Annotated in this window: 53 protein-coding genes (2 of these 53 only partly in view); 29 read left to right on the top strand and 24 right to left on the bottom strand. The window is 58.8% G+C overall.

The genetic code is table 11. The features are described from left to right. Window positions 1-377, top strand: partial view of an aspartate ammonia-lyase gene (locus DA373_RS00505; RefSeq protein ID WP_107850406.1) — the final stretch only. The gene continues 1,021 nt to the left of window position 1, outside the view; only the last 377 of its 1,398 coding nucleotides appear in the window; the start codon falls outside the window, past its left edge; it ends in the stop codon at window positions 375-377. Between the two features lie 27 nt (window positions 378-404). Here DA373_RS00505 and cuyB read toward each other — a convergent pair whose 3' ends face one another. Then, the gene (cuyB, locus tag DA373_RS00500) at window positions 405-1,115 is read right to left on the bottom strand and encodes a cysteate racemase (RefSeq protein WP_107850405.1); all 711 of its coding nucleotides are present in this window, start codon (window positions 1,113-1,115) and stop codon (window positions 405-407) included. 270 nt (window positions 1,116-1,385) lie between these two features. On the opposite strand from cuyB, the gene DA373_RS00495 reads away from it, so the two are divergent. The 6 genes from DA373_RS00495 (at window position 1,386) to DA373_RS00470 (ending at window position 9,283) form a co-directional block, all read left to right on the top strand. Next, a complete protein-coding gene (locus DA373_RS00495; protein ID WP_107850404.1) occupies window positions 1,386-2,303 on the top strand; it encodes a LysR substrate-binding domain-containing protein in 918 nt (305 codons plus the stop codon). Next, window positions 2,300-3,976 carry a transporter substrate-binding domain-containing protein gene (locus tag DA373_RS00490; RefSeq protein WP_232821154.1) on the top strand — a complete coding sequence of 559 codons (1,677 nt, stop codon included), beginning with the start codon at window positions 2,300-2,302 and terminating at the stop codon, window positions 3,974-3,976. The genes DA373_RS00495 and DA373_RS00490 overlap by 4 nt, the downstream gene beginning before the upstream one ends. Then, a complete protein-coding gene (locus DA373_RS00485; protein WP_198650189.1) occupies window positions 3,973-5,394 on the top strand; it encodes a sigma-54-dependent transcriptional regulator in 1,422 nt (473 codons plus the stop codon). Before DA373_RS00490 ends, DA373_RS00485 begins: the two co-directional genes overlap by 4 nt. Window positions 5,395-5,707: 313 nt before the next feature. Beyond that, complete coding sequence (locus tag DA373_RS00480) at window positions 5,708-6,985, top strand: dicarboxylate/amino acid:cation symporter (protein ID WP_107850403.1); 1,278 nt, start codon at window positions 5,708-5,710, stop codon at window positions 6,983-6,985. A gap of 236 nt (window positions 6,986-7,221) precedes the next feature. After that, on the top strand, window positions 7,222-8,361 hold the full coding sequence (locus DA373_RS00475) for a BCCT family transporter (protein WP_107850402.1): 1,140 nt from the start codon (window positions 7,222-7,224) through the stop codon (window positions 8,359-8,361). A 472-nt stretch (window positions 8,362-8,833) separates the two neighbouring features. Beyond that, entirely contained in the window at window positions 8,834-9,283 is a 450-nt protein-coding gene (locus tag DA373_RS00470) for an REP-associated tyrosine transposase (RefSeq protein WP_107850401.1), read from the top strand. 199 nt (window positions 9,284-9,482) lie between these two features. Here the strand turns inward: DA373_RS00470 and DA373_RS00465 are convergent, their stop codons facing one another. Beyond that, window positions 9,483-10,589, bottom strand: coding sequence for a hybrid-cluster NAD(P)-dependent oxidoreductase (locus tag DA373_RS00465; protein ID WP_107850400.1), 1,107 nt, complete (start codon window positions 10,587-10,589; stop codon window positions 9,483-9,485). A 281-nt stretch (window positions 10,590-10,870) separates the two neighbouring features. On the opposite strand from DA373_RS00465, the gene DA373_RS00460 reads away from it, so the two are divergent. Further along, on the top strand, window positions 10,871-12,145 hold the full coding sequence (locus DA373_RS00460; RefSeq protein WP_107850399.1) for an aromatic ring-hydroxylating oxygenase subunit alpha: 1,275 nt from the start codon (window positions 10,871-10,873) through the stop codon (window positions 12,143-12,145). Between the two features lie 174 nt (window positions 12,146-12,319). Here DA373_RS00460 and DA373_RS00455 read toward each other — a convergent pair whose 3' ends face one another. From DA373_RS00455 to DA373_RS00445, 3 genes are all read right to left on the bottom strand, one after another. Next, window positions 12,320-12,547: a hypothetical protein gene (locus DA373_RS00455; protein WP_107850398.1), complete on the bottom strand. Its 228-nt coding sequence runs from the start codon at window positions 12,545-12,547 to the stop codon at window positions 12,320-12,322. 171 nt (window positions 12,548-12,718) lie between these two features. Then, the gene (locus DA373_RS00450) at window positions 12,719-14,665 is read right to left on the bottom strand and encodes an acetoacetate--CoA ligase (protein WP_107850397.1); all 1,947 of its coding nucleotides are present in this window, start codon (window positions 14,663-14,665) and stop codon (window positions 12,719-12,721) included. A gap of 101 nt (window positions 14,666-14,766) precedes the next feature. Continuing rightward, the gene (locus DA373_RS00445; protein WP_107850396.1) at window positions 14,767-15,249 is read right to left on the bottom strand and encodes a thioesterase family protein; all 483 of its coding nucleotides are present in this window, start codon (window positions 15,247-15,249) and stop codon (window positions 14,767-14,769) included. A 186-nt stretch (window positions 15,250-15,435) separates the two neighbouring features. On the opposite strand from DA373_RS00445, the gene DA373_RS00440 reads away from it, so the two are divergent. From DA373_RS00440 to DA373_RS00365, 16 genes are all read left to right on the top strand, one after another. Next, window positions 15,436-16,392, top strand: coding sequence for a GlxA family transcriptional regulator (locus DA373_RS00440; RefSeq protein ID WP_107850395.1), 957 nt, complete (start codon window positions 15,436-15,438; stop codon window positions 16,390-16,392). A gap of 280 nt (window positions 16,393-16,672) precedes the next feature. Next, window positions 16,673-17,491 (top strand): alpha/beta hydrolase fold domain-containing protein, encoded by an 819-nt coding sequence (locus DA373_RS00435; RefSeq protein WP_107850394.1) that lies wholly within the window; start codon window positions 16,673-16,675, stop codon window positions 17,489-17,491. Window positions 17,492-17,619: 128 nt separating this feature from the next. After that, window positions 17,620-19,011 (top strand): BCCT family transporter, encoded by a 1,392-nt coding sequence (locus tag DA373_RS00430; RefSeq protein WP_107850393.1) that lies wholly within the window; start codon window positions 17,620-17,622, stop codon window positions 19,009-19,011. 155 nt (window positions 19,012-19,166) lie between these two features. Next, the gene (locus DA373_RS00425) at window positions 19,167-20,057 is read left to right on the top strand and encodes a BKACE family enzyme (RefSeq protein WP_107850392.1); all 891 of its coding nucleotides are present in this window, start codon (window positions 19,167-19,169) and stop codon (window positions 20,055-20,057) included. Window positions 20,058-20,095: 38 nt separating this feature from the next. Then, entirely contained in the window at window positions 20,096-21,061 is a 966-nt protein-coding gene (locus DA373_RS00420) for a 3-hydroxyacyl-CoA dehydrogenase NAD-binding domain-containing protein (protein ID WP_107850391.1), read from the top strand. 375 nt (window positions 21,062-21,436) lie between these two features. After that, window positions 21,437-23,035, top strand: a complete 1,599-nt coding sequence (locus DA373_RS00415; protein WP_332871056.1) for a BCCT family transporter — start codon at window positions 21,437-21,439, stop codon at window positions 23,033-23,035. 403 nt (window positions 23,036-23,438) lie between these two features. Then, window positions 23,439-24,491 carry a choline metabolism transcriptional regulator GbdR gene (gene gbdR, locus DA373_RS00410; RefSeq protein ID WP_107850390.1) on the top strand — a complete coding sequence of 351 codons (1,053 nt, stop codon included), beginning with the start codon at window positions 23,439-23,441 and terminating at the stop codon, window positions 24,489-24,491. Window positions 24,492-24,808: 317 nt separating this feature from the next. Next, complete coding sequence (locus tag DA373_RS00405) at window positions 24,809-25,789, top strand: dipeptidase (protein ID WP_107850389.1); 981 nt, start codon at window positions 24,809-24,811, stop codon at window positions 25,787-25,789. 32 nt (window positions 25,790-25,821) lie between these two features. Beyond that, entirely contained in the window at window positions 25,822-26,352 is a 531-nt protein-coding gene (locus tag DA373_RS00400; RefSeq protein ID WP_107850388.1) for a 4-vinyl reductase, read from the top strand. A gap of 74 nt (window positions 26,353-26,426) precedes the next feature. Next, complete coding sequence (gene dgcA, locus DA373_RS00395) at window positions 26,427-28,490, top strand: dimethylglycine demethylation protein DgcA (protein WP_107850387.1); 2,064 nt, start codon at window positions 26,427-26,429, stop codon at window positions 28,488-28,490. A gap of 44 nt (window positions 28,491-28,534) precedes the next feature. Further along, window positions 28,535-30,472, top strand: coding sequence for a (Fe-S)-binding protein (locus tag DA373_RS00390; RefSeq protein ID WP_107850386.1), 1,938 nt, complete (start codon window positions 28,535-28,537; stop codon window positions 30,470-30,472). Further along, window positions 30,465-31,682 (top strand): electron transfer flavoprotein subunit alpha, encoded by a 1,218-nt coding sequence (etfA, locus tag DA373_RS00385; protein WP_107850385.1) that lies wholly within the window; start codon window positions 30,465-30,467, stop codon window positions 31,680-31,682. Before DA373_RS00390 ends, etfA begins: the two co-directional genes overlap by 8 nt. Continuing rightward, the gene (etfB, locus tag DA373_RS00380) at window positions 31,672-32,451 is read left to right on the top strand and encodes an electron transfer flavoprotein subunit beta (protein ID WP_107850384.1); all 780 of its coding nucleotides are present in this window, start codon (window positions 31,672-31,674) and stop codon (window positions 32,449-32,451) included. Before etfA ends, etfB begins: the two co-directional genes overlap by 11 nt. 260 nt (window positions 32,452-32,711) lie before the next feature. Beyond that, on the top strand, window positions 32,712-33,479 hold the full coding sequence (locus DA373_RS00375) for an NAD(P)-binding domain-containing protein (protein ID WP_107850383.1): 768 nt from the start codon (window positions 32,712-32,714) through the stop codon (window positions 33,477-33,479). A gap of 70 nt (window positions 33,480-33,549) precedes the next feature. Further along, a complete protein-coding gene (locus DA373_RS00370) occupies window positions 33,550-33,708 on the top strand; it encodes a YqaE/Pmp3 family membrane protein (RefSeq protein ID WP_014292062.1) in 159 nt (52 codons plus the stop codon). Window positions 33,709-33,806: 98 nt separating this feature from the next. Beyond that, window positions 33,807-34,160, top strand: a complete 354-nt coding sequence (locus DA373_RS00365) for a DUF4112 domain-containing protein (RefSeq protein ID WP_107850382.1) — start codon at window positions 33,807-33,809, stop codon at window positions 34,158-34,160. Here DA373_RS00365 and DA373_RS00360 read toward each other — a convergent pair. From DA373_RS00360 to tnpA, 3 genes are all read right to left on the bottom strand, one after another. Beyond that, a complete protein-coding gene (locus tag DA373_RS00360; protein ID WP_107850381.1) occupies window positions 34,153-34,503 on the bottom strand; it encodes a DOPA 4,5-dioxygenase family protein in 351 nt (116 codons plus the stop codon). The two genes, DA373_RS00365 and DA373_RS00360, sit on opposite strands and share 8 nt — an antisense overlap. Before the next feature lie 172 nt (window positions 34,504-34,675). Further along, the gene (locus DA373_RS00355; RefSeq protein ID WP_198650188.1) at window positions 34,676-35,116 is read right to left on the bottom strand and encodes a universal stress protein; all 441 of its coding nucleotides are present in this window, start codon (window positions 35,114-35,116) and stop codon (window positions 34,676-34,678) included. A gap of 108 nt (window positions 35,117-35,224) precedes the next feature. Next, window positions 35,225-35,638 (bottom strand): IS200/IS605 family transposase, encoded by a 414-nt coding sequence (gene tnpA / locus DA373_RS00350; protein WP_198650198.1) that lies wholly within the window; start codon window positions 35,636-35,638, stop codon window positions 35,225-35,227. A 60-nt stretch (window positions 35,639-35,698) separates the two neighbouring features. Here tnpA and DA373_RS00345 point away from each other — a divergent pair, with 60 nt between their 5' ends. After that, window positions 35,699-36,880, top strand: coding sequence for an RNA-guided endonuclease InsQ/TnpB family protein (locus tag DA373_RS00345; RefSeq protein ID WP_107850378.1), 1,182 nt, complete (start codon window positions 35,699-35,701; stop codon window positions 36,878-36,880). Window positions 36,881-36,940: 60 nt separating this feature from the next. On the opposite strand, the gene DA373_RS00340 is transcribed toward DA373_RS00345, so the two are convergent. From DA373_RS00340 to DA373_RS00315, 7 genes are all read right to left on the bottom strand, one after another. Further along, window positions 36,941-37,297: a universal stress protein gene (locus DA373_RS00340; RefSeq protein WP_107850377.1), complete on the bottom strand. Its 357-nt coding sequence runs from the start codon at window positions 37,295-37,297 to the stop codon at window positions 36,941-36,943. 94 nt (window positions 37,298-37,391) lie between these two features. Further along, the gene (locus tag DA373_RS00335; protein ID WP_107850376.1) at window positions 37,392-37,727 is read right to left on the bottom strand and encodes a hypothetical protein; all 336 of its coding nucleotides are present in this window, start codon (window positions 37,725-37,727) and stop codon (window positions 37,392-37,394) included. A gap of 439 nt (window positions 37,728-38,166) precedes the next feature. After that, on the bottom strand, window positions 38,167-38,337 hold the full coding sequence (locus DA373_RS16400) for a DOPA 4,5-dioxygenase family protein (protein WP_232821151.1): 171 nt from the start codon (window positions 38,335-38,337) through the stop codon (window positions 38,167-38,169). Then, window positions 38,334-38,516: a DOPA 4,5-dioxygenase family protein gene (locus DA373_RS16395; protein ID WP_232821150.1), complete on the bottom strand. Its 183-nt coding sequence runs from the start codon at window positions 38,514-38,516 to the stop codon at window positions 38,334-38,336. Before DA373_RS16395 ends, DA373_RS16400 begins: the two co-directional genes overlap by 4 nt. Window positions 38,517-38,565: 49 nt before the next feature. Further along, window positions 38,566-39,306 (bottom strand): hypothetical protein, encoded by a 741-nt coding sequence (locus DA373_RS16245; protein WP_157953659.1) that lies wholly within the window; start codon window positions 39,304-39,306, stop codon window positions 38,566-38,568. Further along, window positions 39,303-40,955, bottom strand: a complete 1,653-nt coding sequence (locus DA373_RS00320; RefSeq protein WP_107850375.1) for an RNA-directed DNA polymerase — start codon at window positions 40,953-40,955, stop codon at window positions 39,303-39,305. Before DA373_RS00320 ends, DA373_RS16245 begins: the two co-directional genes overlap by 4 nt. Before the next feature lie 468 nt (window positions 40,956-41,423). Beyond that, window positions 41,424-42,803 (bottom strand): DEAD/DEAH box helicase, encoded by a 1,380-nt coding sequence (locus tag DA373_RS00315; RefSeq protein ID WP_107850374.1) that lies wholly within the window; start codon window positions 42,801-42,803, stop codon window positions 41,424-41,426. Between the two features lie 311 nt (window positions 42,804-43,114). Between DA373_RS00315 and DA373_RS00310 the strand changes: the two genes are divergently transcribed. After that, window positions 43,115-43,732, top strand: coding sequence for an ankyrin repeat domain-containing protein (locus tag DA373_RS00310; protein ID WP_107850604.1), 618 nt, complete (start codon window positions 43,115-43,117; stop codon window positions 43,730-43,732). Window positions 43,733-43,760: 28 nt separating this feature from the next. After that, window positions 43,761-44,951 carry a cyanate transporter gene (locus DA373_RS00305; RefSeq protein WP_107850373.1) on the top strand — a complete coding sequence of 397 codons (1,191 nt, stop codon included), beginning with the start codon at window positions 43,761-43,763 and terminating at the stop codon, window positions 44,949-44,951. Here the strand turns inward: DA373_RS00305 and DA373_RS00300 are convergent. The 9 genes from DA373_RS00300 to doeA form a co-directional block, all read right to left on the bottom strand. Continuing rightward, window positions 44,942-45,811, bottom strand: coding sequence for a DMT family transporter (locus DA373_RS00300; protein WP_198650187.1), 870 nt, complete (start codon window positions 45,809-45,811; stop codon window positions 44,942-44,944). The two genes, DA373_RS00305 and DA373_RS00300, sit on opposite strands and share 10 nt — an antisense overlap. A gap of 146 nt (window positions 45,812-45,957) precedes the next feature. Further along, the gene (locus DA373_RS00295; protein ID WP_107850371.1) at window positions 45,958-46,752 is read right to left on the bottom strand and encodes a maleate cis-trans isomerase family protein; all 795 of its coding nucleotides are present in this window, start codon (window positions 46,750-46,752) and stop codon (window positions 45,958-45,960) included. A 107-nt stretch (window positions 46,753-46,859) separates the two neighbouring features. Beyond that, on the bottom strand, window positions 46,860-47,804 hold the full coding sequence (locus DA373_RS00290; protein ID WP_107850370.1) for a cyclodeaminase: 945 nt from the start codon (window positions 47,802-47,804) through the stop codon (window positions 46,860-46,862). A gap of 39 nt (window positions 47,805-47,843) precedes the next feature. After that, window positions 47,844-48,836, bottom strand: coding sequence for a hydroxyectoine utilization dehydratase EutB (gene eutB, locus DA373_RS00285; protein WP_107850369.1), 993 nt, complete (start codon window positions 48,834-48,836; stop codon window positions 47,844-47,846). 109 nt (window positions 48,837-48,945) lie between these two features. Further along, on the bottom strand, window positions 48,946-50,352 hold the full coding sequence (locus DA373_RS00280) for an aspartate aminotransferase family protein (protein WP_198650186.1): 1,407 nt from the start codon (window positions 50,350-50,352) through the stop codon (window positions 48,946-48,948). Window positions 50,353-50,408: 56 nt separating this feature from the next. Continuing rightward, window positions 50,409-51,926, bottom strand: coding sequence for an NAD-dependent succinate-semialdehyde dehydrogenase (locus DA373_RS00275; RefSeq protein WP_107850367.1), 1,518 nt, complete (start codon window positions 51,924-51,926; stop codon window positions 50,409-50,411). 207 nt (window positions 51,927-52,133) lie between these two features. Further along, window positions 52,134-52,613, bottom strand: a complete 480-nt coding sequence (locus tag DA373_RS00270) for an Lrp/AsnC family transcriptional regulator (RefSeq protein ID WP_107850366.1) — start codon at window positions 52,611-52,613, stop codon at window positions 52,134-52,136. A 98-nt stretch (window positions 52,614-52,711) separates the two neighbouring features. Then, window positions 52,712-53,713, bottom strand: a complete 1,002-nt coding sequence (gene doeB / locus DA373_RS00265; RefSeq protein ID WP_107850365.1) for a N(2)-acetyl-L-2,4-diaminobutanoate deacetylase DoeB — start codon at window positions 53,711-53,713, stop codon at window positions 52,712-52,714. Between the two features lie 6 nt (window positions 53,714-53,719). Then, complete coding sequence (gene doeA, locus DA373_RS00260) at window positions 53,720-54,907, bottom strand: ectoine hydrolase DoeA (protein ID WP_107850603.1); 1,188 nt, start codon at window positions 54,905-54,907, stop codon at window positions 53,720-53,722. A gap of 782 nt (window positions 54,908-55,689) precedes the next feature. Here doeA and DA373_RS00255 point away from each other — a divergent pair. After that, window positions 55,690-56,826 (top strand): TRAP transporter substrate-binding protein, encoded by a 1,137-nt coding sequence (locus DA373_RS00255; RefSeq protein ID WP_232821149.1) that lies wholly within the window; start codon window positions 55,690-55,692, stop codon window positions 56,824-56,826. A gap of 69 nt (window positions 56,827-56,895) precedes the next feature. Further along, window positions 56,896-57,372 carry the 5' portion of a TRAP transporter small permease gene (locus tag DA373_RS00250; RefSeq protein WP_107850363.1) on the top strand. 84 nt of this gene lie beyond the right edge of the window, so 477 of the gene's 561 nt are visible here — the first part of the coding sequence; its start codon is at window positions 56,896-56,898; its stop codon lies off the right edge, out of view.

The raw sequence follows: 57,372 nt of genomic DNA, 5'->3' as shown, positions 1-57,372 counted from the left end.
TCGGCGCCGATATGGCGGTGACCCTGGCGGCGGAGGCCGGCCAGCTGCAGCTGAATGCCATGGAGCCGCTGATCATCTATAACCTGCTTAACTCCAGCCGCATGCTGGGCGAGGCCATTCGCATGCTCGACACCCGCTGCGTACGCGGCATCAAGGCCAATGAAGAGCAGTGCGCCGCTCACCTGCACAACAGCATCGGCATTATCACCGCCCTGGTGCCTCACATCGGTTACGACAACGCCAGCCGCATTGCCAATCAGGCACTGGTGAGCGGCGCCACCGTGGCCGAGCTGGTGCGCGAAGAGCAGCTGCTCAGTGAAGAGCGGCTGGCGGCGGTGCTCAGCCCCGCCTCCATGGTGGCGCCCTGCGTGGCCTGACCAAGAAACACCAAGCTGGCGGCGTGATCACGCCGCCACCGCCATTGGCTGCTGCTGGTGCCATTGCACACAGGCCGCCGCCAGCGCCCGGGTGGCGTCCATGCCAAGGTGGGCATGGACCGAGTCAAGGGCGTTCAGCGCCACGGGAATTTCGGTGCAGCCCAGAATGACCCGCTCCACTCCCTGCTGCAGCATGTCGGCCATGCAGCCGTCCAGCACCTGAGCACCCTGCTCAAGGGCACCGGACTTCACCAGATAAATGCCTTCCATCACCCGGCGCTGCAGTTCCTGCTGGGGGGTGGTGAGGGCAATGCCGTATTCCGCCAGCTCCCGCGTATAAAAGCCGGCCTTCAGGGTACCGTCGGTGGCCAGCAGGCCCACGGAGGTGATTTTTTCCTGTGCCAGCGCTTCGGCGCAGGCTTGAGCAATATGCAAAATGGGCACGCTGCTCGCCTGAGCCAGCGGCTCATACCAGTAATGGGCGGTGTTGCAGGGAATGGCAATGCAGCCGGCACCGCCGCTTATCAGGGTGTTCAGCCCTTTCAGCAGGGCTGCAAGAGGCGACTCCCTGTTTTCCAGCAGGCAGGCGGTGCGGTCGGGAATTTGCGGCACCGAATGCACCAGCAGCGGCAGGTGATCCTGATCCCGGCTGGCCGGGGTCTGGTGAATGATTTTGGTCACAAAGTCAACGGTGGCCAGCGGCCCCATGCCGCCAAGAATGCCAATAAGGGAACGCATCAGAAAGTCTCCAGGCTGTTTTTTGGCAGCCTAAAGCAGCCGGCGAGGGTACCGACAATGCCGTTTGAGTACCCCCTATACCCGCTCTGCATAACCGCCAGGCTGGGCCTGAAATATCAACAGGATGGCACTGTTATGCCGGTTTGTTATATCCGGTGCGGGATGGGCATGGCACAACATTGCGCTGAGCAAGGCCGCCACCGAATGATATAATGCCGCCCGAACCGGTCAGCAGGCTGACCGATGCTGTGAAAAAGCCGAGGGTGGTGCATGAACATAGAAACAAAATGGCTGGAAGACTTTTTGTCCCTGGCCCACACCCAGAGCTTTTCCCGCTCCGCCGAGGAGCGGCACATGACCCAGCCCGCCTTCAGCCGGCGCATTCGCGCGCTGGAAGCCGCCCTGGGCTGCGAGCTGGTCGATCGCACCAGCATGCCGGTGCAGCTCACCGATGAGGGCCGGCTGTTTCGCATTACCGCCCGCAACCTGGTGACCCAGCTGGCCGACAGCATCAGCCACCTGCGCTCCATCAAGCAGCGCGGCGTTCATACCATCGACTTTGCCGTGTCTCACACCCTGTCGCTGTCCCTGTTTCCCGCCTTTTTGCAGTCGTTTCAGCGGGAGCTGGAAGGCATCAGCACCCGTCAGCTGGTGGCTAATGTGGACGACAGCGTGCAGGCCCTGAAAAACGGCATTTGCGACTTTCTGCTGGCTTTTGACGATCCCGGCCTGGCACCGGCGCAGTTTCACCGTTTTGAGCTGCAAACCGAGCAGCTGGTGCCGGTGTGCCGGGCCGACGAAGACGGCCGGCCCGTGTTTAATCTGGACTCAGCCGATGCAGAAGCCTTGCCTTATCTTGGCTACCCCGAAGAGATTTTTCTCGGTCGTTGTGTGGCGCGCTTGCTGCGCCGCCGGCCGCGCCCGGTCACCCTGCACCAGGCATTTGAGTCGCCCCTGGCCGACAGCCTCAAGGTGATGGCCATGCAGGGCATGGGCATTGCCTGGGTGCCGAGCTTTGCCATTCGGGAAGAATTGCGCCAGGGCTTTCTGGTGATCTGCGGCGGCAGCGACTGGCAGTGGCCGCTCAATGTCTGCCTCTATCGCTGCAGCCGGCCCCTGTCCGACACCGCCGAGGCCTTCTGGCAAGTGTGCGAGCACCATTACGGCCGGGCGGAACCGAAACCATGAAACGGCTCTGGGTGTGTTTGTTGTTGTGGGGGCTGGCCCTGGACGGTGCCATGGCGGCAGAGCCGTACCGGGACGGCATTATTCGCGTGGGCGGTGATCACGACTATCCGCCCTATGAATTTCTTAATGAAGACGGCGAGCCCGACGGCTACAACGTGGAGCTGACCCGCGCCATTGCCGAGGTCATGGGCATGCAGGTAGACATTCGCCTGGGCGACTGGAACCGCATGCGCCAGGCGCTGGATGCGGGCGAGCTGGATGTGCTGCAGGGCATGACCTTTTCTGACGAGCGCCGCGACGATTACAGCTTTTCGCCGTCCCATGCCATCGTGCATCAGTCCATTTTTGCCCGCAAAGGGGAAGGCGAGGCCCGGGCGCTGGCCGCGCTGCGCGGCAGGGAGGTGATTGTGCAGCGGGGCGGCATTATGCACGACCTGCTGCTGCACAGTGAGGTGGGGGCAAAACTGGTGCTGGTCGACACCCATGCCACCGCCCTGCGTCTGCTGGCAGCGGGCAGGCACGACTATGCCCTGGTCGCCAACCTGCCGGGCCTTTATCTGGGCCGTGAGCTGGAGCTCTCCAACATAGTGCCGGTGGGCCAGCCCTTTCGCCCCCAGCGCTACGGCTATGCGGTGGCCAGGGGCAACGAGGCGCTGCTGGCGGGGTTCAGCGAAGGGCTGGCCATTCTCAAGAATACCGGTCGTTACCAGCAAATTTACGACAAGTGGCTCGGGCCGCTGGAGCAGGGCGGCTGGCCCTGGAAGAAAATCGGCCTGGCCGCCGCCCTGGTGTCGGCGCTGCTGCTGGTGGTGCTGGGCGGCATTGTGATCTGGAACCGCATGCTGGCCCGGGAAGTGGCCCGGCGCAGCGAAAAGCTGCAATTGCAGCAGCAGCAGCTGATCCAGGCCGACAAGATGTCGTCCCTGGGGATTCTGGTGGCGGGGGTGGCCCACGAGATCAACAACCCCAGCAGCCTGCTGCTGCTGAACCTGCCGGTGCTGAAAGACGCCTTTGCCGATCTGGAAGCGCTGCTGGAGGCGCAATATGAGCAGCAGGGCGACTTCTACCTGGCCGGGCTGCCCTACAGCCGCATGCGCGAGGAGCTGCCGGCCATGCTCGACGACATGCAGGCCAGCGCCGGCCGCATTCGCCGTATAGTGGACGATCTGCGCGACTTTGCCCGCCAGGGCCCGGCGGAGCTCACCGAAAACGTGGATCTCAATGCCCTGGTGGCCACGGTGATCCGCCTGGTCGACAACACCATTCGCAAGTCCAGCCAGCGGCTGGAGGTGGACTGCGCACCGGACCTGCCGCCGTTCAGGGGCAATGCCCAGCGCATTGAGCAGGTGGTGGTCAACCTGGTGGTCAACGCCTGCCAGGCCCTGACCAGCCCGGAGCAGGGCATTTTTATCCGCACCGGCTACCGGGCCCAGGGCAATGAGCTGTATCTGGACATTATCGATCAGGGGGTGGGCATCGAGCCCCACAACCTGTCCCGGCTGAAGGATCCGTTTTTTACCACCAAGCGCGAGCAGGGCGGCATCGGGCTGGGTTTGTCCGTGTCTGCCGGCATCGTGCAGGAGCATGGCGGCCGGCTGGAGTATGACTCCGAGCCGGGCAGGGGCACCCGCGCCACCCTGACGCTGCCTGCGATAAAAGGAACCCCATCGTGATCAAAAGCAACCTCTATCCCGGCTTCGGCGTGCTGCTGGTGGATGACGAAGCCCCCTTTCTGCGCAGCCTCAGCATTGCTCTGGAGCGGCGGGGCGGCATCAATCATATTTACCGCTGCGAAGACAGCCGGGAGGTGATGGGCATCATTGCCCGGGAGCCCATTGGCCTGGTGCTGCTGGACCTGACCATGCCGCATCTGTCCGGCGAAACCCTGCTGCAACAAATTGTGGAGGAATACCCCGAGATTGCGGTGATCATCGTCAGCGGGCTGAACCAGCTGGAAACGGCGGTCAACTGCATTCGCCTCGGAGCCTACGACTATTTCGTCAAGACCACGGAAGAAGACCGGCTGATCGGCGGCATTCGCCGGGCCATTGCCAGCCAGGAAATGCGGCTGGAAAACCAAGAAATGCGCCGGCGCTTTCTCACCGACACCCTGGAGCACCCCGAGGTGTTTGCCGGCATCATTACCCAGGACAAGGGCATGCGCTCGGTGTTTCAGTATCTGGAGGCCATTTCTGCCAGCAGCCAGCCGGTGCTGATCTGTGGCGAGAGCGGCGTGGGCAAGGAGCTGATTGCTCACGCCATTCATGCCCTGAGCAACCGCAACGGGCCCGTGATCAGCGTGAATGTGGCCGGGCTGGACGACAATGTGTTTGCCGACACCCTGTTCGGTCATAACAAGGGGGCCTTTACCGGGGCTGAGCGGGCCCGGGCCGGCATGATTGAACAGGCCGCGGGTGGCACCCTGTTTCTGGACGAGATTGGGGATCTGAGCCTGGCATCCCAGGTCAAGCTGCTGCGGCTGCTGCAGGAAGGGGAGTATTACCCTCTGGGCAGCGACCGGCCCAAACGCCTGCGTGCCCGCATCGTGGTGGCTACCCATCAGGATCTGGCCCGCAAGCAGCAGGACGGCTCTTTCCGCAAGGATCTCTACTACCGGCTGCGCACCCATCAGGTGGAGATACCACCGCTGCGCCAGCGCAAGGATGATATTCCCCTGTTGCTGGAGCACTTTCTTGCCGAGGCGGCGGCGGAATTGAGCAAAACCGTGCCCACCCTGCCCAGGGAATTGCCGGTGCTGCTGGCCAACTACGCCTTTCCCGGCAATGTGCGCGAGTTGCGGGCGCTGGCCTATGACGCCATGAGCCGGCACAAGTCGAAAATGCTGTCGATGGAGGTGTTTCGCCAGGCCCTTGGCCAGCAGGAAACACAGGTTCTGCCAGCAGGCGAAGCCGAATCCGGCCCCTTCAGCCAAATGCCGACCCTGCCCAGGCTGAATGAAGTGGGTGATCTGCTGGTGGCCGAGGCCATGCGCCGGGCCGAGGGCAACCAGTCGCTGGCCGCCCGTCTGCTGGGCATCTCCCAGCCGGCGCTGAGCAAGCGGCTGAAAAAGGCCGCGGCCGACGAGGCCTGAACCCCTATAACCCGGGTTAAGGGTTATAACCCGGGTTAACCTGCCTATCACCTTGATAAAAATTACTTTTCTTCTCCATTGTGACCTTGCTCATAACTTTGGTTATACCCCTTCCGCTTTGTGCTGCCATTCAACCTTGATTAAAAATTCATTAATAAACAGTTGCTTAATGGAGTTTTCAGAAACTGGCATGGGCTTTGCTGTTGTCTGGTCAGGGATTGGCGAGTGAGCGCCAGATACCGATGGTTTGGACCGCACCCGCACAGGGGCGTCCGGCTGTATACCTCGACATCAAAAAATCAAGGAACCAACGATGGAACAGACAGTAGCAGTGCAGGGCCGTACCGGCTTTTGGAGCGGACTGGCGCTCTGGAAAAAAATTCTGGTAGGCATGGTGCTGGGCGTGATTGCGGGCACCCTGATGGGGCCGGACGCCGAGCTGTTAAAGCCAATTGGCACGTTGTTTATTAACGCGATCAAGATGCTGATCGTGCCGCTGGTATTCTGCTCTCTGGTGGTGGGTGTCACCTCCATGCAGGACACCCGCAAGATGGGCCGTATCGGTCTCAAATCCGTTGTGCTTTACCTGGGTACCACGGCGGTGGCCATTACCATTGGTCTGGCACTGGCGCTGCTGTTTTCCCCGGGTGCCGGCATGAACATGACCATTACCGAGCCGGTGTCGGCGAAAGAAGCCCCTTCCATGGTGGACACTCTGCTGGCGCTGATCCCGCAAAACCCCATCGGTGCCATGGCCGCCGGCAACATACTGCAGATCATTGTGTTCGCCCTGGGACTGGGCATTGCCCTGACCCTGTGCGGCGAGAAGGCGCAGCCGGCTGTTCGTGTGTTTGAAAGCCTGGCCGAAGGCATGTACAAACTGACCGAAATCATCATGAAGCTGGCCCCTTACGGTGTGTTTGGCCTGATGGCCTGGGTGGCGGGCAAGTACGGCCTGGAAGTATTGCTGCCGCTGATCAAGGTGGTGGCCCTGGTGTATGTGGGTGCCCTGATCCACGTGGTGGTGGTGTACAGCGGCCTGATCAGCCTGGTAGGCCGTCTGAACCCGGTGCGCTACCTGAAAGGCCTGATCAACCCGGCTGCCGTGGCCTACACCACCACCAGCAGCTCCGGCACCCTGCCGGCCTCCATCAAGGCGGCCCGTGAGGAAATGGGCGTGTCTCAGGGTGTGTCCAGCTTTGTACTGCCCCTGGGTGCCACCATCAACATGGACGGCACCGCGCTGTATCAGGGTATTTGTGCCGTGTTCGTGGCCCAGGCCTTTGGCGTGGATCTGGCCATGTCCGATTACATTCTGATCATTATGACCGCGACACTGGGCTCCATTGGTACTGCCGGTGTGCCCGGTGCCGGCCTGATCATGCTGTCGCTGGTGCTGACCACCGTTGGCCTGCCTCTGGAAGGTCTGGCCATTGTGGCCGGTATCGACCGTATTCTCGACATGGCCCGTACCACGGTGAACGTGTGTGGCGATCTTATGGTGTCGGTGCTGATCGGCAAGAGCGAAAACGAGCTGGACGAAACCGTTTACAACCGCGCCGCTCCGGCGACGGACGCGAGCCGGGTTTAACCGGCCCAGCAAAAGGACGGCGAATGCCGTCCTTTTTTATACCCTACCTTCTTGTCGCAAACAGCCAGGTCCCGGGTCGCAATCAGCATATTCTGATTCTCTCCTGCTTTTACAGTGGGGTATTGATTGATCGTTCAATTAATGTGAGGTTTAAAGGCCAGCAAGTAACACACGGATGATCACAGTGCCGTTGGGCACGAACCGATTGATGGAGTCAACAAAAGAGGAACTTTGCCATGGATATGGTGTTGTCTGTTGCCATTGTGCTGACGCTGACCGCGTCGGTGTGGATATTGCTGCGTTACGGCCGGGTGCGCTGCAAGGGGGAAATGCCCACCTCCCTGTTTACCTTTATTGCCATTCTGTTTACCTCTGGGCTGGACGTGGGCCTGGTGATGTTTCCGCTCACCGAATTTCCCGTTTATGCCAGCGAGGCGGAATACGGCTTTGCCAATCCCCTGGCCATCGAGTTTGGCTTCTGGGGCTTTCTGGTATGGGGTTTTTACTTCTTCACCACCTTCTATTTTGTGCTGATCGAGCCCAGGGTCAGGCTGTTCGAAATCCCGCTGATCAAGTTTATCAATAACCTGGTGATTATCGGCACCTGTGCCTTTACCGGTTACCTGTTCCTGAGTTACCTGCCCGGTTATATCGAGGGTATTCCGCCGGCCATGGTCTACGGGCTGGTGGCACTGGTGGTGCTGGCTGCGGTCTGGTCCAGCTCCGACGTGCGTTATGTGAAGCTGCTGAGCGTGGCGTCAACCTGGCTGTTTATCGCGCTTATCCTTGCCATGTGGCTGAACACGGGGGCAGGGGTACAGGGGCTGGGCAGCACGGTGGCCGGCATTGGTGAGTACTTCACCCATATTCACCGGTTTGTGACGCCCATTACCGACTATCACGCCTTTTATCTGTTCTGGTGGTTTTCCTGGAGCATCATGATCGGCCAGTTTGTGGCCCGCTTTGCCGGTGGCCTGCCGGCCTGGCAACTGTGCATCGCCATGCTGGTGGTGCCCTCCATTCCCATTGCCATCTGGTTTTCCGTGCTCTATCTGCATTTTGAGCAGAGCCTGGCGATCGGCGGCTTGCTGAACCTGTCGATGGTGGTGGTGGGAGTGATTTTTGTGATCAACTCCCTCGACTCGCTGATCCGCCTCTATACCACCAACCTGGGCATGGAGGCCGAGAAACTGGGGCAGGTGCGCTACGTGGCCCTGAACTGGACACTGATGTTCGGCCTGGTGCTGCTGTTCCAGTTCACCCCGCTCAAGATAGAGTGGGTGGGCCTGGTGGTGATCGGCCTTTATGCCCTGATCGCCCTGCTGCTGTGGCAGCGCCGGGCGCAGTGCCGGGTATCTGCAGCCCCAGCACGGTAAGATGTCCGAAGCAGGGCCTGCGCAGCAGGCCGTTAACACCGGCGTTGCCTGATCAATGCGCCAACTAAAGTGGCGCCTACAGCCCGAGCTGTTTGTGAAACCCGGAGCTGATGTTGTAGCTGCCGCTTTAGCTGGCAGGGCCTGCGCAGCAGGCCGTTAACACCGGCGTTGCTTGATAAACGCGCCAACTAAAGTGGCGCTTACAGCCCGAGCTGTTTGTGACATACGGAGCTGATATTGTAGCTGCCGCTTTAGCTGGCAGGGCCTGCGCAGCAGGCCGTTAACACCGGCGCTGCTTGATAAACGCGCCAACTAAAGTGGCGCCTACAGTCCGAGCTGTTTGTGAAATACGGAGTTTGTGTTGTAGCTGCCGCTTTAGCTGGCAGGGCCTGCGTAGCAGGCCGTTAACACCGGCGTTGCCCGCGCTCCATAAACTACACTGTTTGCCACGACCCTCCACCTCATCATCTCCATGTCCTATCATCATGCCCTGGCAGGCAGGTGCTCCATTGAAGGCCAGATCTATCATATTACGGTTTGCACCCGTCATCGCCGCCGGTTGTTTGATGACTGGCATGCAGGCCGGCTAGTGATCGGCGAGCTGCGGCATCTGCAGGAGCAACAGCAGGCACAGTCGCTGGCATGGGTGCTGATGCCCGAACATCTGCACTGGCTGTTGCAATTGAATGAAGCTGCTTCTCTGGCGGGCCTGATCCATACCTTCAAGGGCCGTTCGGCCAGACGTGTGAACCACCATCTGGGACGAAGCGGTGCCTGCTGGCAAAGGGGATTCCATGATCATGCCATTCGGCAGGAAGAAGACCTGCGGCAGATTGCCAGATACATTATTGCCAACCCGCTCAGGGCGGGGCTGGTTAACCGGGTGGGCGATTACCCGTTATGGGATGCGATATGGATTTGAAAGGGGGCGACGGCAGGGCCCGCGTAGCAGGCCGTTAATACCGGTGTGGGCCGATAAATGCGCCGGCTGAAGTGGCGCCTACAGCCCGAGTGCGTTTTGAATTACGAAGCCTGTGTGTGAAAGCAAAAAAGCCCGAGCCGGACTGCCGGCTCGGGCAAAAAGGGTTGGACCTGTAAGCCCTTGCACCCTCTCCGTGACTTCAGTACTCCACTTCCACATCGCCGCTGGGCACGCTGCAGCAGCTCAGCACGTAACCTTCCTCAATATCTTCATCGGTAATGCCGCCGTTGTGCTCCATGGCCACCGTACCCTTGGTCACCTTCACCTTGCAGGTGCCGCAAATGCCCATGCCGCAGGCCTTGGGAATATGCAGGCCGGCCTGGGCGGCGGCGCTGTGCAGGGTTTCGCCGGGCATAATATCCACCTGCAGATCGCTGTCGAGGAAGGAGATGGTCAGCCGCTCTTCGGTACGCTCCATTTCCTCGGCCAGATCCGAGGCCTCCTGAGCCAGCAGCTCCACGTCTTCGATGACCTCCACCGGCGTGGCGCCAAAGCTTTCCTCATGGTAGCGGTCCATGTCGAAACCGGCCTGTTGCAGCAGATTGCGCACCGCCTTCATATAGGGGGTGGGGCCGCAGCAGAACACTTCCCGCTCCATAAAGTCGGGGGATATCTGGCTGAGCATGGCGCTGTTCAGGAAGCCGCGGTAGCCGCTCCAGGTTTCGCCAATGTCGGTGCGCTCACAAATCAGGCTCAGCTGAATATTGGACAGCCGCGAGTCCATGTGCTGCAGCTCACGGTAGAACACCAGATCCTTGGGAGTGCGGGCGCTGTGCACAAACTGAATATCCACCTCGGCGTTGGTGTCGAACCACCAGCGCATCATCGACATCACCGGAGTAATGCCCACGCCGCCGGAAAGCAGCAGCACTTTTTCGTTGGGAAAGTCGATGCAGTTGAAGTTGCCTACCGGGCCGTGTACCGCCAGGGCGTCGCCTTCCACAAGGTTGTCGTGCAACCAGTTGGACACCACGCCGCCGGGCACCCGCTTGACGGTAATGGAAAAGCTGTAGGGCACCGAGGGGGAGGAGGCGATGGTATAGCTGCGCATCACCGTCTGTTCTTCAATTTCCAGCTCCAGGGTCACAAACTGGCCGGGCTTGAAGAAAAACAGCAGCGGGCTTTCGGCGGTAAAGCAGAAAGTACGCACGTCCCAGGTTTCCTGGATCACACGCACACAGCGCACCGGGTGGCGACCGTTGCTCCAGGTCTGGGTATTAATGGGTGAAATAAAGTCCTGATTCATCGCTGTCCTCCGCTGGGGCGGCGGGCCCCGTTTTGTCCTTGTTGCCGGCATTCTTGATGAGAATGAAGCGGCGCGGTTGCCTGAAAACGACACGGACATATCCGTCAGCCCCGTTTTGTCATCAAAGGGCGTGAAGCAAGGGAAAGCCGCTGGCTTGCGGGTCGTAAAAGCAGATGGGGCGAGTCGTTTTCAGACAACCGGCGGTGACCGGGCAGGATAACAATACGCCCATCGGCGGTATGGTTTTCCGCCCTTTCAACTCACCAAAGGAAGCAATGCAGATGGAGCAGAGCAACACCACTCTTATTGGTACCGCCCCCGGACTGGCGGACACCGTTCAGCTGCTGCAGCAGCGTCGTCCCGGCTACTCCCTTCCCCAGGCCTGTTACAACAGCCAGTCGGTGTTCGAGGCCGACATGGAGCAGATTTTCTGCAAGGAGTGGTTGTATGTGGGGCTGACCTGCGAAATCCCCAAAGTTGGCAACTACATCACGGTGGAGGTGGGTAACAACCCCATTACCGTGGTGCGCAACAAGGAAGGCGTGCAGGCCTTTCACAACGTGTGCCGGCACCGGGGCTCGCGCCTGTGTACCGAGAAAAAAGGCAAGGTGGCCAAGCTGGTCTGCCCCTATCACCAGTGGACCTATGAGCTGGACGGACAGCTGATCTATGCCGGCAACGACATGGGCGAGCAGTTCAATAAAGGCGACTTTCCGCTGAAAAAGGTGCACACCAAAACCGCCGGTGGCTACATCTTTATCTGCCTGGCCGACAACCCGCCCGAGATTGACGAGTTTCTGACGTCACTGGAGCACTATCTGGAGCCTTACGATCTGGAAAACGCCAAGGTGGCGGTACAGTCCGAAATCGTGGAAGACGCCAACTGGAAGCTGGTGATCGAGAACAACCGGGAGTGTTACCACTGCAATGGTTCTCATCCCGAGCTGCTCAATACCCTGCTGGAGTTTGACGACACCACGGATCCCCGCGCGACCGACGCCTTCAAGGCCCACGTGGCGCGCATGGCCGAGCAATGGGACGCCGAGGGCATTCCCCATGAGCATGTGTCGTTCGGATTGCGCAACCGCATGGTGCGCATGCCCCTGGCCGAAGGCAAGGTGGCCATGACCATCGATGGCTCCAATGCCTGTGAGAAGACCCTGGGCCGGGTCAAGAATCGTGAGCTGGGCTCACTGCGCATTCTGCACCTGCCCAACTCCTGGAACCATGGCCAGAGCGATCATCTGATCACCTTTCAGGTGGTGCCGCTGGGGCCACAGAAGACCAAGGTGATCACCAAGTGGGTGGTGCACAAGGACGCGGTGGAAGGCGTCGACTACGACGTGGAAAAACTGCGCCTGGTGTGGGATGCCACCAACGCCCAGGACCGTGCCCTGGCGGAGGAGAACCAGCGTGGCATTAACTCCATGGCTTATGAGCCGGGCCCCTATTCGCCTACCTATGAATTCGGCGTGGTGAACTTTGTGGACTGGTACGCCGACACCTTTGTCGCCAACGCCGGCGGCCAGACCCTGTCCGTTGAGCTGCCGGAGTAAGGCGGCGTTCAAGTCCGGAGGCGGTTGCCTCCGGATTTCGTTTGGTATTTAACAACGAGTTCGTGCTGTAGGCGCCGCTTTAGCTGGCGCGTTTATCAGGCAACGCCGGTGGTACGGCCTGCTGTGCAGGCCCTGCCAGCTAAAGCGGCCGCTACAGACCTTCCTTATACCGGATCATGGGTTCTTCAGGCTGCTCTCCACCAGCGCCAGCACCTCCGGGTGCAGCAGCGCCCGCTGGGCCAGCAGGGTTTCCAGCCGTTCCTGCCACAGAGCCCCTTCCGGGCCTTTCAGCTGATCTTTAAGCAGTGGCTCACAATCCGCCAGCTTCGCCGGCGGGGATATTCCCCAAGCCCGCAGCCGGGCCAGAAAGTCCTGCTGATCGATAAGGTCGGTGATCATCATGGTGATTGCTCCCTGATTTATTCCTGTCGCCACAGCCTATGCTGCCGTTATGCTTCAGGCAACAGAGCACCGACTTCGGTGTCGCTTCCGGAACAATCTCAGTATGCCCGGAACGGAAATAACCGACGCCAGCCTTCGGGCCAGCGCCGGTGGTGATGGTGGCAGGGGTGTTCAGCACCTTAGTTGCGGTAAATCCCGAAACCCTTCCAGTGCCTCCGGGTTCGCCAGGGCTTCCCGGTTTTTAACCGGCTCGCCTTCGACCACGTTGCGAATCGCCAGCTCCACCAGCTTGCCGGTGCGGGTGCGGGGAATATCCGTGACCTGAATGATTTTTCCCGGCACATGGCGGGGGGTGGTGTTGCTGCGGATGGTCTGGCGAATTTTCTGCTCCAGAGCGGCATTAAGGTGGTGGCCGGGTTTGAGCACTACAAACAGGATCACCCGAACGTCGTCCTGCCAGGTCTGGCCAATGGCCACGGCTTCCTGTACCGCCTCAACCTTCTCAACCTGGCGGTAGATCTCAGCGGTGCCGATACGCACGCCGCCCGGATTGAGCACGGCATCGGAGCGGCCGTGGATCACCATGCCACCGCCCGGGGTCAGCTCGGCATAGTCGCCATGGGCCCAGACATTGTCAAAGGTGCCGAAATAGGCATCGTGATATTTCTGGCCATCGCTGTCGTTCCAGAAGCCGACGGGCATGGCCGGAAAGGGGCGGGTACAGACCAGCTCGCCCTTGCCCTCTGCCATCGGTTTGCCGTTGTCCCAGATCTCCACCGCCATGCCCAGTCCTCGGCATTGCAGCTCACCGGCGTGTACCGGCAGCACCGGGCAGCCCAGGGCAAAGCACGACAGAATATCGGTGCCGCCGGAAATCGATGACAGACAGAGATCCTGTTTGATCTCCCGGTAGACATATTCAAAGCTCTCGTGGGTCAGTGCCGAGCCGGTGGACAGCAGGGTTCTCAGGGCATGCAGCCGGTGGCTGGTTCCCGGTCGCATGCCGGCCTTTTCCTGGGCGGCAATATATTTGGCACTGGTACCGAAGACGGTGGCGCCCTCCTGCTCGACAATATCCCAAAGTACCTCGGCCGTGGGGGCAAAGGGAGAGCCATCGAACAGCACCAGGGTGGCGCCGCTGGCCAGGCCACTGAGCAGCCAGTTCCACATCATCCAGCCACAGGTGGTGTAATAGAACAGGGTATCGTCACGCCCGAGATCGGTATGCAGCTGGTGTTCCTTGAGATGCTGCAGCAGAGAGCCGCCCACACCATGGACGATACACTTGGGCGCCCCCGTGGTGCCGGACGAATAAACAATGCACAGCGGGCTGTCAAAGCCAAGCTGGGCAAACTCAAGAGTGGTGGCGGCTGAGTCGATAAAGTCGTCGAGCAGCACGGCCCCCGGCACCGGGCTCAGATCGGGCTCGGCATCAAGGTAGGGCATGACCACCAGCCGCTCGATACTCGGCAACGCCGGCAGTACCTCGGCCAGCCGCTCAAGGGAGTTAAAGGTTTTGCCGTTGTAGAGATAGCCGTCGGTGGTGAAGAGTACCTTGGGGGCGGTCTGACCAAAGCGGTCGAGAATACCCTGATGACCAAAGTCGGGCGAGCAGGCGGTCCAGACGGCGCCCAGGCTGGCGCTGGCCAGCATGGCGACGGCGGTATCAATGACGTTGGGTACAAAGCCGGCGACCCGGTCGCCCGGGACCACGCCGGCGCGTTTCAGACCGGCGGCCAGCTGTGCCACGCGTTGATAGAGTCCGGCATAACTCAGGCTGTCACGCTGCCCGGCCTCGTTACGAAACACCAGAGCGGGGCGATCATCACGGTAACGCAGCAGGTTTTCGGCATAGTTCAGCCGGGCCTCGGGAAACCAGCGGGCGCCGGGCATACGGTCGCCATCAACCAGCACCCGCTCCCCGCGTGTGCTGGCGCGCACATCGGTAAAGTCCCAGAGCAGAGACCAGAACGCCTCCGGGTGTGTTACCGACCACTGATAAAGCGCATCGTAGTTATCGAAATGTGTACCGGCCTGCTTGCCTGCCAGCTGCATAAAGCGATAGAGGTGGCTGCGTTCGACTCGTGCAGCATCCGGTTGCCAGAGTACCTTGTTCATCGTCATCTTTCCCCGTTCTGTCCTTGTGAGTGTGAATCCGAAGCTTCGTCAGTCATGTTCCTGCACGACAGGCTGTAACGAAAAGATCGGTCATGGCTGGCTCAGCCCCGTGGCCGTGTCAGGGCAATGCTGCGGCCGGCCAGCGACGGCCACTCGCTGCTGCTCTGGCGCTGTTGCAGGGTTGCGACCCGGTCTGCGGTATCGGGCAGCATGGGCGCGGCGCGATGGGCCGCCATGTCCATGTGCAGCAGCAGGGTTTCCATCGCCGCCAGCTCCTGGCCGCCGTTGCCGTGGCGCATGGTGAAGAAGACTCTCAGCTTTTTGGCGTCGCTTTCGAGTAGTCGGGCACTTACCTGTATTGGCTCGCCCAGGCTCACTTCCTGCAGATAGTGCACCATGCTCTGCAGCGTATAGATCGACACCTGATGTTCGGCCCGAAAGGTCTCGTCCAAACCGATCTGCACCATAAATTCATCGATGGCCTGGCTGAATACCAGCACATAGCAGGCATCGTTCATATGGCCGTTGTAATCGATCCATTCGGGTTGAACCGTGCCGTTAAATACCTTGAGTTCTGTGGTCATGATGGGTCTCTTGTTCATTGGGGCCAGTGTATTGTCGGGATCATACTATCCCTGCATTACTGAAAAATTTGCCTGTATCCGCCGAACTTTGGCCTTGTGTATTCACATCGGTCGAAGGCATGTGTTATTGCTGGGACTTTGCTGACATCAGAACCTCTCTCGACCGCTCAAGGATTACGTGCCCCCATGTTTGGAAACCGCCCTCTTCGCTACCCTCAGCACATTGGCTTTTTGCTGGTTCCCGGCTTTTCGCTGTTCGGCCTGACCGCCATGCTGGATCCTTTACGTCATGCCAATCACAGCAGTGGCCGGGAGCTGTATCGCTGGCAACTGATTTCGGAGCAGGGAGGAGCGGTACGCAGCAGCGATGAACTGGATATCATGAGCGATATTGCCATTCGTGACTTTCCCGGCTGCGATACGCTGATTATCTGCTCCGGCTACGAGCCCCACGCGCGCATTACCCCCGCCTTGTTGGGGTTTATTCGACAGCTGGCCAGTCACGGCACCGATATCGGCTGTCAGGATACCGGTGCCTATATTGCCGCCGCCGCCGGTATTCTGGATGGCTACCGTGCCACCCTGCACTGGGAAAACCTGCAGAGCACCGCCGAGGCGTTTCCCCGGGTCAACTTCGTACAGGAACTGCTGGTGGTGGATCGGGGCCGGTTTTCGTGTCCCGGGGCACTGTCGGGGCTTGATATGATGCTGTATCTGATTGATACCCAACATGGCAACGGACTGGCGACGATGGTGGCAGACGAGCTTATTTATACTCACCAGCGTGCCCACAGCGATCCTCAGCGCATTTCACTGCAACAGCGCCTGGACAGCCGCAATCCCCGTTTGCTGGAAGCGGTAAAGTTGATGGAGCGCAATCTGGAAGAGCCGTTGCGCATCAGTGAAATCGCGGCTCAGTTGCGGCTGTCGGGGCGGGAGCTGGAGCGCCTGTTCCGTCATTACCTGCAACAGACACCCAGCACCTATTACCGCAACCTGCGTCTGGATCAGGCGCGCTGGATGCTGCAGCAGACCAGCCAGAGCGTGACCGATATCTCCATCGCCTGCGGTTTTGTCTCGTTGTCCCATTTCACCCGCAGCTATCAGCAGCGCTTTAACAAAAGTCCCAGCCGGGAACGTTGAGCGAGTGTGGTGAGTGCCGCCCGGCACCGCCATGAATCGCCGGCGGCAGCCCCTTCTTTGGCCTGTTGTCGCAAACAGATATCCCATATCCATTTGCGACAATCTGTCGTTTTGTTCGTTTTAAGGCAATAAAGACGCGGATAAAGGCAAAGGTGGTATTTTCAGGCAGGTACCTTAGTGATTCATTGACGGGGTGACAGCGTCCCGGCGCTTTCAGGTAGCGATGCGATGAACTCTGCACATGGTCATATGCCTGCCATTGAGTACAGAAGAGGTGAGTATGGATATTGCTGATTTTGAGCTGCGTTTTCAGCAGGGGCTGAATGCCATGAACGGTATGCCGCTGGCGGCAGCGCGCCGTTATTATGACGAGCTATGTGCGTCCTTCGCCCCCCCCAGGCCTGCTGATATGGATGTATGTGATGCCCGCATCGGGAATGTGCCGGTACGTTGTTACCGCCCTGCCTATATGCGCCCGGGCCAGATCCTCTATGTACATGGTGGCGGCTTCAGTCTGGGGTCACTGGACAGTCATCAGGGGGTTGCCGAGGGGTTGGCCCAGGCGCTGGAAAGAGAAGTTGTCAGTCTGGATTACAGCCTGATGCCGGAAGCCCGCTATGCCAGCGCCATGGATGATTGCCGCAGGGTGTGTGAAGCCCTGGCTCCCGTTGCCATGGTGGGCGACAGTGCTGGTGCCCGTCTGATCCTCGACGTTGTGGATGGCGTCGAACAGGTTCCTGTTCTGGGGCTGATATACCCACTGGTGGGTGTTCCTGCATGGTCAACACTCGGGCCCGACGCGCCCTTGCTCAGCCGTGAAGATGTTCTGTCTGCCTGGCCTCTGATCGAGCAAGACGCTCCTTCAGGTGATGGTCTTCGTCCTCCGGCTGAGCGTGTAGAGGTACTGGCGGTGGAACGGGATCCTCTGACGGCACCCCTGGAACAGGCCGTTACCGCCTGGCGACAGGGTGGGGCCAGTGTAGGTTATCACCTGGCTGCCAACATGCTGCACGGCTGCCTGCATGCCCGTGAGTTGCTGCCTGACATGGCCGTGGCCTGGCAGGGCTTTTGTGACGCGCTGAACAGGCGATTGCGCTGACCCCTTACGGTTTTTCAAGGCTTATTACCCATCTCAGGCCTCTTGCGGGCTCGACAAGGAGACCCCTCAACGACGAACGGTATTAACCAGGTTCACATGAGTGACCACAACCACAAGGAAAGATGCTTATGAAGCGGAACTTCAGCACCACCGTCGCCACCGTGGTGACGATTATTGTTCTTATCGGCTTTGCTGCACTGGCCCCCGAGCCCTTTCAGGCGCTGCTCAATACCATCAAACTTAACGTCATTGGCAACCTTGGCTTTATTTTTACCTATCCCGCCTTTGTCATTTCGGTCGCCTTCGTGCTGCTGATGCTGACCCCGTTGGGCAACCTGCGCTTTGGCAAAGGAGCCCCGGAATTTTCGACCTTGTCCTGGCTGGGCATGCTGTTTGCCACCGGCATGGGCATCGGCCTGGTCACCTGGGGAGTACTGGAGCCGCGTTATCATGTCGAAGCGGGCAACAGCACCGATCAGGCACTGCTCTATGCCTTTAATCACTGGGGATTGCTGGCCTGGGCCGGATACCTTGCCATTGGTGCGCTCTTTGCGCATGCCATGTATAACCTGAATATTGCCAAGCCCGCCGAAACCCTGCTGGGCGGTGGTTTTCTCAGCAAAGTGAACCTGGTGAGCCTGGTAGTGTCGACGGTCATTGGCCTGTCGCTGACCTTTTCCTATGCGGCCGAGCCGCTGCAGCAGAGTCTGGCCCAGTTTCTGGGCGTCGATGTCAGCGCCACGCTGATTATTATTGTGCTGACCGGCTTTGCCATTGCATCCAGTGCTTCCGGCCTGAACCGGGGCATTAAGTGGCTGAGCAACTACAATACCCTGTTTGCCCTGGTATTGCTGTTCAGCGTGTTCCTGCTGACCAGCCCGGGAGAGATACTCTCCACCTTTACCCGCCTGCTGCCCGATTACCTGTGGAATTACCCGGCCATGGCCACCGAAACCGGCCAGGGGGATCCCGAGCGCAAGGCCTGGCTGGCAGACTGGCTCTACGCCTTTGAAGCATCCTGGTATGGCTGGTTTATTTTCACCGGGGTGTTTATTGCCCGCATCTCGAAGGGACGTACGCTGCGTCAGCTGGTGATGGGTGTAATGCTGATGCCGAGCCTGCTGTCCTGCCTCTGGTTCACCGTGTTCGGTCTGGGCGGGCTTGAAATGGAGGCTCAGGATGTGTTTGCCCTGATGGCCAGCCTCGATCAATACGGTGTGCTCTCGTTCATTCTGACCCTCAATATTCTGCTGTTCTTTGTGACCAGCTCCGATTCTGCCGGGCTGGTCTGCGAAATGCTCACGGTAGAGCGTTCCCGTGCCTTCTGGATTGTGGCCATGGCGTCTCTGGCCATCGTGATCAACTGGCTGGATGGCGACATCTTCAAGGTCATTCTCACCCTTATCTCGGTGGCGGCCATTCCGGTGGCCTTTGGTCTCTTCACCGTGGGCGTGGCCTTTCTGTTGCGCCTTCGGCAGGAGCATATGAGCCGGCAGCCGGCGGAGACGCTCGCCCGGTAGGCCATCGAGGTTTTGCGCATTTGAGCAAGATGAATGCGAATAAAGGCAAAAGTTGAGTTTTCAGACGAGTAATTTAGTCATCCACCGAGGGCGTAATGAAGACCACATCTTCTGCGCGCCCATTTAACGGTATTCCAACAGGAGCGAGCAACAGCATGAATCAGGACGTAATTATTACCTGCGCCGTTACCGGCGCTGCCGATACCGCCAACCGCAGCCCCCATGTACCGGTCACCCCGAAAGAGATTGCCGATGCCGCCATCGAGGCCTGGAACGCCGGCGCCGCCATCGCCCATATTCACGTACGCGATCCGGAAACCCGGCAGAGTTCCCGGCGCCTGGATCTGTATGCCGAAGTCTGCGAACGCCTGCGTGCCGCTGACTGCGACGTCATCATCAATCTGACCGCTGGCATGGGCGGCGATCTCTATATCGGCCCGGAGGAAGATCCCACGGCTTTCTGCCCCGAAACCGACCTGGTCGGTGGCCTCGAGCGGCTGGTGCATATCGAGGAGCTGAAACCCGAAATCTGTACCCTGGATTGCGGCTCGGTCAACTTCGGTGACAGCAATCTGGTGTATATCTCGACCCCGGACATGTTGCGCAAGGCGGCGGCCCGCATTCAGCAGCTGGACGTGACTGTTGAGCTGGAAATCTTCGATACCGGCAACCTCTGGTTTGCGCTGCAGATGATGAAAGAAGGGCTGATCGACGATAACGCCATGTTCCAGATCTGTCAGGGCATTCCCTGGGGCGCGCCACCGGAGCTGAGCCTGCTCAAGGGCATGGTGGACATGCTGCCGGCCAACAGCAACTGGACCGCCTTTGCACTGGGCCGCAATCAGCTGCCCTGGGCGGCGCAGTCTGCCCTGCTTGGCGGCCATATCCGCGTCGGACTGGAAGACAACCTGTATCTGAGCAAGGGCCAGTTTGCCACCAACGGCCAGCTGGTGGAGCGCGCCGTTAATATCGTCGAGAGCATGGGCTCCCGGGTACTCAGCCCGGCCGAGGCCCGTCAGAAGCTGCGTCTGCGTGGCACCCAGTAACGTTCGGCGGCAAGCAACCTTATTTTGGAGCAAAGATAATGAATCGACCCTTACCCACTGAAGTTACCCGGGCCGGTGTGCTTGGTACCGGTGTGATCGGCGGTGCCTGGGCGCTGCACTTTCTGAGAATGGGCATGGACGTGGTCGCCTATGACCCGGGCCCCAATGCCCGCGAAAAGCTGCTGGCAATGGTGGACCATATCTGGCCCACCATGGAGAAGCTGGGCCTGCGCGAAGGCGCGAGCCCTGAGCGGCTGCACTTTGCCGATAGCCTGGAAGAGCTGGTTAACCGTGTTGAGGTAATCCAGGAAAGCACGCCGGAAAATCTCGATGCCAAGCGCGCCCTGTTTGCCGAGCTCGATCGGCTGGCGCCGCCCGAAGTGGTGATTATTTCCAGCACCTCCGGGTTTGCCATGACCGACATGGCCGTCGATGTGCAAAACGCAGATCGCTTTGTTGTTGGCCATCCGTTCAACCCGCCCTATCTGGTGCCTTTCTGTGAAGTTTGCGGCGGCAAGCGCACCAGTCAGGAAGTGGTGGACTGGACCGCTGACTTCTACGAAGCCATCGAGAAGCAGGTGGCCAAGATGGACAGGGAGCTGCCGGGCTTTATCGGCAACCGTCTGCAGGAGGCCCTGTGGCGTGAGGCACTGCATATGGTGGCCAACAAGGAATGCTCGGTGGAGGATATCGACAAGGCCATCGCCTACGGCCCGGGTCTGCGCTGGGCCATTATGGGGCACTGCCTGACCTACCACCTGGGTGGCGGTCAGGGCGGCATGGCGCACCTGCTGGACCATTTCGAGGAATCGCTGAAGGAGCCCTGGACCCGGCTGGAGGCCCCCGAACTGACCTCCCAGCTCAAGGAAGACATGGTGGCCGGCTGTCTGAGCCAGGCCAATGGCGCCTCGATTAATGAACTGATCCAGGAGCGTGACGACTGTCTGATCCGCATTATGCAGACGCTGAAGGAATACCGGGAAGAGCACGGTATTCGTCGGTAAAACACCCACATAGGGGCGGGTAATGGCCCCTTTTCAGTAGCCCGGGTTATCTCGGGCTACCTTGCTCCATTTTGCCAGCCGCTATTAATGGCTGCAGCATTCAGCATCTGCTCAAACTCTCCTCAATCAAGACAAATTTGCGACATGCTGTCGCAATCAAAACAGAATATGACGTTCGAGGCGGAACTGGTTAACAGGGTGTCGCATTGGAGAAGTTTCAACCAGCCGTTAGCTGTTGAGATAGGGAACGGTATTGCACCGGTGGGCGCCCTGAGCGCCCGGTCATCAACCGCAGTCGCGACCGGAGCCGTGCTTGAGCCGAGCCCGGCCCCGGCCGCGACTGACCCACTATCTATCCGACGGAGATCTCTTGCTATGGTTGGCAAAGATGGACTTTTTAAAGGAATGAACCCGGCGGCGACGATCAGTTCCATGATTATCGTTACCCTGTTTGTACTGGGAGGCGCCTTGTATCCCGAGGGGGCCGCTACCCTGTTTGAAGGCATCTCGGGTTACCTCATCAACAACTTCAAATGGTATTACATTGCCATTCTGACCTTGATGCTGGCGTTCTGTGTGGTACTGGCTTTCAGCCGTTTTGGCACCTTACGCCTGGGAGACGATGACTCCCGCCCGGAATACAGCCTGTTTTCCTGGTTTGCCATGCTGTTCAGTGCCGGCATGGGCATCGGCCTGGTGTTCTGGGCCATTGCCGAGCCCATCTATCACTTTCAGAGCAATCCCTTTATTACCGAGGGGCTGACGCCGGAAGCGGCCGAAGTGGCCATGCGTATCACCTTTTTTCACTGGGGCCTGCATCCCTGGGCCATTTATGTGGTGGTGGGTCTGTCGCTGGCTTACTTTTCCTACCGCAAAGGCTTGCCCCTGACCATCCGCTCTGCGCTTTACCCGCTGATTGGCAAGCGCATCTACGGCTGGATGGGGCATTCCGCCGATACCCTGGCGGTATTCGGCACCATCTTCGGGGTGGCGACGTCTCTCGGTTTCGGGGTTTCCCAGATCAATACCGGCCTGAATCACCTGTTTGGCATGGAAGTCAGCACCAGCAACCAGCTGATCCTGATCGCGGTGATCTCGCTGATTGCCACCCTGTCGGTGCTGTCCGGCCTGGGCCGGGGTGTAAAATGGCTGTCGGTGGCCAACATGTGGTTGAGCGCCGCCATCCTGTTGTTCCTGCTGGTTTACGGCCCCACTCGCTATCTGTTGCTGAGTTATGTGCAGGGTCTCGGTGACTACCTGACCCATGTGGTGGGCCTGAGCACCTGGACCGATGCCACCAAAGACAGCCAGTGGCAGTCCTGGTGGACGGTATTCTACTGGGCCTGGTGGATGTCCTGGTCGCCCTTTGTCGGCATGTTTATCGCCCGGATCTCCAAAGGCCGTACCATCCGCGAGTTTATCTGTGGCGTGCTGCTGGTGCCGACCCTGCTGGGCCTGCTCTGGCTCACCCTGTTTGGCGGCTCGGCCCTGTATCTGGAGCTGACCCATACGGTCACCAATGCGGCCGGAGAAGCGGTCGCGGCCGTGGGGCAGGCGGGTATTGTGACTGCGGTGGCTGAAGACGTCACCTCATCGCTGTATACGACCCTGTCTCTGCTGGATGGCGGTGTGATGGGGACACTGGCTTCCGTGCTGGCCACCGTGCTGGTGGCGCTCTACTTTATCACTTCGGCCGACTCCGGCACCCTGGTGGTGACCACCATACTGTCGCTGGGCAATGAACATCCGCCTCGCAGTCAGCGGGTATTGTGGAGCATGGCGGTAGCGGCGGTGGCGGCCATCCTGATGCTGGCCGGCGGCCTCAAGGCCGTGCAGACTGCGGCCATTATCGCCGCCTTTCCCTTCTCGTTCGTTATTCTGGTGATGATGTGGGGCCTGTACCGGGCGCTGCATCAGGAAGTCCCCGTCGGGGCGCCGGTAACGGTAGACCCCCAGGTTCCGCCGGTGTCGTGAGTCAGGGGAGAGCAGCGCTTTCACTACGGGTTATTTTCAACTGAAATAAAAGCAAAAAACCGCCGTTAACCGGCGGTTTTTTTATATTTATATGTATTTAAAGGGAAATTTTTCACTTCCTTAACTTTCTGTCATAACCATTTGTAGCCAAAAGATATTTTAGAGAGTGATGCCCGGGTTTGCGGGGGCCTTCTATATGAGTAAAAGGTTAATTATGTGCGCCTTCATGCAAACTGTGACTGAGCCCCTAAAATCAGAAGGGATATGGCTGGTCAAAGGTTAAGTTTATGTTATATGTTTTGTTAATGAGTGCATTTGTTATGTAAATGCCACTTTATTGAATGTCGCAATCATATATGCAGGGATCCCGAATGCGACCGCACAGGGACCAGGAGCAAGAGCAATGAGCCAGCCACAACGCGTCGGTTTTCTGTTGGTAGACAACTTCACCATGATTTCCCTGGCATCGGCCATTGAGCCGCTGCGCATGGCCAACCAGCTGTCGGGAAAGAACCTGTATGAGTGGGTGATGCTGACCGAAACCGGTCAGCCGGTGCGGGCCAGTGACGGCATGCTGGTGACGCCTGATCATGCCATTCACGACTGTGGCCACCTCGACATGATGCTGCTGTGCGGCGGGGTGGGGGTGGCCAATGCCCGCAGCCGCCAGTTGCGAGCCTGGCTGCAGCAGTTGTCCCATCGCAAGGTCAAGCTGGGCGCCGTGTGCACCGGCAGCTACCTGCTGGCCGATGCCGGTGTGCTCGAGGGTTACCGCTGTACCATTCACTGGGAATACATGGCCGCCTTCAAGGAGGCTTTTCCCCGTTTTGAAACCAGTAATGCCCTGTATTGCATCGATCGGGACCGGCTGACCAGCAGCGGCGGTACGGCCCCCATGGACATGATCATGCACCTGATCGAAAAGGAGCATTCCAGCGCCCTCAGCACCGCCATTTGCGACATGTTCCTGTGCGAGCGCATTCGTGATGGCCAGGAAGAGCAGAAAGTCTTGCTGCGCCACCTGGTTGGGCCGGCCCAGCCCAAGCTGGCGGAGGTGGTGGCACTGATGGAAGCCAACCTGGAAGAGCCCATTACCCTGGACGAGCTGGCGCACTATGTGGGGCTGTCGCGCCGTCAGGTAGAGCGGCTGTTTCAGCGTCATGTGAAGTGCTCGCCGTCCCGTTACTATCTCAACCTGCGGCTGAAGCGGGCCCGCCAGCTGCTGCGCCAGACCTCGATGGCGATCATCGATATCGCCACCGCCTGCGGTTTTGTGTCCATGCCCCATTTCAGCAAGTGCTACCGCGAATGTTTTGGCGTTCCTCCCCGGGACGATCGCTGCAGCCGCCCCATGCCCAGGGCGGCAGAAGCGGTTCCGGTGATGCCCAAAACGGACTTCAGCGCCCGGCTCGAGACGGCACGCAGTGAGCCCACCTTTGCGTCTGTGATCCTGTAACTGCTCTGACACTTTATAAGCAACAAGCCCCGCAGTGCGGGGCTTGTTGCTTTTTGACTCTTTTTGTAGCTGCCGCTTTAGCCGGCAGGGCCTGTACAACAGGCCTTGAAGAGATCTTTGTCTGTGAGTCTGCGCCAACTGAAGTGGCGCCTACAGTAAGTAGCAGCCTGCTGGTAAGTCACAAGGTATGACAGGTGACGCTTTTAACTATGCCTCTGTCGTTTTCAGCCACAGCGCGCCCATAAGCGCGGGATAGACTGCCCCTGAATCCGGTGAACCAGGTGTCACCGCTAACCGAATGCAGGGAAGGGCAGGCTATGCACAACGCAGCAGAAGTACACAATCAGGCCATCGTGATCGACGGCCTCATTATCGCCAACTGGGGGCGCGAACTGTTTGAAGACATGCGCCGGGGCGGGCTCACCGCCGCCAACTGCACCGTGTCGGTGTGGGAGGGGTTTCAGGCCACGGTGAATAACATCGCCGAGTTCAATCGCTTTTATCAGGAGCACGGCGATCTGATCCGTCCGGTGCGCACCACCGCCGACATTCTGTCCGCCAAGGAAGAAGGCCGCACCGGCATTATTCTCGGTTTCCAGAACGCCCATGCCTTTGAAGATCAGCTCGGTTACGTGGAAATCTTCAAGCAGCTGGGTGTGGGCATCGTACAGATGGCCTACAACACCCAGAACCTGGTGGGCACCGGCTGCTATGAGCGCGACGGCGGTCTGTCCGGTTTTGGCCGCGAGGTGGTGGCCGAAATGAACCGGGTCGGCATCATGTGCGATCTGTCCCATGTGGGCGCCAAAACCTCGGAAGAGGTGATCCTCGAGTCCAAAAAGCCGGTGTGCTATTCCCACTGCCTGCCCGCCGGCCTGAAGGACCATCCGCGCAACAAGTCGGACGCCGAGCTGCGTTTCATCGCCGAGCATGGCGGCTTTGTGGGTGTGACCATGTTTGCCCCCTTCCTGAAGAAAGGCATTGAGTCCACCGTCGACGACTACGTCGAAGCCATTGGCTATGTGCTGGATCTGGTGGGTGAAGACGCCATCGGCATCGGCACCGACTTTACCCAGGGGCACGATCAGAACTTTTTCGAGTGGCTCACTCACGACAAGGGCTATGCCCGCCGCCTGACCCGCTTTGGCGAAATCATCAACCCCGAAGGCATTCGCACCATAGGTGAATTCCCCAACCTCACCGAGGCCCTGCTGCGCAACGGTTACTCCCCGCGTCTGGTGGAGAAGATCATGGGCGGCAACTGGGTTCGTGTGCTCAAGGACGTCTGGGGCGAATAAGCAGAATTTAAGGAAGCAAGGGAGAAACAACCATGTCAGTACATGAACCCGAAATGCCGATTGAAGTGGACGCCAGCACCGGCGTGTGGACCACAGACGCCCTGCCCATGCTCTATGTGCCGCGTCACTTCTTTGTGAACAACCACATGGCCATCGAGGAAGAGCTGGGCCCGGAGCGCTATGCAGAGATCCTGTACAAGGCCGGCTACAAGTCGGCCTGGCACTGGTGTGAAAAAGAGGCCGAGTGCCATGGCATCAGCGGCGACGCCGTGTTTGAGCACTACATGAAGCGTCTGTCCCAGCGTGGCTGGGGCCTGTTCACTATCGAGCAGCTGGACATTGCCGCCGGCACCGCCCGGGTTCGCCTGGATCACTCCGCCTTTGTGTATCAGTACGGCAAGGTGGATCGCATGGTGGATTACATGTTCACCGGCTGGTTTGCCGGCGCCATGGATCAGATCGCCCGAAGCCTGGGCTACCCGGTGCGCACCCAGGCCCGCCAGACCCAGAGCGGCGCCCAGACCGGTTGCGATTACGGCCTGTTTGAAGTGAGCCCGCTGTAAGGCGCGTTCCCGGCGAGTATTCATTTTCGGCGGGCCGGGAGCACGGCCCGCAGCATGTACAAGAGGATTCCAGGATGGGACAGTTCGACGCCTTGTTTCAACCCATGAACATCAACAAGCTCACCATTCGCAACCGGATTGTGAGCACGGCCCATGCCGAGGTACATGCCACCGACGGTGGCATGACCACGGATCGCTACGTGAAATACTACGAGGAAAAGGCCAAGGGCGGCCTGGGCCTGGCCATTTGCGGCGGCTCCAGCGTGGTGTCGATTGACAGTCCCCAGCAGTGGTGGAGCTCGGTCAACCTGAGCACCGACCGCATTATTCCCTATTTCCAGAATCTGTCCGAGGCCATGCACAAGCACGGCGCCAGGATCATGATTCAAATCACCCACATGGGCCGGCGTTCCCGCTGGGACGGCTATAACTGGAGCACCCTGGTATCGCCGTCGGGCATTCGCGAGCCGGTGCACCGCGCCACCTGTAAAACCATTGAGCCGGAAGACATTCAGCGCATTATCGGTGATTTCGCCCAGGCCGCGCGCCGCGCCAAGGAAGGAGGCCTGGACGGGGTGGAAGTGTCTGCCGTGCACCAGCACCTGATCGATCAGTTCTGGAGCCCGCGGGTCAACAAGCGCACCGACGAATGGGGCGGCAGCTTTGAAAACCGCATGCGCTTTGGCCTGGAAGTGCTCAAGGCCATTCGCGCCGAGGTGGGCCCCGACTTCGCCGTGGGCATGCGCATCTGTGGCGACGAGTTCCACCCCGACGGCCTCAGCCATGAAGACATGAAGCAGATCGCCAAATACTACAACGACACCGGCATGGTGGACTTCTTTGGCGTGATCGGCTCCGGCTGCGACACCCACAACACCCTGGCCAACGTCATTCCCAACATGAGCTACCCGCCCGAGCCCTTCCTGCACCTGGCGGCGGGCATCAAGGAAGTGGTTTCCGTGCCGGTGATCCACGCCCAGAACATCAAGGACCCGAACCAGGCACAGCGTATTCTGGAAGGCGGCTATGTCGACTTTGTGGGCATGACCCGGGCGCACATTGCCGACCCGCATCTGATCACCAAAATCAAGCTGGGTCAGGTGGATCAAATCAAGCAGTGTGTGGGCGCCAACTACTGTATCGACCGCCAGTATCAGGGCCTGGACGTGCTCTGCATTCAGAACGCGGCCACTTCGCGGGAATACATGGGCATGCCCCATATCATCGAAAAAACCGACGGCCCGGTGCGCAAGGTGGTGGTGGTGGGTGGCGGCCCCGGTGGCATGGAGGCGGCCCGGGTGGCGGCCGAGCGCGGCCACCAGGTGGTGCTGTTTGAAAAGGCCCCCGAGCTGGGCGGCCAGATCACCCTGGCGGCGAAGGCGCCCCAGCGCGATCAGATTGCCGGCATTACCCGCTGGTATGCCCTGGAGCTTAATCGCCTCAAGGTGGATCTGCGCCTGGGCACCGCCGCCGATCTGCCCGCCATTATGGGTGAGCAGCCCGACGTGGTGATCCTGGCGGTGGGTGGCACTCCCTTCCTGGAGCAGGTGCCCGAGTGGGGCGCGGAAGAAGGCCTGGTGGTGAGCACCTGGGACATTCTCTCCGGCCGAGTGGAGCCGGGCAAGAACGTGCTGGTGTACGACACCATTTGCGAGTTCTCCGGCATGTCGGCGGCGGACTACCTGGCCTCCAAGGGCAGCCTGGTGGAGCTGGTGACCGACGACATCAAGCCCGGCGCGGCCATTGGCGGTACCACCTTCCCCACCTATTACCGCTCGCTCTATGAGCGCGAGGTGATCATGACCTCCGATCTGGCCCTGCACAAGGTCTACAAGGAGGGCGATAAGCTGGTGGCGGTGCTGGAAAACGAGTACACCGGCCAGCAGGAAGAGCGGGTGGTGGATCAGGTTGTGGTGGAGAACGGCCTGCGTCCGGACGAGCGGCTCTATTACGAGCTGAAGGGCGATGCGGTCAACAAGGGCCAGATCGATCTGGAAGCCCTGTACGACGCCAAGCCCCAGCCGTCCCTGGCCGAGCACGGCAAGGGCTATCTGCTCTATCGTCTGGGTGACTGCGTTTCCCAGCGCAACACTCACGCCGCCATCTACGACGCCCTGCGTCTGTGTAAAGACTTCTGAGCCAGCAGGGCCGGGAACCCCCGGCCCTGCCTGAGGAGCCCGCTATGTTCGAGCCTGTGATCCCTTATCTGCTTATGCTGGCCTTTGCCCTGGCCGCGATCGGTGCCGTGCGCCGGGTGCGGTTGTGGCGCCGGGGCCAGGCCAGCCCCGTGGCCTTCTGGCAGGGGCTGGCCGCCATGCCGCGTCGCTATCTGGTGGATCTGCACCATGTGGTGGCCCGCGATAAATACATGTCCAACACCCACGTGGCCACCGGCGGCGGCTTTGTGCTGGCGCTGGTGCTGGTGGTGCTGGTGCACGGCCTGGGCCTGCACAGCGCCTGGCTGGTATGGCCCCTGCTGGGCGCCAGCCTGCTGATGACGGTGGGCGCCCTGTTTGTGTGGAAGCGCCGTCGAAAGCCTGCCAGCGACCTGCCCAATTCGCGCCTGTCGCGCGGCCCCTGGCAGCGGCTGCCGAAAAGCCTGCTGGCGTTTTCGGTTGGCTTTTTCATTGCCACCCTGCCGGCCGCCGGCATTCTGCCGGAAGGCACCGGCAGCACCCTGCTGGGCCTGCTGTTATTGGCGCTGTGCGCCTGGGGCCTGGGCGAGCTGGTGTTTGGCATGGCCTGGGGCGGCCCCATGAAGCACGCCTTTGCCGGTGCCCTGCATCTGGCCTTTCACCGCCGTCCGGCCCGCTTTGGCGGTGGCCGCGACACCGGCCTGAAGGCGATTGATCTGACCGCCGACAAGCTGGGGGTGGAAAAGGTCACCGACTTTAAATGGAACCAGCTGCTGGGTTTTGACGCCTGCGTGCAGTGCGGCCGCTGCGAGAGCAAGTGCCCGGCCTTTGCCGCCGGTCAGCCGCTCAACCCCAAGAAACTGATCCAGGACATGGTGACCAGCCTGGCCGCCCAGGAAGAAGTGGCCTACCACGGCAGCCCGCACCCGGGCCAGGAAGGCGCCGCCCGTACCGGCTGCCCCGACAAGCCGCTGGTGGAAAGCATGCTCGACAGCCAGACCCTGTGGTCGTGCACCACCTGCCGCGCCTGCGTGGAAGAGTGCCCCATGATGATTGAGCACGTGGATGCCGTGGTGGACATGCGCCGCTACCTGACCCTGGAGCGGGGCCAGACCCCGGGCAAGGGCCAGGAAGTGCTGGAAAACCTGATCGCCACCGACAACCCGGGCGGCCTGGCCCCGGCCAGCCGTAGCAACTGGGCTGCCGATCTCAATATGCCGCTGATGAAGGAAGTGGGCGAGGCCGATGTGCTGCTGTGGGTGGGTGACGGCGCCTTTGACATGCGCAACCAGCGCACCCTGCGTGCCCTGGTGCAGCTGATGCAGGCCGCCGGCGTGGACTTTGCCTACCTCGGCAACGAGGAGCTGGACTCCGGTGATCTGGCCCGCCGCCTGGGTGACGAAGCCACCTTCCAGCGCCTGGCCAGGGCCAATATTCGTACCCTGGGCAAGTACCGCTTTAACCGCATTGTGACCGCCGATCCGCACTCGCTGCAAAGCCTGGGCACCGAATATGCCGAGCTGGGCGGCGAGCTGAAGGTGGTGCACCACAGCGAGCTGCTGGCCGATCTGCACCAGCAGGGACGGCTGGCGTTCAGCAACGGCCAGAGCGGCAGGCTGACCTACCACGATCCCTGCTACCTGGGCCGGTATAACGGTGTGTATGACGCGCCGCGCTACCTGCTCGATCAGCTGGGCTATGCCCGCACCGAGATGGAGCGCAGCGGGTTCCGCTCCCGTTGCTGCGGAGGCGGTGGCGGCGCCCCGGTCACCGACATTCCCGGCGAGCGCCGTATTGCCGACATGCGCATGGACGACGCCCGGTCGGTGGATGCCGAGCTGATGGCGGTGGCCTGCCCTCAGTGTACCCTGATGATGGAAGGGGTGGTGGAGCCACGGCCCGAGGTGAAGGACATTGCCGAGCTGCTGCTGGAGGCGCTGATCCTGCCCGCCGAACAGCCGAAGAAGGAGGAAGCTCATGTCTGACATTATTCGCAAGGATCCGCGGCTGGCCTGGATTGCCCGCAACCGGCTGCATCCGCGCCACGGTGAACTGAGCGGCGAGCCCCTGCGCGGCCCCACCGGGCTGCTGCGCAAGAACCCGCGCCCCCAGTGGCAGTACGGTCCCAGCGGCCTGCGCCGGCTGGACCGGCTCAATATGAACGGCGCCGCCGGGGTGACCACCCTGGTACGCAAGGCCAGCGAGCAGCCACAGCTGCCGCTGCACACAGTGGACAATCCGCAGCACTATATTGCGGTCTGGCTGCCGCTGTCCGGCGGCCGCCTCACCGGCCATGGCAAGGACGTGCTGGGCCTGGCCCAGCAGATGGCGGCGGCCCAGGCCCAGAGCACCGCCGTGCTGGGCCTGGTGTGCGGCGAGCTGAAAGACAGCATTGACGAGGCCGGGGTGGATCGGCTGCTGCAACTGGACGGGGTAGAGGGCTACCAGCCCGAAGCCTGGACCGAGCTGTGCCTGCAGGCCGACAGCGAATATCAGCCGCTGCACTGGCTGTTCCCCGATGCCGGCGAGTCAGCCGAGCTGGGCCGCCGGCTGGCGGTGGCCCTGGGCGAGCGGCCCGCCACCGGGGTGTGGAAGTGGGAGGGCGATCAGGTTATCGCCCGCAGCGGCGCCGGTCATCAGGACATTACCCGCCCGCTGTGCCGGTTGCTGTTGCTGCTGGAAGAGTGCGCCATGCCCTGCACCGAGCATCGTTACCAGACCCTGCCGGTCAGCTTTGAGGCAGACACCCTGCCCACCGTTAGGGTGCACGACGGCGGCCGGGTGGCGGTGGATCCCGCCGACATACCCCTGGCCGAGGCGGAGTTTATTCTCTCCGCCGGTAACGGCGTGCACGACTGGGAGCAGTTCCACCAGGCCGCCACCCTGCTCGGCGCCGCCGAGGGCGCCAGCCGGGTGGCGGTGGACGACGGCTTTATGCCGCGCAGCCGCCAGGTGGGCGCCACCGGCACCTGGGTAAGCGCCCGGGTTTATATTGCCGTGGGCATTTCCGGCGCCGTGCAGCACCTGCAGGGCCTGGGCAAGGTGGAGAAGGTGGTGGCCATCAACCAGGACACCGACTGTGACATGGTGAAACGCGCGAACTTAAGCGCCATTGGTGACAGCCGCGAAATTCTGGCGGCGCTGATGGCGCTGGCGTCCGCCAAACCGGAGCAGGAGATAAGTGATGCAGCCTGAACAGTTGAAGATTGCGGTGCTGGTGAGTGAAGGCCGTCACCCGGTGTCGGGCCGCACCCGCCGTGCCATGCAGGACGCCTGCGCCCTGGAAGTGGCCTTTGCCCTGAAGGGGGAGCTGGAAGTGATCCATGCCGGTGATCCGGAGCGCCCGGCGCTGCAGGATTATCTGGGCATGGGACTGGAGCGGCTGACGGTGCTGCGCCAGGGCCAGAACGACGACGCCCTGTCGGTGCTGGCGCCCTACCTGGACGAGAAACAGCCCGACCTGTTGCTCACCGGCATTCATGCCGAGCAGGGCGAAGGCTCGGGCATGCTGCCCTACCTGCTGGCCGAGCACCTGGGCTGGCCGCTGGTAACCGGCATTGCCGCCATCGAATCCATTGACGGCGATCAGGTCACCCTGCTGCAGGCACTGCCGCGTGGCCAGCGCCGGCGTATTACCACCCAGCTGCCACTGGTGGCCAGCGTGGACGAGGCCGCCGCCAGCCCCCGCCAGCTCGCCTTTGCCCGGGCCCGGCGCGGCGCCGTGACCGAGCAGCAACCGGTGGCCCCAAGGCGCGATGCTGACAGCACCGGCTGGCAGTGGCAGGACGCCAAACCCAGGCCCAAGCGCCTGAAGGTGGCCCGCGCCAAAACCGCCGCCGACCGCTTCAGGCAGGCCACCGCCAAGGCCCAGGGGGGCAAGGGACAAATCATTCGCAACGACCCCCAGGCCGCCGCCCAGGCCATTTACGACCTGCTGGTGGAAGAAGGGGTACTGCGCAAATAAGCACTGTCTTGGGGAAGACAACGCAAAACGCCGGCAAATGCCGGCGTTTTTATAATGATTTGTTATTCCCGTGTCTTCCCCGTCACTCCGATGTCTTCTTCCGTCATTCCCGCGTCTTCCCCCGTCATTCCCGCGAAGGCGGGAATCCAGGGCCGACGACTCAAGATCTCGGGTTAGTGGTTGCTCAACCAGCCCCAGCCCAGCATGCTGACCATCACAGAGCAGGGCACAGCCAGCACGTTAACCATGAGTAAACCGACATGACCATACCCATCCTTGGCATTCTGGGCGTTGGCCACCTGGCCACCTATACGGTAACCGGCCTGCGCAACGGCGGCGACCAAAGGCGCATTATTTTGAGCCCGCGCAATGCCGCAGCGGCCAGCCGGCTGGCCGGACAGTGCCGGTGCGAGGTGGCCGGCAGCAATCAGGAGGTGGTGGAGGGCAGCGACATCATTCTGCTGGCGGTGCGGCCGAAGAGCCTGAGCGAGCTGCTGCAGGATCTGACCTTCAAGCCCGGCCAGCTGGTGATGTCGGCCATGGCAGGGGTGTCGTTGCAGCAGTTGCGGCAACACCCGGCGCTGCAGGCGACGACGCTGGTGCGCGTGCTGCCGCCGGCCAGTGTGGAGGTGGGCGCCGGGCCGGTGCCGCTGTTTCCGGCCAACGCGGCCGCCGAGGCCCTGTTCGGCGCCATGGGAAAGGTGATTGTGCTGGAGTCGGAAGCCCTGTTTGACGTGGCCCTGGCCCACGGCTGCCTGCATGGCTGGAGCTATTTTCTGGTGCAGCAGCTCATTGACTGGAGCGTGGCGCAGGGCATGAGCCAGCACGCCGCCCGGCAGATGGTGGTGCACTCCATCACCAGCGCCATGGCCCTGGCTGAATCCCGCCCCGAGCTCGACTACGGCGACATTGGCAACAGCATTGCCACCCCCGGCACTTTTACTCTGAAAGGCCTGGAGCACATTAAAGCGAACAATGGCCTGCAGGCCTGGTGTGACGCCATGGATGCGGTGAGCAAGGGGAAGTAAGCCCGGTGACGTTGTTGTTTTAAACTCCCCGGGCTAATCTGCCGAAGAAGATGACAACAAGGAGCCAGTCATGGATTTAATCAGAATACTTATCGCCATTCTGCTACCGCCACTGGGCGTCTTCCTGCAGGTGGGGCTGGGTAAGCACTTCTGGATCAATATCATCCTCACCCTGCTGGGCTATATTCCCGGCATCGTCCACGCCGTATGGGTAATCGCCAAAAAGTAGCGCCATGCTCAGGTCATTCCCGCGAAGGAACGTCATCCTCGCGAAGGCGGGAATCCAGAACAGACACTACCGATCTAACCCCAAACACAAGGAGCCCCATGCCCTCCCGCAACTCAAACCACAGTCAGGAAACCCGCGAAAAACTTGACCGCCTGGCCTGGCTGCTGGACAGCGCCATTCGCCTGCCCGGCGGTTTTCGCATTGGCCTGGACGGCATTATCGGGCTGGTGCCCGGGGTAGGGGATCTGACCGGCGCCGCCTTCTCGGGTTACATACTGCTGCAGGCCATTCGCATGAAACTGCCGTTTACCCTGCTGGCGCGCATGGGCTTCAACATAGTGCTGGAAGTGCTGATCGGCAGCATTCCCATACTGGGGGATCTGTTCGACTTTGCCTTCAAGGCCAACCGGCGCAATATGCGGTTGATGGAGAAGTATTTTGAGTCTACCTGAACATACGTAAATCCAGCTCTACCGCATCACCCAGCCAGTAAGCATGGGTGGTGTGATCCGCCAGATTATCGCCGGTATCGGCATGCACCAGTACACTCAGCTCCCCGCGATACCGATCCAGCCAGGGAATAAAGCGATCAAAGTCGGCATGAGTAAATTTCACCTGACAGCTCCACCTGGTATGCGGTCCCACCGGCTTTTGATGAATGCGCCCCACCTCCAGTGCAAACACCTCAGCAATGCGCTGGCAAAGCTGAGTGGCAAACGCCAGGGTGTGCTCATCGAAATAAACGTGGGCATGGTAGGCATTGTGGTTGTTTATTGGGCGTTTGGGGCTGGTCATTAGGGTTACAGACAGTGTGAATGGTGGTAACAGGCTAATGGCTTGTTGGGGAATGGGCAAACGGCCAGCACAGCTTCATGGAATTTACCCGCACGCGTGAAAACCAGACTACCGGGTTACCGTTCAATCGGCATAGAGGCAACCCCGGCAAGAGGCTGGTCGGGCGCCTGATTTATGAAGGGATCAGCAGCAGCGGGTTGAGCGCCCGTCGGCAGATGCCTTCTGCCACACCGCCGAGCGCTGGCTCCCGGCCGGATGGGCCGCCATGTTTGCCAATCACGATCAGCGGGGTTTTCAGTTCACTGGCGGTGTTGCAAACGTCATCCACGGGATCGCCGAGGGCAACACCGATGTCCAGGCGTTCATTATTGTCGGCGAATCCCTCTTCGGCCTTCAGTTCTTCGAAGTCCAGCTGGTGGTCCGGGCTGTTGATGACCATGACCCGGCCGTTGCGTTCGCTTCCCAGCAGCGCGGTGAAGCAGGTCCGGGCCCGGGTGGAGTCCGAAGAGTGATCCGTGACCAGCAGCAAAGGGACGGCGTCATCGATGGGGCCGAGATCGACCGGAATAATCAGCAGCGGCAACCGGCTCTGGCGGGCGAGGTCGAGTGCCACGTTGCCCATAATAAATGGCTAGGTGGCGTTCTCAATTAGTGTAAAGTCCTACCTAGGGTACTCCCTCCGAAGGAGGAGGGAGGGGAATAGCCAAAGGTGCACAACACCTTAAATGGGCCTGTCCTGCTGCTCGATGTATTGCTTTATCACGGTCAAGGGAGCACCGCCACAGGTGCCAGCAAAGTAGCTTCTGCTCCACAACACGTTTTTACCAAACGCGCCGGCAATGTCATTAAACTCCCGGCGCAACCGGCGCGAGCTGACAGCTTTGAGCGAATTGACCAGCTTAGCCACGCCGGGAGTTTTCGGAGACGTGGCAATGAGCAGATGGCAGTGGTCGCTTTCTCCGTTAAATTCTTTTAGCTCTGCATCAAACCCTTCACACAATTCTCTGAAGGTGGCTTCCAGACTTTGCAGATGCAATGTACCAAACACTTTCCGCCGGTATTTGGTGACAAAGACGATGTGAAGGTGCAGGGAGTAGCAACTGTGACGCCCCTTATTATAATCACACACTGATATTGATCCTTTGTGGTTGGCTTCCTATTATATCTACATTACACGCAAACACACTGAATTGTCATGCTGATACGCAAGGCCTACAAATACAGACTGGAGCCTACCGCTGAACAAGCGGCCCGGCTCGCTGTGCTTTGTGGTCATGCCCGATTTGTATGGAATCATGGGTTGCGTCACTGCCTTGAGCAGCTTGACCAAGGCAAGAATATCCCCTGTGCCTTTGAGCTGAACAAGCTCATTACGCAGTGGAAAAAACAGGATGATTTGTCTTGGCTTAAGGAAGCGTACACGGACAACTTGCAACAAAAACTGAAAGACCTGCACGGCGCATGGACGCGCTATTTTGACAAGTCACTGGTGGCTGAAAAGCCCCGCTTCAAAAAGAAAGGTAAAAATCAGGACGCGATCCGCTTTGTAAACTTCAATAAGTATTGTCAGCTAGACGGTAAGCGCGTGAAGCTGCCCGGAAAATTGGGGTGGCTGAAGTTCCGCGAATCCCGTCAGGTGCACGGCATCATTAAGAACTGCACGGTCAGTCTCAAGTCTGGTCACTGGTATATCGCCTTTCAGGTTGAGCAAGAGGTGGCTACCCCCTGTCACCCGTCAACATCTGCCGTGGGATTGGATGTTGGTGTGGCTCGCTTCATCACGTTGTCGGACGGCTCGCACCTGAAGCCACTTAATGCTTTTCGCAAGCATGAAAAGCGCCTTGCTATCGAGCAACGCAAACTGTCACGCAAAGTTAAGTTCTCTGCCAACTGGAAAAAGCAAAAGGCCAAGGTTCAAAAAGTTCATACCCGCATTGCCAACTGCCGCAACGACTACTTGCACAAGGCTTCAACCAAAATCAGCAAAAACCACGCGATGATTGCGATTGAAGACCTTCGTGTTTCTAATATGTCGAAATCAGCCAAGGGCACTGCGGAGCTACACGGAACGAATGTCAAAGCCAAATCGGGACTGAACAAATCAATCCTCGATCAAGGCTGGTATGAGTTCCGAAGACAGCTTGAGTACAAGCAGCATTGGCAAGGTGGTATGTTGTTGGCTGTTCCAGCCCACCACACGAGCCAGACCTGCCCAAGCTGTGGTCATGTATCAAAGGAAAACCGACAGACTCAAGCGCGTTTCAAATGTATCGAATGTGACTACACGAACAATGCGGATTTGGTCGGCGCTTTGAATGTTTTAGAGCGGGGACACCGCTTGTTAGCCTGTGGAGAGTCGGCGTTAGTCACTCAATGAAGCAGGAACCGGCACCTGAAGTAATTTAGGTGCGCCCGGTAATGGGAATCCCCCACCGAATCAAGTGGGGGAGGGTGTCAAAATGAAATCCTGCCCGCGGGAATGGCTGTTGTTGGCGATCAGGAGCAGCCCGGCCTCCCGGCGGCTGGCGATCTCCAGCAGGGAGGAAGTGGCAAAGCCCGAGACGAAGACGGGCTCTGTCGGTATTGTCAGAGACGCTGCCATGTCTGTTGCCAACTGTTCAAGGTGGGTGCGGCGATTGGCGCTGGCCTCCTTGTGGGATCTGTGATGGGGCTCGTCCGCATGGAGCAGGGTGAGTTGCTGTATCCCCAGCAGGGGAACCATGCGTGTCAGCTGAGCCCGGGATTGGTCCCAGCCGGCGGAAAAATCAATGCCTGCGATACAATGCCTGAACATAATACCTCCTTTCGCGGGATGCTAAGCCGGCCTGACATGAACAGTGACTCTTAGTTCAAGAATAGTTCAGGGCCCTGCTTTCTACGGCCTGCAGCTATTTGAGGCGGCTGGCCCGGCGGATGCGTAGCAGCTCGACCTTGATACCCAGCTGGCTGATATCCCGCTGTCGGGCCAGGGCCTCTATCGCCAGGCCATCCTGCTGGAAGGCGATCGGCAGGTTGATGGGGTGGTAGTAGGTACCGCGCATATCGCGGATGATATAAAGGCCACCCTCCAGGTTCACGTAGTGTACCCTGCCGCGGATATATATTCCGGGATCGCCGGGGGTGATATCCAGCCAGCGTGGGCTGCTGGCGTGGGCTGCAGTGGACAGCACCAGTAACAGGAGCAGCCGCAGGGCACACCAGCGACGGCAGGAAAAGCATGACATACAAGGCTCCTGTCGAACACCCCGCCGAACGGCATCGTGACAGGGCACCCTATCCCATTGATGGCACGGATGCCGATGACCTCTCTCCGCTACCGGCCCCGTGCCTGGCGTGTAACGGATCCATGAGTATCAAGCCCGCCTGCAAGGTGGTGATCCATCCTCGCACGCCTATGGCTTAAATTAACTATAGCCGGCCCTGAATCATGATAGGCCGAGCCCCCGTCATTCCCGAGAAGGAACGTCATCCCCGTGCAGACGGGGACGGGAATCCAGAACAGGCACCACCGATCTCACCCCAAACACAAGGACCCCCATGCTAGAAGGCGCGCATGAGCCTGAACCTGCTGCTGGAAATGCTGATCGGCAGTGGGGGATCTGTTCGATTTTGCCTTCAAGGCCAACCGGCGCAATATGCGGCTGATAGAGAAGTAGTTTGAGTCTACCTGAACATACGCAAGTCGAGCTCCACCGCATCATCCAGCCAACAGGCATGGGTGGTGTGATCCGCAAGATTATCGCCGGTATCGGCATGCACCAGTACACTCAGCTCCCCGCGATGCTGATCCAGCCAGGGAATAAAGCGGTCAAAGTCGGCATGAGTGAACTTCACCTGACAACTCCACAGGGTATGTGGCCCCACCGGTTTCTGATGAATGCGCCCACCGCCAGTGAAAACTTCTCGGCAATGCGCTGGCACAGGGAAGTGGCAAAGGCCAGGGTGTGCGCATCGAAATAAATATGGGCGTGGTAGGTGTTGTGGTTATTTATTGGGTGTTTGGGGCTGGTCATTTGGGAGCCTTGGCTGGGTTATGGGAACAGGCTAATATGATTGGATTTTTTAAGTTCCATATGTTTCGATAAAACTATTGTTTACTATGAATTTTTGAACTTCGGAGAATAGCTCTTGGCTGTTAAGTGCGCTAAGATTTAGGCAAAACTCATCGACACTTTCAGTGAATGATATGCCCATTCTAGGGTTGAATAATTCAATTTTTTGTATTTCATTTGGTTTTTTTGAGTAATGATTAAGGACTAAGTATATTAAAACTTGGCGAGTGTCAGTAACACTAAACCTACGCTCCCCAGATTTGATTTCAACCAAAGTTTTATTAGATATCAAATCACCAAAAGACCTATTCAAAAAGCCACACCCATCAAAGTCAGGATCTATAGTAACTTGTTTTCCATGTGCAACATAACGTATATACATGATTCGGAATAGTTCCCTGATTTGATTTTTTTCCTTTGAGGTGAGAGGCAGCTCACATTCTTCACCATAGCTAAATCGTGATAAATAAACTAGTGATTTCTTAATGATTGTATCGAAGTGAGGGTTTTGGTAGTATTTGGCGCTATCAATTTCATTGATTTTTTTTTCTTTGTTGCACAAGCAGCGAAGTAAGTTGAAAGAAATTACGTTAACTAAAGCTGTGTTGTTTTTTCTTTCTGCGGGTTCAAAAGGTTCATACTCAAAATCTAAAAGTCCACCATTAATTAATCTAATGTAATTTTTAGAGTTTGGTAATGTTTCATTCCAGAATGAAGTGAATTTCTTTGAAAAAGTTGACTCAGAGATCATAAGGCTTCCTCAAGATTACGACTAGTTTTTCTAAATGCTCCCCATTCTCGATACAGATCATCTATGAAATTAAATTTCTTTTTGTTATGTGTTAGCCAGTGCTTTCCTTCATCACCTAACAAATAAGATGCAACAATAAATAATCTTCGTTGCCATGGCGTCATAGTGGGAAAGGTTCGCCTAAGCTCTGATAGCCAGTAGTGAGTATTCCACTTGGCCATTGCTTGAGTTACTACTAAGGTGATCAAAATGCTATCAGTGTTTGACTTATATATTTCTGTTAGTATTGTTTGGCTTTCAACACTATTTTCTTTTGAGAATAATTTTACTGTATAGGCTAAGTTTAACTCTGTCTTTAATATGAACGAGTCATTGTGTATTAGCTCTATTATTTTTCTTCGAATCAAGTCTTTAGTGGGTGCTTCAAGCCTTAACCAATTTGTGGTAGCAACTTGTATAATTGTGTTGAATATTGGGTATAGTTCTGAAATGCTGTCAAATATCACATTAAATGCGTCGGAAAGAGTTTTATCTTCAGCTGCTGCAAAGGCTCTAATTAATTGCTTGCTATAAGGTTGGTTTATTTTTGATTTTTGTAGCTCGTTACTAAGCATACCTAATAAGTCAAAGTCTTTAAGTGATTCTTTGACCTCTTCGTATTGTTCAGCTGCATTTTGTGAGTATGGATCAAACCGAATTGGAAGACTCATGAATTTTGCTTTCATTGGCGAGCCTTCATCTTCATCTAAACCATATAGCTTTGATTGAGTTAAAGAGGTGAATTCATCTTTTGAAAGAATGTTTGTTTTATGTTTTTGAAGAGTTAATCCTTCGTTTTCCATCAACTTTCTACTGATTAAAGTAAGTACAGAGTGCGCATCTTCTTTTGTTCCGCAAAAAATAATAAAGTCATCAACATACCTCTTATATCTGATGCCGTTTATGATGAGGATGTGATCTAATGAGTCAAGAGCTAACTCGGCTAAAATTCTTGATGCTGGCCCGCCTACTGGTAAGCCATAAGAGTTTGTGCCAGAAAAAGTTTGAATTAACTTTTTTATTTTTGATGATACATTTTTATTCTTGTCTATTCGGTCTAGTGCATTTTCTAAACGATGATGGTAAATCCTAGTGTAAAAGTCTGCTATGTCACAGGTTACAACATAGTTTATCGATGGATCACCTTTTGCCAAGTCAAGACTATCACTCTGAAATTTCCGCCAATTTATATCTTTATTGAATAGTGAGCCTTGTTCAAAGTTAGGTGAGTATCTATAAGAGTAAACGTAGTCTTCAGTTACTCTGGATTTTTCAAGGTCCTTGCTTATTGATAGAACAAGGCCTAGGAAATATGCATTCCAGTACGGATCTATTTGGGTAGCCCATCTATATCCGTTATAACCTACTGTAGAGCATGTGCTAATGTTTACTGGAGGGCATTCATTTAAACTGTTTTCAAAGTCGCTATGAGTTTCATTTAGTGAGGCTATGAGATCGTCAAATTTGTCATGAAACATTCTTGTTTCATATGGAAATGGAAAGATGTCGGTGTCACCATATTTTACAATGTTTTTTATTGAAAGGGCAAATGATGAATTTAGTTCTGTTTCTTTATATACAAAGTTATCTATCGTGATTTTCGTACTCATTACTTTAAAATCTCTTTTAAATTCTGGTTGGTAATGTTCAGTGATTTAACATTTTCTAGAGAAAGCTACCGCCCATCACTGTTGCTGAGGCGTAAGCGCATGCCTGAATTCCTTGTTGAAGGGCCATATTTTGTCGTATGAGTCTGAAAAGGCAATCTAAAAAGTGCGTTTTGCGAGGCGGGTGTGTGAATTTGGTGAGGTTGTGGGTGGTTTTTGCTGGTGTGCGGCGGTTGATGCGGGTGTATGGGGGGAGTTTGGAGTTGTCTGCTCTGGGCTCCCGCCTTCGCGGGAGCGACGGCTGGGGAGGGAACGACGGGGCTGGGATGATAGTGCACGGGGTTGGGTTTGGTGTTGTCTGTACTGGGTTCCCGCCTTCGCGGGAACGACAAGGAAGGGGCGGGAATGACGACAAACAGGGGAATGACCGCAAACAAAAAGCCGGCCAAGTTGGCCGGCTTTTGAGTTCGCTTAGCGGGAATACCGCTCTGCACGCTTGCCGCGCAGTTTCTTTTTCTTCGGCCCGGCTTTTTCGGTGCCGGTTTTCTTCAGGCGCACCGGGTTGGGGCTGCGCTTTTTGCCGCTGTCGGTGCGGTTGGCCTTGGGCTTGTTATGGCCGCCGGCGCTGCCTTCCAGCTCAATGGTGGTAGCGGTGGCCTTGTTGGAGCGGCCGGAGAGCACCTTGCGGGAGATTTTTTTCAGCAGCACATCCCGGTTGGAGACTTCATAGCCCGGCTTGTTGATGCGCTTGATGGGGCTGCCAATCAGTTTCTCGATGCGTGCCAGGGTCTGCTCTTCTTCCCGGCTTACAAAGGAGATGGCCTTGCCCGGCGCGCCGGCGCGGCCGGTGCGGCCAATGCGGTGCACATAGTCTTCCGGCAGGTAGGGCAGGTTGAAGTTCACTACCTGCTCCAGGCCCTGAATGTCCAGGCCGCGGGCGGCCACTTCGGTGGCAATCAGCACCTGCAGCTTGCCGGACTTGAAGTCGGCAATGGCCCGGCGCCGGCTGCCCTGGCTCTTGTCGCCGTGACATACCGCCGCTTCCACCTTGAGCTTTTTCAGCCCGGCCTGCAGCCGATCGGCCTGCTCCTTGGTGCTGGTGAACACCAGCACCTGAAACCAGTTTTGCTCGTCCAGCAGCTGTTCAAACAGCTCAATCTTGCGGCTTTCTTCCACCGGATACACCGCATGGCGCACGGTGTCGGCGGTGCTGTTCACCCGGGCCACGCGAAGCTGCTGATGGTTGTGCAGCACCTTGTGGGCCAGCTCGTTTACCGCCGGTGAGGTGGTGGCGGAAAACAGCAGGGTCTGGCGCTTGGGGGCGGTCAGCTGCATCAGCTTGAGCACGTCGGCAATAAAGCCCATGTCGAGCATGCGGTCGGCTTCATCCAGCACCACAAATTCCACGTCGGTCAGGGCCACGTTGCCAAGAGTAATGTGCTCCATCAGCCGGCCGGGGGTGGAGATTACCAGATCGGTGCCGGCGCGCAGCTTGTTGGCCTGGCCGCCCATTTTCACGCCGCCATAGAGGGCGGTTACGCTGATGGGCAGGTACTTGGCATAGGCGGTAATGTTGTCGGCCAGCTGCTCGGCCAGCTCCCGGGTGGGCGTGAGGATCAGCGCGCGCGGGCGGCGCTCCACCGTGGCCCTGGGGTTGTCCACCATGCGCTGCAGCACGGGAATGGCAAAGGCGGCGGTTTTGCCGGTGCCGGTCTGGGCGGTGACCTGCAGGTCTTTGCCACGGCGGGCGGGCACCACGGCCTGGGTTTGTACCGGGGTCATTTCACTGTAGCCACAGTCTGCCAGCGCCTGCTGCAGCTCGGGGGCCAGATCCAGAGATGAAAATTGCATGTGAGTTCCTCTGTAGTGTCGCTACAGTCAAAAAATCGAGGGGGGAATATACAGTATTTTCGCGTGCTTGGGCAGCAGGCAGCGCAATGTTGCCGGCTGGCGGGGCCGCAGCCTGAAGGATGATCGCATGCAGTGGACGCCTTGCGTCTGAACTATTTCATTATGCAATAAAGCATATTCAGATATTTAATTTTTAAATGGTCAGACGGACTTCTATTATGGGAGAGTTGAATGATACCCACCGGTAACAAGGAGCCGCTATGCTGCCTTCATCGTTATTTGTTCATTTTGTCTGGCTGGGAGCCTTGCTGATGTCTGTGGTAACGATGGCCGGCGAGCCGGAACAACAACTGCGGGCGGCGGCCATCAATGGCGATGCCCCGCGCATTAGCACGCTGCTGGACGCCGGCGCCAAACTTGAAAGCCGGGACGACAATGGCCGCACCGCGCTGATGCTGGCTACCCGCCATCACCGGGTGGAAGCGGCCCGGGTGTTGATCGAGGCCGGCGCCGATGTGAACGCCAAGGATGATATTCACGACAGTCCCTACCTGTATGCCGGCGCCAGTGGCTATAACGACATTCTTGAACTGACCCTGGCCCACGGCGCCGATCTGGCCAGCACCAACCGCTATGGCGGCACCGCCCTGATTCCCGCCGCCGAGCGCGGCCATGTGGAGACGGTGAACATGCTGATTGCGGCCGGGGTGAATGTGGATCACATTAACCGGCTGCACTGGACCGCGCTGATGGAAGCCATTGTGCTGGGGCAGGGCGGGCCGGAACACACCAAGATTGTGGCGCTGCTGCTGAAGGCGGGCGCCGACCCCAATATTGCCGATGCCAACGGCATTACTCCGTTGCAGCATGCCCGGAAGCTGGGCTACACCGGCATGGTGCAGCTGCTGGAGCAAGCCGGCGGCCGCTGATATTTAACCTTGTAACCGGAACCCATAAATGACGTCTCAATCCCGCTCTTTTGCCGCCGAACAGGGCGCCATGCTGCTGCTGGTGGTGCTTGTTGGCCTTAACCTGCGTCCCTTTATTACCGGCCCTGGCCCGGTGATGGAAATGATCCGCACCGGCACCGGCCTCAGTTATGTGGGCATATCGCTGCTCACCCTGCTGCCCTTTTTGCTGATGGGGGTGGGCGCCTTTGTGTCGCCGGGGTTGCAGGCCAGGTGGGGCACCCGCCGGGGCCTGCTTACCGCCCTGGCGCTGCTGATGCTGGGCTCGGCCCTGCGGGGTGTTGCCGATAACGGCGTTACCCTGCTGTTTACTGCGCTGCTCTGTGGCATGGGCGTGGCCTTTGTGCAGTCGGTGTTTCCCGGCATTATCAAGCAGCAGTTTGCGGGGCGCATGGCCATGGTTACCGGCCTCTATTCGGCGATGATCATGGGCGGCGGTGCCTTTGGCGCCCAGCTTACCCCCTGGCTGGCGGGCGTTGAAAATAACTGGCAGCAGGCGCTGGCCTGGCTGGCGTTGCCGGTGGCCCTGGCCTGGTGGTGCGCCCACAAGGTGCTGGCGGAGCAGGGCGGCAAGCGGCCCGAGCCGGGGCTGGCGAGGCGCCTGCTGGCCCGGCCCCGCACCTGGCAGCTGATGCTGTGTTTTGGCTTTGTTAACGCCGGTTACTCCACCATGGTGACCTGGCTGGCGCCCTATTATCAGCAACTGGGCTGGAGCGCGGCGAGCAGCGCCGGCCTGGTGTCGGTGATGGCGGTGGCCCAGGCGGTGTCGGCGGTGGGCATTACCCTGCTGGCCCGGGGCCAGGATCGGCGCCCCTGGCTGTGGCTGACCCTGTTGCTGCAGCTCACCGGCTTTGCCGGCCTGTTGCTGCAGCCGGAGCTGGCGCCCTGGCTGTGGGTGGCGGTGTGTGGTGCAGGGCTGGGGGGCAATTTCTCCATGTCGCTGGTCACGGCGCTGGATCACCTGCCGGTGCCTCAGCAGGCGGGCGTGCTTACCGCCCTGATGCAGGGGGGCGGCTTTTTGCTGGCGGCCCTGGGGCCGCTGGCGGTGTCGTTGCTGCTGGAAAGCACCGGCACCTTTGCCGCCGGCTGGACCCTGCACCTGGGGCTGGTGTCTGTGGTGCTGCTCACCACATTGCGCTTTAACCCGCGCCGCTACGGCCAGGCCATGGCTCAGGCCTGATCACATATGACCGGTGCCGCACGCCGCGGCGCCGGCAGGCGTTGCAGCAACAGCGCCAGCAGCACCACCAGGCCGCCCATCCAGGCCTGCTCACCGGGCGCTTCGGCCAGCACCAGCCATACCCACAGCGGCCCAAGGATCATTTCCAGCATCATCAGCAGACCCACTTCCGCCGCCGGCAGGTAGCGCGGCCCCTGGGTGATCAGGGCATAGGCCAGGGGCACCACACCCAGGCCGAGCAGGGCCATCCACAGCATGTCCTCGGCGGGCATGGTCAGGGTGGGGGTCTGAAACAGGGCAAACAGGCTCACCAGCAGGCCGGCGGGCACCAGCGCCGGGGTCATGTTGGCGGGGCTGGCGGCCCGCTCCACCACGAACTTGGCGGCCATGCTGGCGGCGCACAGCAGGGCGGTGAGATCCCCAAGCAGGTGGCCCTCATGCTGGCTGCCGGAAAACACCAGCGCCAGCCCGCCCATGCACAAGCCGATGGCCAGCCAGGTGCGGCCGGACACGCTTTCCCGCAGCACAAAGCGGCTGAGCAGGGCGCCGATCAGCGGCGCGGCGCTGAGAATGATCAGGGTATTGGCCACGCTGGTCAGCCGGATTGAGATCACAAAGGTCACGGTGCAAATGGCATAAAACAGCGCCGAGCCCAGGCCAAGGGAAATCAGCCTGCCGGTGGGGCGGTAACGGCGGGCCCGCCACAGACAGGCGGTGCCGATGCACAGGCTGAGCAGCAGGCCGCGCCAGAACAGCAGGGTCCAGTGATCGGCGCTGATCAGGCGAATAAGCAGGGCGTCCAGACTGAGCACGGCCACCCCGGCCAGGGTCAGAATAACTCCTTTGTTGTGAGGGGACATGGCAGCCTCCGCAAGCATGAAAACGAAGGCAAGCATGCCGGATTTACCGGGGGTAAATTGTGCTGAGAGCGGCCGGATTGATGACGGAAACGACGCTTCTGTATACCGTCAGCATGTTCACCATCGGTGACAGCGTGCTCCGTGGTTTATCGCCTGCTTTCTTGCGCCGTCTGACGCAGCAGCCGTCCAAAGCCGGGAATATTCGGCTGACAGCCGGCAAGGTGCAGCGCATGCCAGAACATGGCCTGGTTGGCGCTCACCATGGGCAGGTTGACACACTGCTCAAGCTGCTCCAGCACCGGGAGTGCCCGCAGGTTGGTGCAGGACAGAAAAACCCCGTCGGCCCGGCGGTTCTTCAGCATGGCGACTATTGCCCCCACAATGGCATCGGGGTGAATGGCGGGCACATCGGTGTCCTGCCTGAGTGCAAAGGCGCCAAATGCCACCACTTCAAACCCGGCCTGCTGCAGGGCCTGGTACAGGGGCCGGTTCACCTCTGTGGTGTAGGGAGTCAGCACCGCCAGCCGGCGAACGCCCAGATGGCGCAATGCCGCCAGGCTGGCTTGCCAGGGGTTGGTGGTGGGCAGGCCCGGCCGTTGCCGGGTCAGCCGTTCGCTGACGGCGTGGTTGCCAAGCAGCATGCTGGCCGAGGTGCAGCCAAAGGCCATCACATCTAGTGGCAGCCCGGGGGTAACCAGTCCGGCGGCACCGGCAATATGGTTGCCAATGGCCTTGAGTGATCCGGGGGTCATTTGGCTGTTGTAGGGCATGCGGGTGCTGTAGATGTCGATGCCTGGCCCGGCCAGCCGGCGCCAGTCGTTTTCCAGTATGTAATCGCTTGCCAGCTGCACCAGACCAATACGGATCTGTGCCCGGCGGGTCTCGTTGTAGAAGGGGTAAATCTGCTCCAGAGCGTCAAACGCGTCGCTGACGTGACTCATGCTGCGTATCCTTGCGCAATCACGGCCGAAGGGGAATCGGCCATTCCACAGGTGGCCGGGGCCGGCCACCTGTTCACCCTTGGTGATTGATGTTCGTGGTATCTGGTTCAGCCGGCCAGGCGGTCGGCGGTATAGTTGGCGATGGCGGTATCCTGCACGCCGGTGCCACTCAGATCGCACACGGTGATTTGCTCAGGATAGGTACGCAGCCGCAGTTGTTCGGCCACCACCTGACCCAGTTCAAATACCGGTTGGGTAAAGGGGCCGGGAAAATGATGCAGCTCGCCAATGACCTCCGATTGTGCCCGTCTGTCCACCACCAGCACGTCGGCATTGGCCAGAATGGCCGGCTCCAGCTCCTGCTTGTGGCTGTTGTCGGCGCCCATGGCGGTCACATGGGTGCCGGGGCGCAGATCGGCCCAGTGCAGCACCGGGCTGGAGGCGGGGGTGGTGGTCACTACTATGTCGGCGGCGGCACAGGCGGAGGCCGCGCTGGTGTGTATCGTGACCGACAATCCGTATTGCTGCACCATGCGCTTTTGGTAAGCCTCCATCTTGTCGGCGTTGCGGGCAAACACATGCACTTCCCGAATGGGGCGCACCAGGGTGAGGGCGGCCACCTGCAGTTCGGCCTGCAGGCCGGCGCCGATCACCGCCACGCTGTGGCTGTCTTCCCGGGACAGGTGCCGGGCGGCAACGGCACCGGCCAGGGCGGTGCGGATATTGGTCAGATAGCCTTCGTCAAACAGCACCGAGTCCACCAGCCCGGTTTTGGCCGAGAGCAGCACCATCAGGCCATTGAGGCTGGGCAGGCCAAGGCTGGGATTGTCGAAAAAGCCGGGGCTGATCTTGATGGCGAACCGGTTCTGGCCGCGAATATGGGCGGTTTTAACATCCACTTCGCCGTTACTTTCGCTGATATTCATGCTAAGCACCGGCGGCATGGATACCTCGCCCCGGCCCAGGGCGGCGAAGCCGGCTTCCACTGCCGCCAGCGCGTCCTCGGTCAGTCCGGTCACCTCGGCGATTTGCGCTTTATGATAAATGTTCATCTCTTGCTCCCAAATGAATATTCCGACAAGGTTATCTGCTCACGATGTGGCGGCGGCCAGGGCCCGGGCCTGGTCAAAGGTCTCCAGAGCCAGGTTCTGGCCGCTGACGATAAACACCACTTTTTTGTCGCGTACGTCCAGCCGGTGCTGCTCAATGGCGGCCACGCCAACCACGGCGGCGCCTTCCACCAGCATTTTTTCCTGCTCGGCAAAGTGCACCATGGCGCGGGCGATGGCGTTTTCGCTGACCAGGCAGGATCTGTCCATCACTTGGCGCACCGCGTTAAAGCTGTACTGGTTGTTCAGGCCGATGCCACCGCCCAGGCTGTCGGCCAGGGACTCGTATTCGGTGACCTGTATTGGCCGGCCGGCCCCGAGGCTTTCGATCATGGCGGCGCCCCTGTCCATGGACACGCCTATCAGTTCAACAGTAGGGTTCACGCTCTTGACCGCAATACCGATGCCGCCCAGCAGGCCGCCACCGGAAAGGCCGGCCAGGATGGTGTCCACCTCCGGCAGATCCTCCAGAATTTCCAGCCCTATGGTGCCCTGACCGGCAATAATGTCCGGGTGGTCAAAGGGCGGCAGATAGATCATGCCCTGCTCCTCAACCAGCCGTAAGGCCTCTACTTCGGCGTGATCCTGGGAGTTGCCGATAATGCGCGCTTCGGCGCCCAGTTCGCGAATGGCGGCCACCTTGTTGGCTGGCACCAGTCTGGACATACAGACGATGGTGCTGACGCCAAGCCTGCTGCCGGCGTAAGCAATGGCCCTGCCGTGGTTGCCGGTAGAGCAGGTGACCACACCGCGCCGGCGCTGCTCGGGAGTCAGTTTGCTCATGGCAAAGGTGGCGCCACGGAGCTTGAAGGCGCCAGTGGGCTGCAGGGTTTCCAGCTTGAGCCAGGCTTCGCAGCCGAAACGCCGGGACAGCGACTCGGAACGGATCAGCGGAGTCCGGACGACTCGGCCCTGCAAGGCCTGTCTGGCCAGGTAAACCTGATGCGGGCCGGGAATAAGGGGAGTTGCTGGCATGTATTTGCCCTTTATGGGTTGCTACCGCAAAAGCGAGGATCGATGAGCGATCCTCGCCTGGTTATTGCCTTACTGTGATCCGGCTGATGCCGGTGCTGAAAACGCCGGGTTATCTGGCGTTCCAGTCACCGCTGCTGATCAGCTTGTCGGTGACCTTGTTCACCGCGCGCAGGGTACGCTCAACGATGTCGTCCACCTCGTTGCGGGTGACCACCAGCGGCGGCGCAAAGCCCAGAATGTCGCCGTGGGGCATGGCGCGGGCGATCAGGCCCTGCTCCAGACAGGCGGCGGCAATTTGCGGACCCACCTTGAGGTTGGGATCGAAATGCTCCCTCTTGGCCTTGTTGCTGGAGAATTCCAGCGCGTGCAGCAGGCCCACACCGCGGCTTTCGCCCACCAGCGGGTGGTTGGCAAAGGTGTCCTGCATGCGTTGCTGCAGGTAGGCACCGGTGTCACGGGCATTACCGACCAGGTTTTCACGGGCGATAATGTCCAGGTTGCACAGGGCAGAGGCGGCCCCCATGGGGTGGCCGGAGTAGGTGTAGCCGTGGCCGATGGCGCCCCACTGATCGGTGCCCTGCTCCAGCACACGCCATACCTTCTCGCCCACGATCACGCCGGACAGCGGCTGGTAGGCGGAAGTCAGGCCCTTGGCCACGGTGATCAGATCCGGCTTCATGTCGTAATGGATGGAGCCGAAGTCGGAGCCCAGACGGCCGAAACCACAGACCACTTCGTCGGCAATCAGCAGAATGTCGTACTTGTCGAGCACCTTGCGGATCTCGGCCCAGTAGCCCTCGGGCGGCGGCACGATACCACCGGTGCCCAGTACCGGCTCGCCGATCATGGCGGCCACGGTATCCGGGCCTTCTGCCAGGATCATTTCTTCCAGTTTGGCGGCGCAGTACCGGGAAAACTCCAGCTCGCTCATGTTGTCGTCGGGACGACGGTAGTACACCGGCGCTATGGTGTGCTTGATGCGCTCCAGCGGCAGATCGAAGTGGGCATGGAACAGCGGCAGGCCGGTCATGGAGCCGGAGGCAATGCTGGAGCCATGGTAGCCCCGATCCCGGGAGATCACCTTCTTCTTCTGGGGCAGGCCGCGGGCGTTGTTGTAGTACCACACCAGCTTGAGCTGGGTTTCGTTGGCATCACTGCCGGACATGCCGTAGTACACCTTGCTCATGCCGGCCGGGGCCATCTTGATGATGCGGTCGGACAGCTCGATCAGCGCCTCGTTGGTGTGGCCCACATAGGTGTGGTAGTAGGCCAGCTTTTTGGCCTGCTCGTAGATGGCCTCGGCCATTTCGGTGCGGCCATAGCCGATGTTCACGCAGTACAGGCCGGCGAAGGCATCCACCAGCTCAACGCCTTCGGAGTCCTTGATGCGAATGCCCTCGGCGCCGGTGATGATGCGGCCGCCGACTTCACCATGGGCATATTGCTTCAGGTGAGTGGAGGCGTGAAACACGGTGTTGCGATCGATTTCGAGCAGTTTTTTGGTATCCATGGTCATGTTCAATACTCCTGTAATCAGTACGTTTCGTTGCTGTGTTATTCCATCTATCGGGTTCAGCTGCCGCTGACGGTGGGCATGCCGCCCAGGCAGTAATATTTGATCTGGCTGTATTCGTCGAAGCCGTGGCGGCTGCCTTCCCGGCCCAGGCCGGACTGCTTGACACCGCCGAAGGGGATCGGGTGGCCGGTCATTTTCACCGAGTTGACCGACACCATGCCGAACTCCAGGCCGCGCATCAGTTGCCAGATGTGGCGAATGTCGTGACCGTACACATAGGCGGCCAGGCCGTATTCGGTGTCGTTGGCCACGGGGATCAGCTCGTCGATGCTGTCGTAGGGCAGCACACCGGCCACCGGACAGAAGTTTTCCTCACGGAATACCTTCATCTCGGGGGTCACATCGGCCAGCAGGGTCGGCATGAAAAAGTTCTCGCCCGGCGCCTGGCTCTGGTCGCCGGCAATCAGCCGGGCGCCTTTGGCGAGGGCGTCATCGACAATGTCCCGGGCCTTGATCACGGCCTGACGAAAGATCAGCGGGCCCATGGTCACGCCGTCATCAAAGCCGTTACCCACCTTGATGGTGGCCATTTCGGCGGCAAAGGCGGCGAGGAAGGCCTCGTATTTGTCGCGCGGCACAAAAATGCGGTTGGCGGCCAGACAGTCCTGACCGGCGGTCTGGAACTTGGCGTCCACGGCGGCCTTGGCGGCGGCCGTAATGTCCATGTCGGGCAGCACAATAAAGGGGGCGTTGCCACCCAGCTCCATGGAGCATTTCTTGACGGTGGCGGCGGCCTGCGCCAGCAGCAGTTTGCCCACCCGGGTGGAGCCGGTGAAGGACAGCGCCTTGACCTTGTCGGACTGGCACAGCACGCCGCACACCTCGGCGCTGTCGCCGGGGATCACGTTGTAGACACCGGCCGGAAACCCGGCCCGCTCGGCCAGCTCGGCCAGTGCCAGCGCCGAAAACGGGGTTTCGTTGGCGGGCTTGACCAGCACGGTACAGCCAATGGCCAGGGCCGCTGCCGCCTTGCGGGTGATCATGGCATGGGGAAAGTTCCAGGGCGTGATCAGGGCGGCAACGCCGATGGGCTCGCGAAGGGTGGCCAGCTGGGCATTGGGAATATGGCTGGGAATGGTGTCGCCATAGGCCCGGCGCGCTTCTTCGGCAAACCAGCGAATAAAGGAAGCGCCGTAGTCGACTTCACCGCGGGCATCACTCAGGGACTTGCCCTGCTCCAGCACCATCAGGGTGGCCAGATCTTCCTTGTGCTCCAGGATCAGATCGTGCCAGCGCATCAGCACGGCGGCGCGCTCGTCGGCCATCAGTGCCCGCCAGGCAGGCAGGGCCTGTTCGGCGGCGTCAATGGCCTGCTGCACTTGCTGCGGCTGCAGCTGGGTGCAGTGACCAATCACGTCGTCAGTGGCCGGATTCAGCACCGCCACGTCCTGACTGGCGCCGACCCACTTGCCGTTGACATAGGCCAGCTCGCGTACCAGACGGGGATCCTGCAGGTAAGGCATAATGGCCTCGGTGACCTTGCTGTCGAAGTTGTGCTTCAGGGAAAGACTCATAAACACCACCGGTTTGTTATAGGGGTACAGGTTGTTGCTATGAGGTCATTCTAGGAGGGATGGGGGAGGGATACTTTTTGTTACCCGGGTGTAAAAGCCGGTGATCTTTCTTTAGTCGGTGTGAAAAAATGGTTTTTTTGCTGCAGAGTCCGAGGAACCGGTGAGCCGAAGGCAGAGAGCACCGGTTCTGTCCTGATGATGCCGGCGTTATGCCAGCACTTTGGGGGAGAACTCCAGCAGGGAAGACTGCTGTTTGATGGTTTTGGTCACGATATAGGTAAAGTAGCGCTCGATGCCGAGCCCGGAGGTGAGCCAGGTATCGATCAGCCGCTGATACTGATCAATGCCGTCACACATGACCCGCAGAATATAATCCACACCACCGCCGGTGGCGTAGCAGTCCACGACTTCTTCGCACTGCATCATGGCCTGTTCGAAAATACGAAAGGCGTCGGCATTGTGCTGTTTGAGGGTCACTTCCACCAGCACAGGAGAGCGCTTGAACAGCACTTCGGTGTTGATGCGGGCGCCGTAACCCTGAATGATGCCGGCATCTTCCAGCCGCTTGACCCGCTCCCAACAGGGGCTGAGTGACAGGTTGATGGCTTCGGCCAGCCCCGATTTGGTGATGCGGCCCTGCTGAGACAGTATTTGCAGAATTTTGATGTCGTAGCGATCCAGACGCATTGTTACTACCTGTTTACGTTTTTGAAAAATTTCCTGCAGTATACAAAGGGCCGCTGGTGGTCACTAGCGGCCCTTGTGGGAACAATTGCAATTTTTTATTAACAAGTCACGTCCACTGCCAGTACCGCAAAGGTATCACCGATATCGATCAGGGCAGGATGGCGGCGTCCGGCCAGAATGCCGTTGCGCCGGGCCCGGTATTCCGCCGGCGGTTGACCGGTCCGTTCCAGGGTATGGATGGAGGCCACCAGATCGCCCTGTCTGACCTCATCACCCAGCGCCACATGCATTTCCAGCAGGCCCTGATGTTCACTCATCATGTAGCAGGAGCCATCGGGCATGTCGAGCAGGCGCGGCGGCGTGTCGGGTAGCTGATACTCGCCTTGAGTAATACGGGCAAAGAGCAGGAAGTTATGCAGGCCCCGATCCACCATGGCAATGGTCTCCGGGGTACTGGTGCCACCGCCGCACAGTTCGGTGGTCACAAAGATCTTGCCCTGGGATTCCACCGCGGTGTCGTACAGCGAGGCGGTGTCGAGCTCGAACATCACCACCGTATTGGGGGCGCCAAACAGCCTGGCTCCCTCGATACAGGCGGCCTCCTGCGCGGGATCAGGCAATCGGTGGGCGGCGGAAAACGGAATAAAGTCGAGGGTCTTGCCACCGGAGTGAATATCAAGGGCATAGTCGCACATGGGCACCAGGTAACGGCTGAAATAGTCGGCGATGCGCTGTGTCATGGTGCCCGCCGGATCCCCGGGAAAACTGCGGTTCATGTTGCCCTGGTCGATGGGGGAAGTGCGGCTGCCGTTGCGCACGGCCGGATAGTTCATGGCCGGCACTATGATCACTCGCCCCTGCACCTGCTCCGGCTGCAGATGGTTGGCCAGCTTAAGCAGGCCGGTGATGCCCTCATACTCGTCGCCATGGTTGCCACCGGTGAGCAGGGCCGTGGGGCCCTCGCCATTTTTGATCACGGTGATCGGGATCATGATGCATCCCCAGGCCGACTGATCGCTGGAATAGGGCAGTTTGAGGAAACCGTGTTGTTTGCCGTCCTGTTCGAAATCCACGGTGGGCGTAATGGTGGTGGCCTGCATGAGTCGTTACCTCTTTACGAAAAGTTGGCGCGGATAGTTACACAGGGTTTCAACCCCGGTGTCGGTGATAACGATGCTTTCTGTGGTTTCTATACCCCAGTCGTCCAGCCACAACCCTGGCATGAAGTGGAAGGTCATGCCAGGTTTCAGAATGGTCTGGTCGGTATTGCGCAGGCTCATGGTGCGCTCGCCCCAGTCCGGCGGGTAGCTCAACCCGATGGGATAACCGCAGCGTGCCCCTTCCCGGTCGAAGCCATATTCCGCCAGGGTGGCGTTGAGTGCATCGGCAATATCGGCGCAGCGGTTGCCGGGTTTGGCTGCCGCCAGGCCGGCTTCCAGACCGGCATTGAGCGCCTCGGCACCACGCAGAAAGTCATCGTTTGGCTGACCCAGATAGATGGTGCGGGACAGCGGACAGTGATAGCGCCGGTGGCAGCCGGCGATTTCAAAGAAGGTGCCTTCATTGTGGTTGAACGGGCGCTCATCCCAGGTCAGGTGCGGGGCCGACGCATCCTTGCCGGAAGGCAGCATGGGCACAATCGCCGGGTAGTCGCCAAAGTGGCCGTCGTGGCCTTCCATTGCCACCCGGTATATTTCGGCCACCAGCCGGTTTTTGGGTAAACCGGGTTCGATCATGTCATAGGCGGCCTGGTGCATGTTTTCCACAATACGGGCGGCAATGCGCATGTATCTGAGCTCGGTTTCCGACTTGACGGCCCGGCACCAGTTAACCAGAGAGGTCGCGTCCACCAGTTTCGCCTCGGGCAGGTTTTCCGTCAGGGCCAGGTAGGCGGTAGGGCTGAAGTAGTAGTTGTCCATTTCGATGCCGATATTGCCACGGGCCCAGTCCCTGGGCTTGAGGATCTGGTTGGCCAGGTACTCCATGGCATGCAGTGGCGGATTCATCACGTAGTGGTCCGGATACCAGGTGATGTTTTCTTCCTGCAGGTAGACGGTGCGTTTGGCACCGTGAGAGTCCATCTGCCGGCCATACCAGATGGGCTCGCCGGCCATGCCGACGACCACAACCTGGGGAGTGTAGAACGACCAGCCGTCATAGCCGGTCAGCCAGGCAATATTGGATGGATCATGCACTATCAGGGTATGAATTTCGTGCCTGTCCATGGTGGCGCGCACTTTGGCCAGTCGCTGCTGATATTCTTCGATAGCGAAATTGAGTACATGGTTATGCATGGGGTATATCTCGGCAATAATAATCAGAACCACCCATCCCTGGCTTCCCTTCAAGAAAGTCAGTCAATGGCGTTTTTTGGCTTTTCGGGGAGGTGCGGTTGAGCCTGCAAGTTCGGCCGGCTCAACCGCACATCAGCGATCGAGAGGGAACCGACCTTGCATTCGAAGAATACGCCCCTGCGTCATGGCAGGCTGAAACGGGTGAGTTTGCTGGCAATATCCATCCATGTTTATTACCTCGTCAGGCATGCTGTCATGCTGGAGCAAACAATATGATTTTTGCATGGCCATTATTACAGGCTCCAGTTGAAGTATGCCCGGTCAAATAAGATTTAATCCTGAAAACAGCAAGGGTGAGCAGTCGATAGTAAAGACTGTCGGCAGCACTGGCTGGCTCGTTTCAGATGGCGCAAGTACACACCAGTTTATTTTGTGGTGTCAATCTCTTTATTTTTTCATGGTAATAAAAACCTGAGGACATTCTTAAAAGTGTGACGTGCCGCGCAGAGTGTGGTGAATATTATTTTTTTGTTCTTAGGGGTGGGCTTTATTTAAGCCCGGCGTGAGTTGCCCATTCATGAAACGGAAGCGGTTCCGGCGGCCGGCTCATCGTGATAGTGAGCTTCGGTAAACTCAGTAACGGCGTGGCTTTGGGCTACTTGTTGAGAGAGTGATCATGCTCTCATTCAGCACAGACTTTCTGTTGTGTGAGTCAATTACAGAAGAAGTCGCAAGCTGTTGGTGCTTTACACGAAAAAAACCTCAGCCGGCCCACGAGTAGTATGAGTGTTACAAAATTGTGGTGGCCCATGGCGAGTCGCGCTGGGGTGTTCGAGAAGCGAGCAGTTCACTTTTTACAGTTTTGCAATGTGGAACCAATCATCAGAAGGACTACTGATATGCGCAAAAAATCCCCAGGCCTGACTACCAGACTGTCCGTTGCCGCTCTGGCCCTGGCCTCACTGCAGGTGAGCGCGGCCACCTGGAAATATGCGATTGAGGAAAGCCTGACCGAAGTACAGGGCGTGTATGCAACCAGATTCAAGGAAGTGGTTGAAGCCAACTCCGGTCACAAGGTACAAATTTATCCGTTTGGCACCCTGGGGGAGTCTGTGGATGTGATGGAGCAGGCCCAGGCCGGAATACTGCAATTCGTGGATCAGTCTCCCGGCTTTACCGGCAGTCTTATCCCTGAGGCCCAGGTATTCCTGATGCCGTATGTCCTTCCTGAAAAAAAGAGTGAAATCAATTACTTTTTTAAAAACTCCAAAGTGATTAATGAGCACTTCCCCGCTCTGTATGCCGACAAGGGGCTGGAGCTGCTGACCATGTTCCCTGAAGGGCGAGTGCACATTACCACTCAGAAACCCTTTGAGACGCCTGCCGATCTGGACGGGGTCAAGGTCCGGGTGATGACGTCGCCGCTGCTGGTGGAAACCTACCGCTCGTTTGGGGCTGTGCCTACGCCACTGCCCTGGGGTGAAGTGTTCGGTGCCCTGCAGACCAAGATGATACAGGGACAGGAAAACCCCATGTTCTATATCGAATCCACCAAGATGTACGAAGTGAGCGAGGTGATAACCGACATTGGCCACAACATCTTTACTACCGCGGTAATGGCCAACAAGGATTTTTACGATGGGCTGTCGGATGACGATAAAGCATTGATTCAAAAAGCCATTGACGAAGCCAACGACTATGTTCTCAGCTATCAGCAAGGGCTGGAAAATGACTCGGTCGCCAGGATCAAGGCGGCCAGGCCGGGTGTCCGGTTTGTATCCCTGGACGAAGACAAGCGTGTGCTTTTCCGTGAGGCTTCCGCACCGGTCAAAGCCAGGTTTGTGGAGATGACCGGTGATTCCGGCAAGGCCATTCTCGAACAAATGGAAGCGGATCTTTTAGCTGCAACCGGCAAGTAATGTTATCACGGGGAGAGAGAACGAGATGTTTTCACCTCCCTGTTGATTTAGCAATCAAGGAGCTGCGAAATGATCTCACCTTCCGGTTTCATCAAGTCCTGCTATCACCAAATTATTGGTATTGTTAATAAGGTTGAAGGCGGCATTCTTATTTTTAGTGTGCTATTGATGGCAGCCAATAATATTGCCAATGTTGTGGGGCGTGTTGTTTTTAGTCAAAGCCTGTTCTTTGCCGAAGAGGTTAATAGTATTCTTATTATTCTGGTGACGTTTGCCGGCACCAGTTTCGCTGCCCGGCATGGCAGTCATATTCGAATGACGGCGATCTTTGATGCTATGCCTCAGAGAATACAGAAAGGCCTTATTGTTATTATTACCTTTGTTACCTCCGCCTGTATTTTTACTATTTTCTATTTTTCCGTGAAATACATACTATGGATTTCACCCAAGGGGCAGCTGCTGCCTGCATTGCAGATCCCGGTTTATACCATTTATTTATGGGTGCCGGTGAGCCTGTTTATGACCGGGCTGGAGTATTTTGTGGCC

This window comes from Oceanimonas marisflavi, assembly GCF_003049725.1.
GTDB classification, from domain to species: Bacteria; Pseudomonadota; Gammaproteobacteria; order Enterobacterales; family Aeromonadaceae; genus Oceanimonas; species Oceanimonas marisflavi.
This window is presented reverse-complemented; position numbering and strand designations above follow the sequence as displayed.

Excerpts from the sequence above, each read along its gene's own strand:
- cuyB (WP_107850405.1), bottom strand. The coding sequence starts at position 1,115 with ATGCGTTCCCTTATTGGCATTCTTGGCGGCATGGGGCCGCTGGCCACC.
- DA373_RS00495 (WP_107850404.1), top strand. The coding sequence starts at position 1,386 with ATGAACATAGAAACAAAATGGCTGGAAGACTTTTTGTCCCTGGCCCAC.
- DA373_RS00490 (WP_232821154.1), top strand. The coding sequence starts at position 2,300 with ATGAAACGGCTCTGGGTGTGTTTGTTGTTGTGGGGGCTGGCCCTGGAC.
- DA373_RS00480 (WP_107850403.1), top strand. The coding sequence starts at position 5,708 with ATGGAACAGACAGTAGCAGTGCAGGGCCGTACCGGCTTTTGGAGCGGA.
- DA373_RS00475 (WP_107850402.1), top strand. The coding sequence starts at position 7,222 with ATGGATATGGTGTTGTCTGTTGCCATTGTGCTGACGCTGACCGCGTCG.
- DA373_RS00470 (WP_107850401.1), top strand. The coding sequence starts at position 8,834 with ATGTCCTATCATCATGCCCTGGCAGGCAGGTGCTCCATTGAAGGCCAG.
- DA373_RS00465 (WP_107850400.1), bottom strand. The coding sequence starts at position 10,589 with ATGAATCAGGACTTTATTTCACCCATTAATACCCAGACCTGGAGCAAC.
- DA373_RS00460 (WP_107850399.1), top strand. The coding sequence starts at position 10,871 with ATGGAGCAGAGCAACACCACTCTTATTGGTACCGCCCCCGGACTGGCG.
- DA373_RS00455 (WP_107850398.1), bottom strand. The coding sequence starts at position 12,547 with ATGATGATCACCGACCTTATCGATCAGCAGGACTTTCTGGCCCGGCTG.
- DA373_RS00450 (WP_107850397.1), bottom strand. The coding sequence starts at position 14,665 with ATGAACAAGGTACTCTGGCAACCGGATGCTGCACGAGTCGAACGCAGC.
- DA373_RS00445 (WP_107850396.1), bottom strand. The coding sequence starts at position 15,249 with ATGACCACAGAACTCAAGGTATTTAACGGCACGGTTCAACCCGAATGG.
- DA373_RS00440 (WP_107850395.1), top strand. The coding sequence starts at position 15,436 with ATGTTTGGAAACCGCCCTCTTCGCTACCCTCAGCACATTGGCTTTTTG.
- DA373_RS00435 (WP_107850394.1), top strand. The coding sequence starts at position 16,673 with ATGGATATTGCTGATTTTGAGCTGCGTTTTCAGCAGGGGCTGAATGCC.
- DA373_RS00430 (WP_107850393.1), top strand. The coding sequence starts at position 17,620 with ATGAAGCGGAACTTCAGCACCACCGTCGCCACCGTGGTGACGATTATT.
- DA373_RS00425 (WP_107850392.1), top strand. The coding sequence starts at position 19,167 with ATGAATCAGGACGTAATTATTACCTGCGCCGTTACCGGCGCTGCCGAT.
- DA373_RS00420 (WP_107850391.1), top strand. The coding sequence starts at position 20,096 with ATGAATCGACCCTTACCCACTGAAGTTACCCGGGCCGGTGTGCTTGGT.
- DA373_RS00415 (WP_332871056.1), top strand. The coding sequence starts at position 21,437 with ATGGTTGGCAAAGATGGACTTTTTAAAGGAATGAACCCGGCGGCGACG.
- gbdR (WP_107850390.1), top strand. The coding sequence starts at position 23,439 with ATGAGCCAGCCACAACGCGTCGGTTTTCTGTTGGTAGACAACTTCACC.
- DA373_RS00405 (WP_107850389.1), top strand. The coding sequence starts at position 24,809 with ATGCACAACGCAGCAGAAGTACACAATCAGGCCATCGTGATCGACGGC.
- DA373_RS00400 (WP_107850388.1), top strand. The coding sequence starts at position 25,822 with ATGTCAGTACATGAACCCGAAATGCCGATTGAAGTGGACGCCAGCACC.
- dgcA (WP_107850387.1), top strand. The coding sequence starts at position 26,427 with ATGGGACAGTTCGACGCCTTGTTTCAACCCATGAACATCAACAAGCTC.
- DA373_RS00390 (WP_107850386.1), top strand. The coding sequence starts at position 28,535 with ATGTTCGAGCCTGTGATCCCTTATCTGCTTATGCTGGCCTTTGCCCTG.
- etfA (WP_107850385.1), top strand. The coding sequence starts at position 30,465 with ATGTCTGACATTATTCGCAAGGATCCGCGGCTGGCCTGGATTGCCCGC.
- etfB (WP_107850384.1), top strand. The coding sequence starts at position 31,672 with ATGCAGCCTGAACAGTTGAAGATTGCGGTGCTGGTGAGTGAAGGCCGT.
- DA373_RS00375 (WP_107850383.1), top strand. The coding sequence starts at position 32,712 with ATGACCATACCCATCCTTGGCATTCTGGGCGTTGGCCACCTGGCCACC.
- DA373_RS00370 (WP_014292062.1), top strand. The coding sequence starts at position 33,550 with ATGGATTTAATCAGAATACTTATCGCCATTCTGCTACCGCCACTGGGC.
- DA373_RS00365 (WP_107850382.1), top strand. The coding sequence starts at position 33,807 with ATGCCCTCCCGCAACTCAAACCACAGTCAGGAAACCCGCGAAAAACTT.
- DA373_RS00360 (WP_107850381.1), bottom strand. The coding sequence starts at position 34,503 with ATGACCAGCCCCAAACGCCCAATAAACAACCACAATGCCTACCATGCC.
- DA373_RS00345 (WP_107850378.1), top strand. The coding sequence starts at position 35,699 with ATGCTGATACGCAAGGCCTACAAATACAGACTGGAGCCTACCGCTGAA.
- DA373_RS00340 (WP_107850377.1), bottom strand. The coding sequence starts at position 37,297 with ATGTTCAGGCATTGTATCGCAGGCATTGATTTTTCCGCCGGCTGGGAC.
- DA373_RS00335 (WP_107850376.1), bottom strand. The coding sequence starts at position 37,727 with ATGTCATGCTTTTCCTGCCGTCGCTGGTGTGCCCTGCGGCTGCTCCTG.
- DA373_RS16395 (WP_232821150.1), bottom strand. The coding sequence starts at position 38,516 with ATGACCAGCCCCAAACACCCAATAAATAACCACAACACCTACCACGCC.
- DA373_RS16245 (WP_157953659.1), bottom strand. The coding sequence starts at position 39,306 with ATGATCTCTGAGTCAACTTTTTCAAAGAAATTCACTTCATTCTGGAAT.
- DA373_RS00320 (WP_107850375.1), bottom strand. The coding sequence starts at position 40,955 with ATGAGTACGAAAATCACGATAGATAACTTTGTATATAAAGAAACAGAA.
- DA373_RS00315 (WP_107850374.1), bottom strand. The coding sequence starts at position 42,803 with ATGCAATTTTCATCTCTGGATCTGGCCCCCGAGCTGCAGCAGGCGCTG.
- DA373_RS00310 (WP_107850604.1), top strand. The coding sequence starts at position 43,115 with ATGTCTGTGGTAACGATGGCCGGCGAGCCGGAACAACAACTGCGGGCG.
- DA373_RS00305 (WP_107850373.1), top strand. The coding sequence starts at position 43,761 with ATGACGTCTCAATCCCGCTCTTTTGCCGCCGAACAGGGCGCCATGCTG.
- DA373_RS00300 (WP_198650187.1), bottom strand. The coding sequence starts at position 45,811 with ATGTCCCCTCACAACAAAGGAGTTATTCTGACCCTGGCCGGGGTGGCC.
- DA373_RS00295 (WP_107850371.1), bottom strand. The coding sequence starts at position 46,752 with ATGAGTCACGTCAGCGACGCGTTTGACGCTCTGGAGCAGATTTACCCC.
- DA373_RS00290 (WP_107850370.1), bottom strand. The coding sequence starts at position 47,804 with ATGAACATTTATCATAAAGCGCAAATCGCCGAGGTGACCGGACTGACC.
- eutB (WP_107850369.1), bottom strand. The coding sequence starts at position 48,836 with ATGCCAGCAACTCCCCTTATTCCCGGCCCGCATCAGGTTTACCTGGCC.
- DA373_RS00280 (WP_198650186.1), bottom strand. The coding sequence starts at position 50,352 with ATGACCATGGATACCAAAAAACTGCTCGAAATCGATCGCAACACCGTG.
- DA373_RS00275 (WP_107850367.1), bottom strand. The coding sequence starts at position 51,926 with ATGAGTCTTTCCCTGAAGCACAACTTCGACAGCAAGGTCACCGAGGCC.
- DA373_RS00270 (WP_107850366.1), bottom strand. The coding sequence starts at position 52,613 with ATGCGTCTGGATCGCTACGACATCAAAATTCTGCAAATACTGTCTCAG.
- doeB (WP_107850365.1), bottom strand. The coding sequence starts at position 53,713 with ATGCAGGCCACCACCATTACGCCCACCGTGGATTTCGAACAGGACGGC.
- doeA (WP_107850603.1), bottom strand. The coding sequence starts at position 54,907 with ATGCATAACCATGTACTCAATTTCGCTATCGAAGAATATCAGCAGCGA.
- DA373_RS00255 (WP_232821149.1), top strand. The coding sequence starts at position 55,690 with ATGAGTGTTACAAAATTGTGGTGGCCCATGGCGAGTCGCGCTGGGGTG.